This is a genomic window from Metabacillus sp. RB-C-LZQ-3-1, assembly GCF_058315175.1.
Map to the genome: position 1 here is coordinate 1 of NZ_JBZFLI010000021.1, position 55,798 is coordinate 55,798.

Here is a 55,798-nt window from a genome sequence, read left to right on the forward strand (position 1 = left end):
GTTAGCCGTTCTCTCAGAAGCGACTTTATTAATATAACATCCACTCATTTGAATGTCAACTTCTTTTTTATTTTTTTGAAAGAAGTTTTTTCATCGCTCAGCAGCGACGTTTATTAATATAACACCTTTAAATAATAAGGTCAACATTAAATTTGAATTTTTTTTATGATATTAAACAAAACCTCTCTTCTTTCTTGAAGAGCTCTACCTTTTATCCGATTTGAGCTATCTGATACATCTAGAAGCTCATTAACTTCCTGGATTTCACGACTCAGTATACTTTCTAGCTCTATTCGTTCTTTCTCTTGAAATAAATAATACATCATATCGATACCTCCCCTAACATTCTTCCTAATTATTTTGTTTTCTAATCATTTTCATAAAAGACCAAGCATAGACTTGTCTAAAAGAGTATGTTGTTTTAAGGAGGATCCTTATGAATCAATTTCATGTCATTCATATGAAGAAAATTAAGCAACTCGCACTTATTATGCTAGCTGCATTTTTTACAGCGGGAATTTTATTTGTTGAAAACACATTAAACTACCCTGTATTCTCGACATCTGAAGGTCCTAAAGCTATCTATAGAGGTGAAACGAAGAATAGTGAAATTGCTTTAACCTTTGATATTAGTTGGGGAGATGTAAAAGCTGAAACTATTTTGGATACATTAAAAAAGCAAAACATTAATAATGCCACATTTTTTGTATCTGCTTCTTGGGCAGAAAGACATCCAGATGTTGTAAAACGAATAATAGAAGATGGACATCAAATAGGAAGCATGGGGTATAACTATACGGATTATCGAGATTTAGAGCCTAATGAAGTTAGAAAAGATCTCGCGATGGCTAAGGATGTATTTACACAATTAGGAATGAAGGACATTACATTACTTCGCCCTCCTAGTGGCGGATTTAACAAAGATGTTCTCAAAATAGCAGATCAACAAGGTTATACAGTCGTACACTACAGCATAGATTCTGAAGATTGGACTAATCCAGGGGTTGAGACCATAATTAACAACACTACCTCTACCATTAAAGGTGGAGACATTGTTCTCCTCCATGCATCTGACTCTGCAAAACAAACAGCTCAAGCATTACCTACAATTATTAAAGAAATAAGAAGCATGGGACTAAAAAATGTTAAAGTAGATGAGCTTATCGCAAATGCTGAAACAAAATCTTCTGAAGTAAAGTAAAACGATGGGATTTTTACAATCCTAGATAAAAAAAGAGCAGCTCAGTGCTAGCTCTTTTTTGATTGAATAAATTTAGGCAATACAAGTAGTTGATATGCGTTACAAATTTGCAAGGGAATAAGCATTAACAATAACCAATCTTCTTGATTAACTCGTAGAGCAGGAAACCACTCAATGACAGTTACAACAATCATGAAAAATAAAGCAGGTACAAATGCTTCCTTGTTCGTATCTCTTTTTTTAAAGAACGCAACAATCATTCCTACTACAAGTACATAGATAGCCAAAAGTAAATAAGGTGTATATGATTCACTCTCATTTGAAAATAATTGGTAGCGAAAATAAACTAAATCAAATAGGACAAAAATAATAAGAATGATCTGAGCGAAGTTCCATAGTGAAACAGATCTAAATATTCCCAAACCAAACCGATGTACCGTTAAGTATGCGAAAAAACCCATTTGACTAATGACGCTAAATATAAGTCCTACTCCAAATAACCAAAATAAAACAGAGAGAATCTCAACTACATCAAAACGTAAAAATAAATCTTTATATTCCGACCACTTCAGAAGAAAACCAATAATACCTGTTGTGATTCCTCCAACAAGCAGCGTACTTAAAAACAACCGTACCCAATTTCTACTATTCACGTTCATATCCTCCATCACATTACTCCATTTAGATTTTACCAATCCTTTTTAAAAAAAGCCATTTATGATTGCTATTTTCCTCGTATAAATTCTCTTATCTAAATCAAAATATAACTAGTAAGCCAATATGAAAGGAGCTTGGATTACCATGAAGAGATACTCGCTCCTCATGACTCTGATTATTTTCATTTTCGTGATGTCTGCCTGTGCCCCTAGAGAAGAATCAGGTACTCAGATGGACTATGAAGAAACAAAGAAAATGGTTGTCGATATACTTAAAACCGATGATGGTAAGAAAGCATTACAAGAAGTGATGAAAGACGAAGAAATGAAGCAGGTCCTAATTATGGATCAAAATGTTGTAAAAGAAACAATTGAAACAACAATGACATCAGACAAGGGAGCGAAATTTTGGCAAAAGGTCTTTGAAGACCCAAAGTTTGTTGAAAGTTTCGCAACAAGTATTAAAGATGAGCATGAAAAAGTAATCAAGGGATTGATGACAGATCCAGAATATCAAAAGATGTTAATTGATGTTTTAAAAGATCCCGAAATGGAAAAGAGCATGCTAGATACTGCAAAAAGTCAAGAGTTTAGAAAGCATCTACAAGATGTAGTAATGGAAACACTATCCAGTCCACTTTACAAGGCAAAAATTCAGGAAACCCTTTTAAAGGCTGCAGAAGAAATGGGTCAACAAGCTGGCGGAGGTCAGCAGCAGCAAGGCGGAGAACAAAGTGGTGGAGAGCAAGGTGGAGGCGGTGAAAGCGGCGGGGGCGGCGGAAGCTAACCTTTAACCTTACGCATCTCCAAATAAGAAAAACGCCAGGTGAAAAGGATCAGGGGGTAGAAATAGAAGGTGTATTTCACCTTCTATTTCTAAACACTAGAGCCCAGACACAAAACAAAGTAAAGATTTCTTAAATTAAAAAAAGCGCCGAAGGCGCTTTTTTATGATTTAACAGGTACTAACTTTATTACTTCTTGTCCAATGTTCGTATAAATTTGCCCAATTGGATGATCAGCCGCATATACAGAAGGTGCAAAATCATCCTCATTCCAGTCAGGCTGTTGTAAAGGAATTTTCCCTAATAACGGCACTCTTAACTCTTCAGCTAGTTTTTCTCCACCACCACGTCCAAAAACATATTCCTTTTCTCCTGTTTTAGCACTTTCAAAATACGCCATGTTTTCTAGTACTCCAATGATTTCATGGTCTGTTTTAAGCGCCATAGCTCCAGCTCTTGCTGCTACAAAAGCAGCAGTTGGGTGCGGTGTGGAGACAATAATTTCTTTACAAGCAGGCAACATAGAGTGAACATCTAAAGCAACATCTCCAGTTCCAGGAGGTAAATCTAAAAGAAGATAGTCAAGGTCACCCCATTCAACTTCAGTAAAGAAATTATTTAACATCTTCCCTAACATCGGTCCTCTCCAAATGACAGGTGCATTATCTTCTACAAAGAATCCCATTGAAATTACTTTCACTCCAAATCTTTCAACAGGAATGATCTTTTCACCCTTAACTTCCGGGCGTTTCGCAATGCCCATCATATCAGGCACACTAAATCCATAAATATCAGCATCGATTAATCCGACCTTCTTGCCAAGGCGTGCTAAAGCAACAGCTAAGTTTACAGATACTGTTGATTTACCAACTCCACCTTTTCCACTAGCAATTGCAACAAATGTTGTTTTATTTCCTGGTGATAATAGGGAAGTTGATTCTCCGGCATTTGTGTCTTGATACGCCGAAATCGTCTCTTGCGGAAGTTCATGAAAGCGAAGGCCCACTGAGTCCGCTCCCTGTTCTTTTACTAAAGCAACTATTTGCTGTTGTAATTGAAGTTGTTCGGCTGTATTTATTTTTGAAATACCGATTCTTAAACTAACATGTTGTTTCTCTTGTTTTATCTTTATTTCCTCTATTGCATGTAACTCTTCTAATGATATATGTAAGAAAGGATCCTTAAGTTGTCCGATTACTGTGCGTAGTACTTCTTCTTTTAACATACTATTCCACCCTTATCATGAAGTCGTTTCCATTAGTATACCATATTTTATTTAGAAGGTAGAATTAGTGCGGCCACATCAGTCTGGTGGATTTTCCTCGTTTGAAAAATACCTTAGAACCCCATTATAAATAGATGCAGCAACTTTCTCTTGATATACCTTTTTAGAAAGCAGCTTTTCTTCTTCCGGATTAGATAAAAAGCCGACTTCTACTAATGCACCAGGTTTTTCGACATTTTTAAGGAGGTATACACCATCTATCGGCTTTGCTACTCTATTTGTATTTTCAAGATTTTTCCTTAACTCATCTTGAATATATTTTGCAATATGTTCATTTTCTATATATCTTCCATTATAAAATGTTTGTGCTCCACTCCATCTAGATGAAGGAATTGCATTAAGATGGATACTTAAATATAAATCAGCTTCAGACTCATTAATAATGTTTACCCGTTTTTTTAAGTCTTCCCCTTTTCGGCGGCTATACCCCTTTGTATTTTCATCAGCAAGGTCTACGTCCTCATCTCTAGTAAGTAGCACAAGTGCACCTTGTTCTTGAAGATAATCTCTTATGATCAACGAAATACTCAGTGAGATATCCTTTTCTAAAGTATTACTACCAACAGCACCACCATCCGGGCCTCCATGACCTGGGTCAATATATATAACTTTTCCTGTTAATGGTAAGTTCCATGAATCCCAAGAATTATTATTTGTAAATTGCCATTGAAATAAAATTAATAACATGATAAAGCCACTGATAAAAGCCACCCATTTTATCTTCTTTTTCATCTCATTCCCTCCTGCTCGTCCTTAGGTTAAATATATGGGACAACCGGAAGGAATATGATAAAGTTCGTTCGTTTTTAATGAAGCCTTAATTTATATCTCTTCTCACCTTTTGTATACCCTTGCTCCCACCACGAATGGATATAATACTCACAGGACAGGAAAAGTTCTTCAATTGACAAGTCTCCCTCTTTTATTTTTCCCCAAGTCATTAAATAATCAAATAGGTCATCAATTAACCTTTTCTCTTCAAATTGACATCGTTTATTTGCGGATTGCATTGATTCTCCGTAATAACCAAACCGACTATACTTTGCACCTAATAAGAATGCCTCTATAGCAAAATCAATACAGCCGTCTTCAATAATTGTCTTTTTAAACTTTCCTTCAAAGCTTCTAAAGCAATCATCAATTTTTGTTTTAATCTCTGTTAAGTTTAATTCTCTAAGCATTTTTCTTTCATATTTTAGTTCTTTTTGATGTCTCTTTTGCTTTAAAGAAATGATCTCAGTCATTACTAATGCCTCCCTTTCTATTTATTATCAAACAGTCCTTTTTTATCATTCGGTAAATGTCTTCCAATTTCACCTCAGAAGGGATGGATTGGCAATAGTTGAGAAATAAAAATATTTCCCAAGAAATGAACTATATAAAAATTTTGCACACAAAAATTTCACATGCGAAACCTGCATGATACAGAACATAAACTATCTATTATTAATTGGGAGATGAAAATGAAACAACCAAAATTCGAATTCTTTTTACCCGCTATCCAAACACTCGATATAACGAAACCATTAACAAAACAGGATTTATTAATAGACACATTTTTAATCGAACAAGAAAATGAATTGGCGATGTATTATTCACCACATAACGAATATATAAATGATCAAGCAAAACTCATTATCATCGGAATCACACCTGGATGGAATCAAATGAAGGTAGCGTTTGAAGAAATTAGACACTGCTTAGATTCTAAACAAAAATTCACAGTGGAGCAGATGTTAGGACAAGCTAAAAAGGCTGCGAGCTTTTCCGGAACTATGCGGAAGAATTTACTCAATATGCTTGACCAATGTGGTATTTCACAAATTCTTCATGTTGAAAACTCAGCCTCTTTGTTTGAAGAACAAAGACATTTTATCCATACAACTTCTGTTATAAAGTATCCTGTGTTCTATAAGAATAAAAACTATACTGGACACCAGCCCAAAGTAGAACATTCTCAACTTTTAACAACATATGCCTACGAAGTATTTATCGAAGAGATAAACCGAATGAAAAGTCCTGCACTTATCATTCCTTTGGGAAAAATGGTTGAAGAGATTATAAAGAATATCCTTATAAGCGGAAGACTCACCGAGCATGTTTATTTATTTGGGTTTCCCCATCCATCTGGTGCAAATGGACACCGAATAAAACAATTCAAACAAAACAAAGCCCTTTTCACGTCAATCATTCGAAAATGGGAAAGGAAACTATTTTAATTTCTAATTTTCATGATGAAAATACAGCATGACAGACATATTAAGAATAAACAAAAGAAAGGACGATAAAAACATGGAATATACTAATCGAAATGAAGTCGTAAGAAACCTTCAACAAGCATTCCAACCATTGGTGGATAAATATGGTATAGAGGATATTGGTGTATTCGAAGAGCAAGGACAAAAGAACCAATATCATATGGGATACACAATAAGAAAAGAAGGAAAAACCTATATGGTACATACTCCTTTCTTAAAAAATGAGAATGGTCAGTTGACACCCAGCAATGATGGATGGACCATTGAAACAGATGAACCTGACACAGAGGATATGAGTGGGTATAAGGGAATAGATGAGGCTTTACGTTCTCTTTAGGATTAAAGAGGAGAATATTTCCTCCTTTCAATCTAAGCTACTAATAAAATAGAATAAAATCCACATACTACTTTTAATGATACGGTTTATCTTTCTGGTTGATTAATCAAATGATAGAAGACTGTTGGCGGAAAAATAAATCCTAAGAGACAGATATTTTCAAAAAAGGAGTAATGATTTTTGGAAAACAACGATGAACAATATACTGATTTTTCAAATGTCGAGACACAAAGAACATTTTTAACGGCAGAGGAATATCCAGAGGGTCCCTTCGGTTCACCAGAAGGAAAAACAGAACCTGTTAAGAATAAGGAAACCCCATGGAAACATGGACAACAATACTATAGTAACTTTGCATATGAGGACCGAAATTTCCACGAAGACTTACCTAGACAAGACCCAGGAGCACATCCAACACACGATGAAAAAAGCAAAGAAACCGAAGAACCATATAATGACGCTAGTAATAGTAGAAATAATTAAAAAAAGACATCTTGATGATGTCTTTTTTAATACTCGAATAATTGCCTATTTTTCCTCTGAATGCCCCTATTCTTCTTACCTTCTACCAAACCATAAAGAAAAGTGAATTTTATTGCGGTATCTATTATACAAATCAAATGGCCCTTTTGCACAAGGTTGACCTAGAGGTATCATTTCGTTGGATCACGATAAAGTAAATATGTTTCAAAGGCATCTAAATCACTTCAAATTTATTATTACTTGCTTTCCATTATAAATAAAAAGACAGTAAACAAAACTAAGTTTACTCAAGTGTTTGTATAGACTGCAGCCGCAACAATTGTGTTGTGGTTTTTTGAATTTATAATTTTTTGTTTAACTCCCTTCCTCTGATTCCTTTTTCAACCACAAAACAGTTCCGAAAACATTGTAATTATTTTGAAAAATATTTGTAATCTTTCGAAACATAATTAATCTTTCCTTCGTTTTATAAATTGAATACAACTTCAAAGGGGGAGGAATAAGTTGATAAAAAAATGGTTTATCGTTTTTGCTTTGGCATTTCTAACGTTTTTTAGTTTACATGTACCCTCTAGTTCTGCAGCAAGTAACAAATTTATCATCATTAACAAAGCAAACAATCAACTTGCATACTACGAAAACAGTCAGTTGAAAAAAGTGTTTAAGGTGGGTACAGGTAGAAGTCAATCGTTAACACCAGAAGGCAGATTTAAAATTGTAAACAAGATTAAGAATCGCCCATACTACACCGACAATATTCCAGGTGGCGACCCACGAAATCCGCTAGGCAACAGATGGCTTGGATTAAATGCCAGAGGAACATGGGGAACAACTTACGCCATCCACGGCAATAATAACCCAAATTCGATTGGCAGCTATGTAAGTGCCGGCTGTATCCGTATGTACGACCATGAAGTAGAGTGGTTATTCGATCAAGTACCAGTAAATACTCCAGTCATCATCACTAGCTCCAATAAATCTTTTCATTCAATTGCCTCAGCTTATGGATATAAAGTAAATGCAAACTCCAAAACACAAGACGTTCCAGTTATATCAGATGGGTCTATATTAAAAAGAGGAAGCAAAGGGCATGCAGTCCAAGAGCTTCAAAGAAAACTAACTTCTCTCGGTTTTAACACAAAGGGCATAGATGGTATTTTCGGCCCAGCCACTGAAAAGGCAGTGCGCCAATTTCAAAAAGCTCGTAACTTAACAGTAGATGGTATTGTTGGTCCCCAAACAAGAAGAGCACTTGGTGGAAATACAGGATCCAATTCATCATCTCCTGATACAGGTGTACACTCAATTATTATTCTCAAATTAGGCAGTCGAGGTACGGAAGTAAGAGAACTCCAACGAATCCTAACTACTCAAGGTTACAACACAAAGGGCGTAGATGGTATTTTCGGACCGAACACAGATCATTCCGTCCGACAATTTCAAAAAGCACACGGATTAGTTGTAGATGGTATTGTTGGTCCTGCAACAAAAAAAGCACTTGGAAGATAAATAACAACTAGGTAGAGATACTCTACCTAGTTGATTAAACTTTGGAAAGTTCTTATAGTTAAATGACTAGTAATTACATAGGGGCTCAACTAGGACCTATCTTTAAAACATTTAAAACTAAAAATTAAAACAAAATGACACACAAAAAGAGCCTTAATAAAACACCTTATTTCCGGAATAAGGAGAGAATCCTCCTCAAGTTCCAATTGATTTGAGGTTTTTGTATCGTATCTTCTAAACGTTTATTAAAGTCATTTTGTGCACGCCATTCTTTTTTCTGTTCTTCTCGCATATATTGTATTTCTTTTTGTAAGAGTTCACTTTTTTGTTTTTCTAGTTGCAGCAATGTTTCGTAATGAATCTTTTGGTGCTCAGTTAATTTTTCAATTTTAACATGAGTTTTTTGTGCTGAATTTCCAATACTAGAACTTATAGCATGATGATCTTGCTGGAGCTGAGAAACCTTTGTTTTTAGCTGAGACATTCCATTTGTCAATTCGATATTCATTTCACGTGTTGCTGCAAGTTCCTTGGCTAAAAACGTTAATATCTCTTTTAATTGATCGGAATCTTGGAGGGGATTGTCATGTGTATCGGGTATCGATACCTCTGTTCCATTTGGCCATTCCAATTTTTCTTTCTGTTGATACACAAGGTCTTTGGCTGTATCGTCTAAGGGTTTACTCGTATCGCGTAACGCTATGATCGCTTCGATGTCCGATTGAACAAAGATTCGCCGATCTCCTTCTTTTAAAAACTCATATCCGTTTCTCTCTAATATTTGGCCATACTTTCGAACAGTGGGCGTTGCAATCCCTACTTCTTCTGCCACTTCCTTGGAAGAAAAAGCACGTTCATTTTGTTGTATATCGCGTCTCATATCAAACCTCCATTTCTCTTACATTACTAGGTTTTTAAATGTATGTACAAGCTATATCGCCCAGCGATACAACATACCAAAAACGATTTGCCCTTTCTTGAAGAATCATTTAAACGAGGAATTTAATTGTCCTAATTTTAACAAGCACACCACTTTAGATTGATTAGAGTTGCGAATTCCTTTAGTTGTATAACGCTTAATCGATCTTCATTAAATGGCAATTGGGCTCTATTTCTCATTCCTTTGAGTAGATCGCCCGATACAATAGATGTATCATTTATGAGGATTGATATAGGCTTATACTATTTATTATATCGTTTAGAGATCATCATTTGAAAGAGTAAGTTATTCCCCCATTCTCCTGTGACCTTAATCCTATTACGTATATCATAGTGTATTTCGTCGTTTTTCTATACAATGTTACATTATTTTTTCCCTATTACACCATATAAAGATCTATCCTTACTATACAAAAACGCCAAAAAACTTCGAATAATATAAATAAGGCTTTGTGCTCTCACTAAAGCAGTTAGAACTCAAGGAGAAAAATGGGGAGGAATGATTCATGTACGGTTTTGATACAAATATAGACCAATTCGCCTCGATCAAAGTCATCGGTGTTGGTGGCGGAGGAAATAATGCAGTAAATCGCATGATCGAAGACGGAGTGGAAGGTGTAGAATTTATTGCTGTTAATACAGATGCTCAAGCTCTTAATCAATCAAAAGCAGGAATTAAGATGCAAATTGGCACAACATTAACTAGAGGTTTAGGAGCAGGGGCAAATCCGGAAATTGGGAAAAGAGCCGTGGATGAAAGTAAAGAACAAATCCAAGAAGTATTACAGGGTGCAGACATGGTTTTTGTTACTGCAGGTATGGGCGGTGGTACAGGCACAGGGGCAGCGCCCGCCATTGCTAAAATCTCTCGTAAGCTCGGTGCCCTCACAATTGGAGTTGTCACACGGCCGTTTAAATTTGAAGGTACCAAGCGCGCAGCAAATGCTACAGATGGAATTAATGAAATGAGGGAATCCGTTGATACCTTAATTATTATTCCAAACGATCGCTTGTTAGAGATTGTAGATAAAAAAACACATATGATTGATGCATTTCGAGAAGCAGACAGTGTTCTTCGGCAAGGTGTTCAGGGAATTTCCGACTTGATTGCTGTACCAGGCTTAATCAATCTCGATTTTGCTGATGTTAAAACAGTCATGTCCCATAAAGGAACCGCCTTAATGGGTATTGGTATTGCCTCAGGTGAAAACCGCGCTGCTGAAGCTGCACAAAAAGCTATAAATAGCCCGTTACTGGAAACATCTATCAATGGAGCTAAAGGTGTAATTATGAATATTACTGGCGGGCGAAACCTAAGTCTTTATGAGGTCCAGATGGCAGCCGATATGGTTTCCTCTGCAGCACACGAGGAATTGAATATGATTTTCGGTTCAGTCATTAACGAAAATCTAAAGGAAGAAATTATCGTAACTGTGATTGCTACCGGATTTACAGAACAAGAGGCGCCGATAGTCAAATCAACCAATAATCCGACAACTGAAACGAACTCTAATGTCTATCAACAAGAACAACCTATACATTCTGAGACCTTAAGATCTGAGCCAATCAAGATTGAACAAGCAAATCACAATGATCATCAAGAATTCGAATATCCAGAAGAATCATTGGATATTCCAGCATTTTTCCGTAAACGAAAAAAAAGATTTACATAAGAGAAGCCCAAGGCGCAGGAGCTGAATGTCCTGCGCTTATTTACAGTCCCTAGATTTTATATCCTAAACAGAACAAAAGCGCAAGCGCCTTGAACAGGCTAGGGCAAATAAGATGTAAATGAAGAGAAGAAATACTTGTCTTCTCTTCATTTCATTTTGGCTAGACACTAGAGGAAGTTAAATTCGCTACGTACTGTCGCATTGACTACACTTGCACATTCCGTGCTTTGAAGCTGGATGCCGTAAGCTTATCCACAAGAATTTTTTCATTTCCTAGACAATAAAAAAGACCCCCAACCTGTCGGTTGAGAGCCTTTGAAGCACCAAATTAACGTTTTGAGAACTGAGGTGCACGACGAGCGCCTTTAAGACCGTATTTTTTACGTTCTTTCATACGAGCGTCACGAGTTAATAGACCAGCGCGCTTAAGTGATGCACGGTATTCTGGATCTGCTTCTAATAAAGCACGAGAAATACCATGACGGATAGCGCCTGCTTGACCTGCATATCCACCACCTGAAACATTTACAAGTACATCATAGCTACCTGCAGTTTCAGTTAAGTTTAATGGTTGTTTAATATCTTCGATTAGTGCTGCTGATGGGATATATTCTTTAATATCACGACTATTTACAACAATACGACCTTCGCCTGGAACTAAACGTACACGTGCTACTGAGCTTTTACGACGGCCTGTACCGTAATATTGAACCTGTGCCAAATTAATAACCTCCTCTTATAATTATCCGCGAAGTTCGTAAACTTCTGGTTGTTGTGCTTGGTGTGGATGTTCGCTACCAGCATATACATGTAATTTTTTAGCCATTTGACGACCTAAAGAACCTTTTGGAAGCATACCTTTGATTGCTAATTCAAGCATTTTCTCAGGATAGTTCGTGCGCATTTCTAATGCAGTTCTTGATTTTAATCCGCCAGGGAATTGGCTGTGACGGTAATAAATTTTATCAGTTAATTTTTTACCAGTTAATTCGATTTTCTCAGCGTTGATTAGAATTACATGATCTCCAGTGTCAACGTGTGGTGTGTAAGTTGGTTTGTGCTTACCACGTAGAATAGATGCAACTTCACTTGCAAGGCGACCTAAAGTTTTGCCTTCAGCATCTACTACGTACCATTTACGTTCGATATTTGCAGCGTTTGCCATAAACGTTGTACGCATATGTGTTTTCCTCCTAAATATTAAAATAAAAATGGTTCCTATTCTATTTCATAACACGATAAGTTTCCGGGGCTTATTCGTGGGGTTGAAATACATACCATTAGATATGATATACCGTATAGAACCTAATGTCAAGGGAATGTTACACCTGGTTTAGTTGTCATAATAAACTTTCCATAAATATAATCCATGACCTGGTGCTGTCTTTCCACTTAGATTTCTGTCTTTCCCTTCAAGAATATAAGGGATTTGATCAGGTGTTTTTTTGCCTTGTCCTACTTCTAATAAAGTTCCCATTAAAATTCGAACCATATTATAAAGGAAACCATTCCCTGTAAAACAAAAAATAAGGTCGGTTCCTTTTTCCACTATTTCTATCGAGTAAATGGTTCTAACCTTATCTTCTACTTCTGTTTTCGCTACACAAAAACTAGTAAAATCATGTGTACCGCAGAGGTGGAGACAGGCTTGCCTCATTGAATCAAGATCTAATTTATACGGAAAATGATAGGTGTAATCTCTTTTAAAAACATCTATCATTTTTTGAGTTGATAGTTTATAACGATATTCCTTTTTTATTGCATCAAATCGTGCATGGAATTGATCTGCGACATGCTCAGCTTCCAAAACGACTATATCATTTGGCAAGAGACTATTTAGTGCATATGGCCACTTCTCAGGAGGAATTGTTAATGTAGTATCAAAGTGAATAACCTGCCCTACTGCATGTACATAAGCGTCGGTTCTGCCTGACGCATGTATTCTAATTGATTGGCCTCTATGAAGCTTCTTTAGCGCAGCTTCTATTTCACTCTGTACTGTCCTTTTATTCGGTTGTACTTGATAGCCACTAAAATGTGTACCATCATAGGATACAATACATTTAACCCTCATCTTCTTACTCCTACGTTCGTAAATATAGTAACGCCAGCCCTAGCATGACCAAAAACACAAGAAATGTTGTGTCTGCAAGTCCCCATTGTAATTGTCGAAGCTTTGTTCTTCCTTCTCCACCTCTATATCCACGAGCCTCCATCGCTGTAGCGAGCTCTTCTGCACGCTTAAATGCGCTAATAAACAATGGGACGAGTAAAGGTACTATTGACTTAAATCTGTCCTTTATAGGCCCTCCTGTGAAGTCTACGCCCCTTGCCATTTGTGCCTTTAGGATTTTATCTGTTTCTTCCATTAAAGTTGGAATAAATCTTAATGAAATTGACATCATCAGAGCAAGCTCATGTACAGGTAGCCCCACTTTTTTTAGAGGTCCTAAGAGACTCTCCATCCCATCTGTTATTTCAATAGGTGTTGTCGTTAACGTCAAGATTGTAGTGATTAAAATTAAATAGAGGAAACGAAGGGATATATAAATCCCCTGGATTAACCCTTCTTCATATATTTTAAAGAACCCTAGATCCAATAGTACATTTCCTTCTTTTGTCACAATCAGATGCAGAAAGAAAGTAAACAGAATAATCCATAAAACAGGTTTAAGTCCTCTAATTAAAAATCGGATCGGTAATTTTGTCATAAATACAATGAGGAAGGTGTAAAGCCCCAAAAGGATATACGTAAATATGTTATTGGCAAAAAAGACGATAAAGACAAAAGCAAATATCATAATTAACTTTGCCCTAGGATCCATTCGATGAACAGGAGAATCACCCGGTACATACTTACCGATAATCATACTATCCATCATAGATGTTCCACCTCTTTCATAAGACCTTTAATTTGTATTACAGCCTCATCAAGAGTGAGAGGAATTTCATCGAAAGCCATACCTTTAGCCTTTAACTTTTGTTGAAACTTGACAGTTTCAGGTAAATCTAAGCCAAAAGAAGCAAGCTTTTCTCCTTGGCTATAGACCTCTTTAGGCGTTCCCCTCATAGCAACTGTGCCTTTATGCATCACAATCATTTCATCAGAGTATTTTGCAGCATCTTCCATACTATGAGTAACCAGTATGATTGTAAGATTTCTTTCCTCTTTGAGTCGATAAAATAAATCCATCATTTCTTTACGTCCTTTAGGATCTAGTCCTGCTGTCGGTTCATCCAATACAAGCACATCAGGACCCATCGCTATAACACCAGCAATAGCTACCCTTCTCATTTGTCCGCCACTTAGGTCAAACGGCGACTTCTGAAGGACAGATTCTGGTAAACCAACAAGATGTAATGACTCCCTTGCTCTTTCATATGCTTCCTTCTCATTTACACCAAAGTTCATTGGTCCAAACGCAATATCCTTCTCAACTGTTTCCTCAAATAGCTGATGCTCTGGAAACTGAAAAACAATTCCTACTAACCTTCTTACTTCTTTTAAATTCTTTTGTTTTTTACCAGCTTCAATGACGTGTTCCCCAATGTGAATAGAACCTTCCGTTGGCTTTAACAATCCATTTAAATGTTGTAGTATTGTTGATTTACCAGAACCGGTGTGCCCAATAATAGAAACGTAAGATCCGTTTTTAATGGATAAATTCACATCATAAAGGGCCAATTTTTCAAATGGTGTACGAGCTTGATACCGATGCTCTACATTTTTGAATGTAATGTCCATAGCTCATTCACCAACCCTTCTTCAGTTAAATGATTATCCTTTATCGGAATACCTGCTTCTTTTAGTCTTTTGCTTAATTGCAATGGAAATGGTAAATCTAAGCCAATCCTCACCAATTGATCATCTAATTTAAAAATCTCATCAGGAGTGCCTTCTGCAAACTTTTTTCCACCATTCATCACAATGATTCTATCTGCCTTTGAAGCCTCTTCTAAATCATGGGTAATGGATATAACTGTTAACTCACTATGTTCATTAAGTTCCCTAACCGTATGAATAACTTCTTCTCTGCCGATTGGATCTAACATTGAAGTTGCTTCATCCAAGATAATAATATCAGGCTGAACAGCAATGACACTAGCAATCGCAACTCGCTGCTTTTGGCCACCTGAAAGATGATGTGGCTCATGTTCTAGAAATTGATCCATTTTTACCTTCTTTGTTGCCCAATCAATTTTTTTGACCATTACGTCTCTAGAAACGCCATTATTCTCTAAACCAAATGCTACATCATCTCTTACAGTTGTTCCAACAAATTGATTATCTGGATTCTGAAATACCATTCCCACATGCTTGCGTATATCCCAAACTGTATCTTTTGTTAATTCAATACCGCAAACCTGAATCTTCCCCTTATCAGGTATATATAATCCATTTAAGATTCTTGCTAATGTGGATTTTCCAGACCCATTATGTCCAACGATTGCAAGCCATTCTCCCTTATTAACGTGGATAGAAACATCATCTAATGCAGGAGCGGTCGTTTGGTCATAATGAAATGTAATATTTTCCACATTGATGATTGTCTCACTCATCACTCGTCTCTCCTAATCTTTCTTGCTAATAACAAAAGCACAAGCGCCTTGAACTGACTCTAATCCAATATATATATGATCATATAAAAAAAGGGCATTGATCCAGTTATGAAACTGTCACGCCCTTGTGATACATATATTAAACTAATTCAATGATGACCATTGGAGCACCGTCTCCGCGACGAGGTCCAAGTTTCATAATACGAGTGTAACCACCTTGACGGTCTTCGTAACGTGGAGCGATATCACTGAAAAGTTTTTCTAAAGCATATTTTGGTTTGTCCTTTTCTTTACCTTCTTCAGTTGTAACAGATACAACCTCAGCAACTTCGTTACGTACATATGCTGCAGCTAAGCGACGTGCATGAAGGTCTCCGCGTTTACCTAGTGTAATCATCTTTTCAACAGTAGAGCGTAATTCTTTCGCACGAGCCTCTGTTGTTTCGATACGTTCACTAATGATTAGATCAGTAGTTAAGTCACGAAGCATAGCTTTACGACCAGCACTAGTACGGCCTAATTTTCTGTATGACATGAGATGTCCCCTCCTTCATTGTATAATGAATGTTATTCATGGATTTATAGGCTAAAAGCTATTTTCTAATAATAGCATACGAAAACGCTAGTTTTGTTACAAACTAGTCATCAGTCGTCTTTTCGAAGACCTAAACCTAGTTCTTCTAATTTCGCCTTAACTTCTTCTAAAGATTTACGACCTAGATTTCGAACCTTCATCATGTCTTCTTCTGTTTTATGAGCAAGCTCTTGTACGGTATTAATACCAGCACGTTTTAAACAGTTGTAAGAACGAACAGATAGGTCTAACTCTTCAATCGTCATCTCTAGAACTTTTTCTTTCTGATCCTCTTCTTTTTCCACCATTATTTCTGCATTTTGAGCTTCATCTGTTAGCCCTACAAAAATATTTAAGTGTTCAGTAAGGATCTTTGAACCAAGAGCAATCGCCTCTTTTGGCCCAGTACTACCATCTGTCCATACATCAAGAGTTAGCTTATCATAGTTAGCTACTTGACCTACACGAGTTTTCTCCACTTGGTAAGAAACACGTGCAACTGGAGTATAAATCGAATCGATTGGAATAACACCAATTGGCTGGTCTTCTCTTTTGTTTGAATCAGCTGGTGTGTAACCACGTCCACGCTTAGCTGTAAGCCTCATTCTGAAGCTTGCATCTGAAGCAAGAGTAGCAATATGAAGATCTGGATTCAGAATTTCTACATCACTATCATGAGTAATATCTGATGCAGTTACACTACCTTCGCCTTGAACATCAATTTCTAGCGTCTTTTCTTCATCTGAATAGATTTTAAGAGCAAGCTTTTTAATGTTTAAGATAATCGAAGTAACATCTTCAACAACACCTTCGATCGTTGAAAACTCATGAAGTACGCCATCTATTTGGATCGATGTTACAGCGGCACCAGGGAGTGAGGATAAAAGAATACGACGTAAGGAGTTACCCAAAGTTGTACCATATCCACGCTCAAGTGGCTCGACGACGAATTTACCATACTTGGCATCATCGCTGATTTCAACCGTTTCGATTTTTGGTTTTTCAATTTCTATCATCTATAAACCCTCCTTCAAAACGTCGAAACCCCGGCTAGACAAAACAAAGTACTAAACGTCTAACCGAAATTCCCCATTCAAAAGTTCCCGAATGTGCACAACAACAGAGTGAATTCTGCTAGAACTTATATACTGTATCATAACCCATTATTGACAGGGATACAAAATCTATACAGAAAATTTACACACGACGACGTTTTGGTGGACGGCATCCATTATGTGGAACTGGAGTAACGTCTCTAATTGCAGTTACTTCAAGACCTGCAGCTTGTAGTGAACGGATTGCAGCTTCACGTCCTGCACCTGGTCCTTTAACTGTAACTTCTAGAGTTTTTAAGCCGTGTTCCATAGATGCTTTTGCAGCTGTTTCTGCAGCCATTTGTGCAGCGAAAGGAGTAGATTTACGAGAACCTCTAAAACCTAACGCACCAGCACTTGACCAAGAAATTGCATTACCATGAGTGTCAGTAATAGTAACGATCGTGTTGTTAAAAGTTGAACGAATATGTGCAACTCCACTTTCAATATTCTTTTTCACACGACGTTTACGAGTGTTCGTTTTACGTGCCATTATTGGTTAACCTCCTTTTACCTTATTTTTTCTTGTTTGCTACAGTACGACGTGGTCCTTTACGTGTACGAGCATTGTTTTTCGTGTTTTGTCCGCGAACTGGTAAGCCACGACGGTGACGGATACCACGGAATGAACCGATCTCGATTAAACGTTTAATGTTAAGAGAAACTTCACGACGAAGGTCACCTTCAACTTTAAGCTTATCGATTACATCACGAATTTTTCCTAACTCTTCTTCTGTTAAATCACGTACACGAGTATCTTCAGAAACACCAGCTTCAGCTAACACTTTCTGAGCAGTAGAGCGTCCGATCCCGAAAATATATGTTAATGAAATCACAACACGTTTGTCGCGAGGAATATCAACACCTGCAATACGAGCCATTATGCTTGCACCTCCTTATATATTAACCTTGTTTTTGCTTATGTTTAGGATTCTCACAAATAACCATGACTTTGCCTTTTCTGCGAATGACTTTACATTTTTCACAAATCGGTTTAACAGATGGTCTGACTTTCATGATTTTAATACCTCCTTAGTAGTACGGAGTGCTAAATTATTTAAAACGGTACGTAATTCTGCCACGAGTTAAATCATATGGAGATAATTCTACCGTAACTTTGTCTCCTGGTAAAATACGAATAAAATGCATGCGAATCTTTCCGGATACATGCGCTAAAACCGTATGACCGTTCTCTAGTTCTACCTTAAACATTGCATTTGGTAATGTTTCAACAACAGTTCCTTCAACTTCAATTACATCATCTTTCGCCATTGAACTGTTCTCCCTTCTTCAAATCAGTAACTTGCTCATCGACAAACTTCCATTTGTCACACGACATGTTTCCATTATACTGTCTGAACTTCTGGAGATACGCTAATTAGTAATTCTTGATGATGAACATCCCTTAAATCAGAGAGAGAAACCTTCGTTTTTCTCCGTCAACAAAACGAATTCCGTATCAATAGGCGTAATCAATAGCTCATCCAATCAGTGCTAGACAAGCACTTACACCAGAAATGGAAGTCCCGATCATAATAAGCAATGTCACCTTCATTTACTCTTTTGTCAGAATCTCAAATCCATTTTCAGTAATAGCAATTGTATGCTCAAAATGAGCACAATACTTACCATCCACTGTAACAACAGTCCAATCATCTGCCAACGTTTTAACATATCGAGTACCTGCATTAACCATAGGTTCAATCGCTAATACCATACCTGGTTTTAATCTAGGTCCTTTGTTCGGTGGACCATAATGCGGAATTTGAGGATCTTCATGTAAATCTTGCCCGACTCCATGACCAACATATTCCCGAACAACTGAAAAACCATGTTGTTCAACAAATGTTTGAATAGCATGAGAGATATTAGACAATCTAACTCCTGACTTTGCTTCCTCTAAGCCTCTAAATAATGATTCTTCTGTTACATCTAACAGTCTTTGAGCTTCTTCGGAAATTTCGCCAACAGCATATGTCCAAGCAGAGTCACCATGGTATCCATTGTATTTCGCACCAATGTCGATACTAATGATATCCCCTTCATTTAATACGCGGTCACCCGGTATCCCGTGAACAAGTTCTTCATTAACTGAAGCACATATGCTTCCGCGGAAACCATTATACCCTTTAAAAGAAGGAATTGCATCATTTGCACGAATAAACTTTTCGGCAATTGCATCCAATTCTTTTGTTGTAATGCCAGGTTTAATATGTTTTTTTAACTCTTTATGAGTCAAAGCAACAATACGGCCAGCTTCACGCATAATATCAAGTTCACGCTGAGTCTTACAAATGATCATGCACCTAGTCCTCCAACCAGTTGATCAACATCATTAAAAACCTTGTTAATATCTTGCTCACCATCTATATTTCTTAAATAACCTTTTTCGTTATAGAAGTCTAATAGAGGTTGAGTTTGTTGAAGGTTAACTTCTAAACGATTAGCAACTGTTTCTTCGTTATCATCTGCACGTTGGTATAGCTCTCCACCGCATTTATCACACTTGCCTTCATTAGCAGGCGGGTTAAATACTAAGTGGTAAGTTGCACCACACTGTTTACAGATTCGACGACCTGTTAAACGCTCCATTAAGATATCTTTGTTAACTTGGATGTTAATAACGTAATCAATCTGTTTGTTAAGCTCTGATAGAATTCCCTCAAGCGCATCTGCCTGAGCTACTGTTCTAGGAAAACCATCTAAAAGAAAACCTTTTTGACAATCATTCTTGCCTAAACGCTCGCGAACAATACCAATTGTTACTTCATCAGGTACCAATTCACCTTTGTCGATGAAAGATTTTGCTTGTAGACCTAGTTCTGTTTCTTCTTTCATAGCAGCTCTGAACATATCTCCTGTAGAGATATGAGGGATGTTGTATTTTTCTACAATACGTTCAGCTTGAGTACCTTTACCAGCACCTGGAAGACCCATCAATACTAGATTCATTTGTATTCCCCCCTCAGTCTCTATTTAGAGGGAATGGGAAGGTTTTCCCATATCCTCATTATTTAATAAAGCCTTTATAATGACGTTTCACTAACTGACTTTCAAGTTGTTTCATCGTTTCTAGGGCAACCCCAACAACGATAAGTAAACTTGTTCCACCAATCTGTGCAGATTGTGGTAGATCAGCAAATTCAATAAAGAAAACAGGAAGAACAGCTATAGCTGCTAAGAAAAGAGAACCAACAAAAGTTAAACGATATAATACCTTTGTAACATATTCCTGAGTACTCTTACCCGGACGTATTCCAGGAATATATCCGCCTTGTTTCTTCAAGTTTTCAGCCATTTGTTCAGGATTTACTTGAACAAATGTATAGAAATATGTGAAAGCAATTATTAAAGCGATGTAGATAATCATACCTACAGGCTGTGTGTAGTCAAAGGTTTTCTGTATCCAATCAGTCACATCGTTTGGACCAAAGAATGCTGCAATTGTTGGTGGTGTAATAATAAACGACACTGCAAAAATAACAGGAATTACACCAGCAGGATTCACTTTTAATGGGAGATGAGTTGTATGTCCTCCACCCATATTCTTGTTACTGGATCCTTTTGCATATTGAATTGGTATTTTACGAAGTGCTTGTTGAATAAAGATTACTCCAACCACAACGGCTAAAATTGCTAATATTAGAATGGCAACCGTTACGATTTTTATAAATAGTTGGTCACCTGCATCTTCAAATTGTTGTGCATAAATTTGGTTAACAGTTGAGGGAATTCCTGCAACAATCCCAGCAAAGATGATAATGGAAATACCATTTCCAACACCTTTTGAAGTGATTTGTTCTCCTAACCACATCAAGAATGCTGTACCAGCAGTTAAGACAATCGCAATTAATAAGTATGTTCCAATACCTGGATTTTGAATTAACATCCCACCTGACTGGGTATTAAATCCATAGGACATACCTAACGCCTGGATGAAACCTAATATTATTGTAAAGTATCTTGTAAATTGAGCAAGTTTCCGTCGCCCAACTTCACCTTGTTTTGACCATTCGGTAAACTTCGGCACAACATCCATCTGTAGTAGCTGGACGATGATCGAAGCTGTGATGTACGGCATAATCCCCATTGCAAGAATAGAGAAGTTATAAAGTGCACCACCACCGAAGGTGTTAAGAATTCCGAATACATTTAGTTCATCCTGAGCCCTTAATACATCAGCATTAACATTCGGCACAGGAATGAACGTTCCAATACGAAATACAACTAACATTAAAAGGGTGAATATGATCTTACTTCTAATATCACCCACGCGCATAAAATTGGAGATTGTTTTAAACATTAGATCACCTCAGCTGTACCGCCAGCAGATTCAATAGCTTCTTTAGCAGAAGCTGAGAACTTGTTAGCTTTTACAGTAAGTTTTTTCTCTAACTGACCGTTACCAAGGATTTTAACACCAGATTTTACGTTACTTACAACACCTGATTCAAGTAAGAATTCTGGAGTAACCTCTGTGCCATCTTCAAAACGGTTTAGGACATCAAGATTTACAATTGCATAGTCCTTGCGGTTAATGTTTGTAAATCCACGTTTAGGTAAGCGTTGGAACAAAGGAGTTTGACCACCTTCGAATCCTGGACGAACTCCACCACCAGAACGAGCATTTTGTCCTTTATGACCTTTACCAGCTGTTTTACCGTTACCAGAACCGATACCACGACCTACACGATTACGTGTTTTACGTGAACCTTCTGCTGGTTTCAACTCATGAAGTTTCATCGGGACACCTCCTTATTTATTTATGTTTCAATTATTGTTCTTTAACTGTAACTAAGTGAGCAACTTTATTAATCATACCGCGAATCGCAGGATTATCTTCTTGGACTACAGTTTGATGCAACTTTTTAAGGCCAAGTGTTTTAACAGTAATACGTTGGTCTTCAGGACGACCAATTACACTGCGAGTGAGGGTAATTTCTAACTTATTCGCCATTGTTTTCCCTCCTTATCCTAACAGTTCTTCTACCGTTTTTCCACGTAACTTCGCAACTTCTTCAGCACTCTTTAGTTCTTTTAATCCAGAAATTGTTGCACGAATCATGTTAATTGGAGTATTTGAACCTAAAGATTTTGAAAGAATATCTGCTACACCTGCTAACTCAAGTACCGCACGAACAGGTCCTCCCGCGATAACTCCAGTACCTTCAGATGCAGGTTTTAAAAGGATGTTCCCAGCACCAAACTGACCGATAACTTGGTGAGGAATCGTTGTACCTACCATAGGTACCTCGATTAAGTTTTTCTTAGCATCCTCAATTGCTTTACGGATCGCTTCTGGTACCTCTTGAGCTTTACCAGTACCAAAACCTACATGACCGTTTTTATCACCTACAACAACTAGTGCTGCAAAGCGGAAACGACGACCACCTTTAACAACTTTAGCAACGCGGTTTACAGTAACAACGCGTTCTTCAAGCTCTAATTTGTTTGGATCAATACGACGCATTCTTTATGTCCCTCCTTTTGCGATTAAAATTCAAGTCCAGCCTCACGAGCAGCTTCAGCTAGAGCCTTAATACGACCATGGTATAGATATCCACCGCGATCAAATACTACAGTTTTTACACCTTTATCGATAGCACGTTTAGCTACTAATTCTCCTACCTTAGAAGCAGCGTCAACATTGCTCTTAGTATCTAAGTTTAGTTCTTTATCTAAAGTAGATGCACTTACTAAAGTAACTGAGTTAGTATCATCAATTACTTGAGCATAAATGTGTTGGTTTGAACGATATACGTTTAAACGAGGACGTACAGCAGTGCCTGTTAATTTGGCACGAACACGAGCGTGTCTCTTTTTACGTACAGCATTTTTATCAGCTTTAGTAATCATTTAGGTCACTCCTTTCTTATCATCTAGGCGATATTACTTCGCAGTTTTACCTTCTTTACGACGTACATGTTCACCTTCATAGCGAATACCTTTACCTTTATAAGGCTCTGGTGGACGAACGTCACGAATATTAGCTGCAATTGCACCAACACGTTCTTTATCAGTTCCTTTTACAAGAACTTTTGTTTGTGAAGGTACTTCAATTTCAATACCAGATTCAGGTGTGATTTCAACAGGGTGTGAGTAACCAACGTTAAGAACTAATTTGTTTCCAGATTTTGATGCACGGTAACCTACACCGATAAGTTCTAAACCTCTTTCAAATCCTTTAGAAACACCTTCAACCATGTTACCTAATAGACTACGAGTTGTACCGTGTAATGCACGGTGTTCCTTCGCATCTGAAGGACGAGTAACAGTTAATACATTATCTTCAATAACGATTTTCATATCAGGGTTGAATGTACGACTTAATTCACCTTTAGGTCCTTTAACTGTTACAGTATTATCATCAGCGATGTTAATTGTAACACCAGCAGGGATTTCAAGTAATTTCTTACCAATACGAGACATTCATTACACCTCCATTCTTTTTTGAACTTATTACCAAACGTATGCTAATACTTCTCCACCAGTTTGTTTTGCACGAGCTTCTTTGTCAGTCAAAACACCTTGAGAAGTTGAAACGATCGCAATACCTAATCCGTTAAGTACACGTGGTACTTCTCCAGCTTTTGCGTAAACGCGTAGACCTGGTTTACTAATTCTTTTAAGACCAGTGATTACACGCTCATTGTTTGCACCGTATTTTAAGAAAATACGAATGATACCTTGTTTGTTATCTTCTACATATTCAACATCACGTACGAAACCTTCACGTTTAAGAATTTCTGCAATTTCCTTTTTGATTGTAGATGCAGGAAACTCAAGTTTTTCGTGACGTACCATATTCGCATTACGAATGCGAGTAAGCATATCTGCAATAGGATCTGTCATAACCATTACTAAATAACCTCCTTCCCGTTTTACGGTTTTACCAGCTAGCTTTTTTCACGCCTGGAATTTGACCTTTATAAGCAAGTTCACGGAAACAAATACGGCAAAGCTTAAATTTGCGTAGTACAGAGTGTGGACGTCCGCAGCGTTCGCAACGAGTGTACTCTTGTACTTTAAATTTTTGCGTGCGTTTTTGCTTAGCAATCATTGATTTTTTAGCCACAATTTCGCCTCCCTTTACTAGCGATTATTTTTGAAACGGCATTCCGAACTGAGTTAATAGTTCGCGTGCTTCTTCATCAGTATTCGCAGTTGTTACGATAACGATATCCATACCACGAACTTTGTTTACTTTATCATAATCAATCTCAGGGAAGATTAATTGCTCTTTCACACCAAGAGTGTAGTTTCCACGGCCATCAAAAGATTTTTTTGATACACCACGGAAGTCACGAACACGTGGTAATGAAACAGAGATTAATTTATCTAAGAATTGGTACATACGCTCACCGCGAAGTGTAACTTTTGCACCGATTGGCATACCTTCACGAAGACGGAAGCCTGCGATTGATTTTTTTGCTTTTGTTACAACAGGTTTTTGACCAGTGATTTGAGTTAACTCTTCTACAGCTACATCTAAAGCTTTTGAGTTTGAAACTGCATCACCAACACCCATGTTGATAACGATTTTCTCAATTTTTGGAGCTTGCATTACTGATTTATATGAGAACTTCTTCATTAATGAAGGAGTGATTTCGTTTTGATACTTTTCTTTAAGGCGGTTCATCTATATACCTCCCTTCCTGATTTACTATTTATCTAAAGTTTCACCAGATTTTTTTGCTACACGTACCTTTTTACCGTCAACCACTTTATAACCAACACGAGTTGGTTCACCAGATTTAGGATCAAGTGGCATAACATTTGATACATGGATAGGTGCCTCTTGGTTTAAGATTCCACCTTGTGGATTAGCTTGAGAAGGTTTAGCGTGTTTTTTCACGATGTTAATACCTTCTACAAGAACACGATCTTTTTTAGGATAAGAAGCAAGAACAACACCTTGTTTACCTTTATCCTTACCAGAGATAACCATTACTTTATCACCTTTTTTAACATGCATCCTCGTTGCACCTCCTTAGTAAGGCAATCGAAATTTATTATAGAACTTCTGGAGCTAAAGAAACGATTTTCATGAAGTTGTTTTCGCGTAGTTCACGAGCAACTGGTCCGAAAATACGAGTACCACGAGGGCCTTTGTCATCACGAATGATAACACATGCATTTTCGTCAAATTTGATGTAAGAACCATCTGAACGACGAGCACCACTCTTCGTACGAACGATTACTGCTTTAACAACATCACCTTTTTTGACAACGCCACCTGGTGTTGCTTGTTTTACCGTACAAACAATAACATCACCGATATTAGCAGTTTTACGACCAGAACCACCTAATACTTTGATTGTTAATACTTCACGAGCACCAGAGTTGTCAGCAACTTTTAAACGAGATTCTTGTTGGATCACTTATGTTACCTCCCTTCGGAATTAACTATCCGAACAATATTAAATAATGATAGCTTCTTCAACAACTTCTACTAAACGGAAACGTTTTGTAGCAGATAATGGACGAGTTTCCATGATCTTAACGATATCGCCAGTTTTAGCTTGGTTGTTTTCATCATGAGCTTTGAATTTCTTAGAGTATTTTACACGTTTACCGTATAGTGGATGTGTTTTGTATGTTTCAACAAGAACTGTGATAGTTTTATCCATTTTGTCAGAAACAACACGACCAGTATACACTTTACGTTGGTTACGTTCACTCATTCGGTAAACCTCCTCTCTTATTAACGATTATTAGCAGCGAGCTCTCTTTCACGGATAACAGTTTTCATACGAGCGATCGATTTACGAACTTCACGGATGCGAGCAGTGTTTTCTAATTGTCCTGTCGCTAATTGAAAGCGAAGGTTGAATAACTCTTCTTTAAGAGATTTTACTTTTTGTTCAATTTCAGCAGTGGTTAGGTCACGGATTTCATTAGCTTTCATTTGATTCACCACCAATTTCTTCACGTTTTACGAATTTCGTTTTGATCGGTAATTTATGAGAAGCTAAACGTAATGCTTCACGTGCTACCTCTTCAGAAACACCTGAGATTTCAAACATTACTTTACCTGGTTTTACAACTGCTACCCAACCTTCTGGAGCACCTTTACCAGATCCCATACGAACCTCTAGAGGTTTTGCAGTATAAGGCTTAGAAGGGAAGATTTTAATCCAAACTTTTCCGCCACGTTTCATATAACGTGTCATCGCGATACGAGCAGCTTCAATTTGGCGGTTTGTGATCCATGAAGCTTCTAAAGCTTGAATCCCGTACTCACCGAAGTGTACTTCAGTACCGCCTTTAGCGCGACCGCGCATTTTTCCACGGTGCTCTCTGCGATATTTTACGCGTTTTGGCAATAACATAATTAATTTCCTCCTTCCTCAGTTTTCTTCTTAGTAGGAAGAACCTCTCCACGATAGATCCAAACTTTTACGCCTAATTTACCGTAAGTTGTATCAGCTTCAGCTGTTCCATAATCGATATCAGCACGAAGTGTGTGTAGTGGAACTGTTCCTTCGCTATAATGCTCTGCACGTGCGATATCTGCTCCGCCTAGACGACCAGATACTTGTGTTTTGATACCTTGTGCACCAGCACGCATAGCACGTTGGATTGTTTGTTTTTGAGCACGACGGAAAGAAATACGGTTTTCTAATTGACGTGCAATATTTTCAGCAACTAATTTAGCATCTAAATCAGCTTTTTTAATTTCTAAAATGTTGATGTGAACTCTTTTACCAGTTAATTGGTTAAGAGCTTTACGAAGTGCTTCAACTTCCGTACCACCTTTACCGATTACCATACCTGGCTTAGCAGTGTGGATTGTAATATTTACACGGTTAGCTGCACGCTCGATCTCGATTTTAGAAACAGATGCATCACTAAGACGTTTAGTAACATATTCACGAATTTTGATGTCTTCATGTAATAGAGTTGAGTAGTCTTTACCAGCGAACCATTTAGACTCCCAATCACGAATAACTCCAATACGAAGACCGACTGGATTTACCTTTTGACCCACGGATTATCCCTCCTTCTTTTCTGTTAAAATGATTGTGATGTGACTTGTGCGTTTGTTAATTGCACTTGCACGACCCATAGCACGTGGACGGAAACGTTTAAGAGTTGGACCTTCGTTTGCATAAGCTTCAGATACAACTAAGCTATTAATGTCCATTTCATAGTTATGCTCAGCGTTTGCCACTGCTGATTTTAATACTTTCTCTATGATTGGAGAAGCAGCCTTTGGTGTGTGATTTAAAATCGCCACTGCTTCACCTACTTGCTTACCTCGAATAAGATCTAGAACTAAACGAGCTTTACGAGGAGCAATACGAACTGTTCTTGCGACAGCTTTAGATTGTTGCATTTAAATGCCTCCTCTCATTAACGTCTTGTTTTTTTGTCATCACTAGCATGACCTTTGTAAGTACGAGTAGGTGCGAACTCACCTAGTTTATGACCTACCATGTCTTCAGTTACATATACAGGAACATGTTTACGCCCATCATAAACAGCGATAGTGTGACCAATAAATTGTGGGAAAATTGTAGAACGACGAGACCAAGTTTTAATAACTTGCTTTTTATCAGTTTCATTTAACTTTTCAACTTTGTTCATTAAATGATCATCAACAAATGGTCCTTTTTTTAAGCTACGGCCCATGATTGTACCTCCCTTCGCGATCGTGCTACGGTTCGATTGAACCGTAGTTCAATCACGTTATTTTTTACGACGACGCACGATAAACTTATCTGATTTGTTTTTCTTCTTACGAGTCTTAGCTCCAAGAGTTGGTTTACCCCATGGAGACATTGGTGATTTACGTCCGATAGGAGCGCGTCCTTCACCACCACCGTGTGGGTGATCGTTAGGGTTCATTACAGATCCACGAACAGTTGGGCGTTTACCTAACCAGCGAGAACGACCTGCTTTACCAATGTTGATAAGTTCATGTTGTTCGTTACCTACTTGACCTACTGTAGCACGGCAAGTAGCAAGAATCATACGAACTTCACCAGAGTTTAAACGTACAAGAACGTATTTACCTTCTTTACCTAATACTTGAGCAGATGTACCTGCAGAACGAACTAATTGACCACCTTTACCAGGTTTTAATTCGATATTGTGTACCACTGTACCTACAGGAATATTTTGTAATGGAAGTGCATTCCCTACTTTGATATCTGCTTCAGGACCAGACATAACTTCTAGACCTACTTGTAAGTTCTTAGGTGCAAGGATGTATCTTTTTTCACCATCAACATAGTTGATAAGTGCGATGTTTGCAGAACGATTTGGATCGTACTCGATTGTAGCAACGCGTCCTGGTATACCATCTTTGTCGCGTTTGAAATCAATCACACGATATTGGCGTTTGTGTCCACCACCTTGGTGACGAACTGTTAATTTACCTTGGTTATTACGTCCACCCTTTTTGTGAAGAGGTGCAAGTAACGACTTTTCCGGTTGGTCTGTCGTAATTTCAGCAAAATCAGATACTGTCATTCCACGACGACCATTTGAGGTTGGTTTATATTTTTTAATCGCCATATCGATATCCCTCCTTTTCTATTAAAATTAAACTTCGAATAATTCGATTTCTTTGCTATCAGCTGTTAGCTTGATGATCGCTTTACGACGACGGTTAGTTAATCCGCTGTAACGACCAACGCGTTTGAATTTACCTTTATAGTTCATGATGTTTACTTTTTCAACTTTTACGCCAAAGATTGATTCGATCGCATCTTTAACCTCAGTTTTATTAGCCTTAACATCAACTTCAAACGTGTATTTTTTCTCTGACATTAGATCAGTTGAACGTTCAGTGATTACGGGGCGCTTAATAATATCACGAGGATCTTTCATTATGCAAGCACCTCCTCTACTTTTTGCACCGCTGCTTTCGTCATAATCAATTTATCATGGTTAAGTACATCAAGTACGTTTACACCATTAGCAGTAACAACAGTTACTCCTGGGATATTACGTGCTGATAATGCAACATTTTCGTTGTTGTCAGCTGTAACAATTAACGCTTTTTTCTCAACAGAAAGACCTTTTAATACAGAAGCCATTTCTTTTGTTTTTGGTGCGTTAAGTGCTAAGTCTTCTAATACAACGATGTTGTTGTCAACTACTTTAGATGATAAAGCTGATTTGATAGCTAAACGGCGAACTTTTTTAGGTAATTTATAAGCGTATGAACGTGGAGTTGGTCCAAATACAATACCACCACCGCGCCATTGTGGAGAACGGATAGATCCTTGACGAGCACGACCAGTACCCTTTTGACGCCAAGGTTTACGACCTCCGCCTGCTACTTCAGAACGATTTTTTACTTTGTGAGTTCCTTGACGTAAGGAAGCTCTTTGCATGATAACCGCTTCAAATAATACATGCTGATTAGGTTCAATACCAAATACAGAATCATTAAGTTCGATTTCTCCAACATTAGATCCAGCTTGGTTTAATAATGCTACTTTCGGCATTACCCAATTCCTCCTTTCCTAGTGAAATTATTTAGATTTAACTGCGCTTTTCACAGTGATTAGGGCTTTTTTAGGTCCTGGAACGTTACCTTTGATTAATAGTAGGTTGCGTTCTGCATCTACTTTAACTATCTCTAAGTTTTGAACAGTGATACGTTCTCCACCCATACGACCAGGTAATAATTTGTTTTTGAATACACGGTTAGGTGCTACAGGTCCCATTGAACCCGGGCGACGATGGTAACGAGAACCGTGTGACATAGGTCCACGAGATTGTCCGTGACGTTTAATAGCGCCTTGGAAACCTTTCCCTTTAGAAATTCCTGTTACATCTACTGTTTCACCTGCTGTGAAAATATCTACTTTGACTTCTTGACCAACTTCGATTTGCTCTAAGCTTGCTTCACGAAGTTCTTTAACGAAGCGCTTAGGTGCAGTATTAGCTTTCGCAACGTGGCCTTTTTCTGGTTTGTTAGATAGCTTTTCGCGTTTGTCTTCAAAACCTAATTGAACTGCATTGTATCCATCAGTTTCAACAGTTTTCTTTTGAAGAACAACGTTTGGAGTAGCTTCGATAACAGTTACCGGAATTAGATCACCGTTTTCTGCAAATACTTGCGTCATACCAATTTTTCTTCCTAAGATTCCTTTGGTCATGAGTCACACCTCCTAATATCTTTTCTTATTTATTTTAAGAATTATAATTTGATTTCAATGTCAACACCAGACGGTAAGTCCAAACGCATTAATGCATCAACAGTTTGTGGTGTTGGGCTGATGATATCAATTAAACGCTTATGCGTACGCATTTCGAATTGCTCACGAGAATCTTTGTATTTATGAACCGCACGTAGGATTGTGTATACTGATCTTTCAGTTGGTAATGGAATTGGACCAGATACATTTGCACCAGAACGTTTTGCAGTTTCTACAATTTTCTCCGCAGATTGATCAAGAATTCTGTGATCATATGCTTTTAAACGAATACGAATCTTTTGTTTTGCCATTATTTTCCCTCCTTTTCGCCTACTTTCAAAATAGACATTTTCTCCGCAAGAATTTTCCCTACACACGCCATGGCAAAGCGGCCGTGTGTATCGGCAACCTCCTGCTTCATCGCAGTCAAAGACCAACATTGTCTATTATACATAAATCCTATAATAGATGCAAGAAAAACTTTGAAATAACTAGTTTCTTACGCACTTTTCATATTATACATAGAATATATATGAATATCAAGATCAACAGACTTGGTTTAATCTGTAAAAAATCAACTTATAAAATTCAATTCGAATCTACAAATGATTAAGAATTAATTGTCCTAAGTTTATTAACTACAAAAAAATGATAGCACTGCAAAACTGCCATAAATAAATCTATCAATATTATATAGAAGTGTTAAGCGTAAACTTCATTATTTTTTAACACAAAAAAGGTGAGCTTTTTAGCTCACCTTTTTATATCGTAAAGGATTATTCTTGGATTGTAGCAACAACGCCTGCGCCTACAGTACGTCCACCTTCACGGATTGAGAATTTAGTTCCTTCTTCAATCGCGATAGGAGCGATAAGCTCAACAGACATTTCTACGTTATCCCCAGGCATAACCATTTCTACACCTTCAGGAAGTTGGCAGATACCAGTTACATCAGTTGTACGGAAGTAGAACTGAGGACGGTAGTTTGTGAAGAATGGAGTGTGACGTCCACCTTCTTCTTTAGATAATACGTAAACTTCAGCTTTGAACTTAGTGTGTGGAGTGATTGTACCTGGTTTAGCAAGTACTTGACCACGTTGGATATCATCACGAGCAACCCCACGAAGAAGTGCACCGATGTTGTCCCCAGCTTCAGCATAGTCAAGAAGCTTACGGAACATTTCAACACCTGTTACAGTAGTTGATTTTGGCTCTTCAGTTAAACCGATGATGTCGATTACGTCACCAACTTTAACTTGTCCACGCTCAACACGACCTGTAGCAACAGTACCACGGCCAGTGATTGAGAATACATCCTCAACCGGCATCATGAATGGTTTGTCAGTGTCACGCTCTGGAGTTGGGATGTACTCATCTACAGCGTTCATAAGCTCGATGATTTTCTCTTCCCACTCAGCATCTCCTTCAAGAGCTTTTAGAGCAGAACCTTTGATTACAGGAACATCATCGCCAGGGAAATCGTACTCAGAAAGTAAGTCACGAACTTCCATTTCAACTAGTTCTAATAATTCTTCGTCATCTACCATGTCACATTTGTTTAAGAATACAACAAGGTAAGGTACACCTACTTGACGAGATAATAGGATGTGCTCACGAGTCTGTGGCATTGGGCCGTCAGCAGCAGATACTACTAGGATCCCACCATCCATTTGTGCAGCACCAGTGATCATGTTTTTAACATAGTCAGCATGTCCTGGGCAGTCAACGTGTGCATAGTGACGAGTATCAGTTTCGTACTCAACGTGTGCAGTTGAGATTGTGATTCCACGCTCACGCTCTTCAGGAGCAGCGTCAATCATATCATATGCCATAGCTGCACCTTTACCACTGCGCTTAGCAAGTACAGTTGTGATTGCAGCTGTTAAAGTTGTTTTACCATGGTCAACGTGTCCGATTGTACCGATATTAGCATGCGTTTTGGAACGGTCGAATTTTTCTTTAGCCATTCTAAAAATCCTCCTTAGAGATTATAGTTTTTAGGATATATGTAACAGAAAGTGAATTCATCACTCTCTGTTCTCACATAAGTAGTTATACTTCATAAAAGGGGTAAAAATCAATTACTCACCTTTATTTTTTTTGATAATTTCTTCTGAAACTGATTTTGGCACTTCTTCATAGTGATCAAAGTGCATAGTGAACACACCACGACCTTGAGTACTTGAACGTAATGCAGTAGCATAACCGAACATTTCAGAAAGTGGAATCATTGCACGAACAACTTGTGCATTACCACGAGCTTCCATACCTTCAACGCGTCCACGACGTGCCGTTACTTGACCCATGATATCACCCATGTACTCTTCAGGCACTACTACTTCAACTTTCATAACAGGCTCTAGAATTACTGGGTTACATTTTGATACAGCGTTTTTAAGTGCTAATGAAGCAGCAACTTTAAACGCCATTTCACTTGAGTCAACATCATGGTAAGATCCGTCAACTAATGCAGCTTTAACATCAACTAATGGATATCCAGCTAATACACCGTTTTGCATTGCATCTTCAAGACCAGCTTGAACAGCAGGTACATATTCACGTGGTACAACACCACCAACGATTTTGTTTTCGAACTCAAAACCTTTACCTTCTTCATTTGGTTCAAACTCGATCCACACGTGTCCAAATTGTCCACGACCACCAGATTGACGAGCGAATTTACCTTCAACTTTTGCACCCTGGCGGAATGTTTCACGATAAGCAACCTGCGGAGCACCTACATTAGCTTCTACTTTGAATTCACGTTTCATACGATCAACAAGAATATCTAAGTGAAGCTCACCCATACCAGCAATGATCGTTTGACCAGTTTCTTGATCAGTATGAGCTCTAAATGTTGGATCTTCCTCTTGAAGCTTTTGTAAAGCAGTTGTCATTTTATCTTGGTCTGCTTTAGATTTTGGTTCAACAGAAAGTTGGATAACTGGCTCTGGGAATTCCATTGACTCTAGGATAACAAGGTTTTTGTCGTCACATAGAGTATCACCAGTAGTTGTATCTTTCAAACCTACAGCTGCTGCAATATCTCCAGCGTATACTTCAGAGATTTCTTCACGGCTGTTTGCGTGCATTTGAAGGATACGACCTACACGTTCACGTTTACCTTTAGTAGAGTTTTGGATGTATGATCCAGAACTTAATGTACCAGAGTATACACGGAAGAATGTAAGTTTACCAACATAAGGGTCTGTCATTACTTTAAATGCTAATGCAGCAAATGGACCCTCATCGCTAGATTCACGAGTAACTTCTTCATCTGTGTCAGGAACAGTACCTTTGATCGCTGGTACGTCTAATGGAGATGGAAGATAATCGATAACAGCATCTAGCATTTTTTGAACACCTTTGTTTTTGAAAGCAGATCCGCAGATTACTGGATAAAAATCAACGTTAACAGTACCTTTACGAATCGCTGCTTTAAGCTCTTCGTTTGTGATTTCTTCACCACCAAGGTATCTTTCCATTAGATCTTCATCAAGTTCAGCTACTGCTTCAACTAAGCTTTCACGGTATTCGTTCGCTTGGTCTTGGTATTCTTCAGGAATGTCTCTAACTTCAATGTCAGTACCTAAATCATTACCATAGAACGTAGCAGTCATTTCAACTAAGTCAATGATTCCTTCAAATTGATCTTCCGCACCAATTGGTAATTGGATTGGGTGAGCATTCGCTTGAAGGCGTTCATGCAAAGTTTTAACAGAGTATAGGAAGTCCGCACCGATTTTGTCCATTTTATTAACGAACACAACACGTGGTACTCCATAAGTTGTAGCTTGACGCCAAACTGTTTCTGTTTGAGGTTCAACACCTGATTGAGCATCAAGAACTGCTACTGCACCATCAAGTACTCGAAGTGAACGTTCAACCTCAACTGTGAAGTCTACGTGTCCTGGAGTATCGATGATGTTTACACGGTGGCCTTTCCACTGTGCAGTTGTCGCAGCAGAAGTGATCGTAATTCCACGTTCTTGTTCTTGCTCCATCCAGTCCATCTGAGATGCACCTTCATGAGTTTCACCAATTTTATGAATACGACCAGTGTAATAAAGAACACGCTCAGTTGTTGTTGTTTTACCAGCATCAATGTGAGCCATGATCCCAATATTACGAGTATTTGCTAAGGAGAACTCTCTTGCCATTGGGTAATTTCTCCTTCCTTATAGGAATTTTAGTGTATTTAGGGTATATTGATTACCAACGATAGTGAGCAAATGCTTTATTTGCTTCAGCCATTTTGTGAGTATCTTCACGTTTCTTAACTGCTGCACCAGTGTTGTTAGCAGCGTCAAGGATTTCGTTAGCTAAACGCTCTTCCATCGTTTTTTCTCCACGAAGACGTGCGTAATTTACTAACCAACGAAGACCAAGTGTAGTACGACGGTCTGGACGAACTTCTACTGGTACTTGGTAGTTAGCACCACCTACACGGCGAGCTTTAACTTCAAGAACTGGCATGATGTTTTTAAGTGCTTGTTCAAACACTTCCATAGGCTCATTGCCAGTACGTTCTTTAATTAGATCGAATGCATTGTAAAGTACAGATTGTGCTTTACCTCTTTTTCCGTCGATCATAATTCTGTTTACTAAACGAGTAACAAGCTTTGAATTGTAAATTGGATCTGGTAGTACATCTCTTTTTGCTACAGGACCTTTACGTGGCATGTTATGTCCTCCCTTCATTTTAATTTTATATTTTCATATTTCTTATTGATTATTTCTTTGCTGCTTTAGGACGTTTTGTACCGTATTTTGAACGGCCTTGCATACGACCATCAACACCAGCAGTATCTAACGCACCACGAACGATGTGATAACGTACCCCCGGTAAGTCTTTTACACGTCCTCCACGGATAAGAACAACACTGTGCTCTTGTAGGTTGTGGCCAATACCAGGAATGTATGCTGTAACTTCAATTCCGTTTGTTAAACGAACACGAGCATATTTACGAAGCGCTGAGTTTGGTTTCTTTGGCGTCATCGTACCAACACGAGTACATACACCACGTTTTTGAGGTGATGATACGTTTGTTTGCTCTTTTTTGAAGCTGTTGTAACCTTTGTTTAATGCAGGTGATTTAGATTTCTCTATTTTGCTTACGCGACCTTTACGCACTAATTGATTAATAGTAGGCATTATCGTTTTCCTCCCTTCATAACTTAATACCACACATCCAGGTGGTTCATATTTAGGCAAAAACAAAGTTTCTGCAAAAATAATCTTGCAAAAACATCTTTTTTCACCGGATTATAGCTACAGCTGCAGCTCCTACTTCTATTCCGCAAGCTTTCCCAAGCTTTTTCATAGATTCAACTTTAATTAAGGGTACTTGCTGTTGCTCTGCTGTTTGAACGACTTTTTGAACAACTCGTTCATCAGCGTCTTCAGCAATTACTATTTCCTTAACATTATTGTTTAAGAGAGCTTTAACTGATTGCTTAGTACCAACAATGATTTCGTTTGCCTGTGATACTTTATCATAAGACATAATCAAATATCCTCCAAAGCAACAGGTTTAAGATTGAGCACCTTGAATATAGTAACATTGAAGATGATAGATGTCAACACGCATTAAAAAAACTTTTTTTACCTTTTTCTGCATGATTCGTCTGATCATTCATTTAGTATAGCTCACAGAGGGAAAACCCTCTTGTGAGCTATGTTAGATATATTAATCGACAGAAACAACTTCCTCAGTTTGTTCTACCTTCGCAATTGGTTCTGCCTGACGATATCTCGGCATACCAGTTCCTGCAGGGACAAGTTTACCAATGATAACATTTTCTTTTAATCCTAGTAATTCATCACGTTTTCCTTTAATTGCTGCATCTGTAAGAACACGTGTTGTTTCTTGGAATGATGCTGCAGATAAGAAAGAATCTGTTTCTAGTGATGCTTTTGTAATACCAAGTAACACTGGACGGCCTGTTGCAGGACGTTTACCATCTAACAGAACTTGTTTATTAGCATCAGTAAATTGATGAACATCTAGTAATGTACCTGGTAGTACGTCTGTATCTCCTGCGTCCATAACTCGAACTTTGCGAAGCATTTGACGTACCATAACCTCTACGTGTTTATCCCCAATTTCTACCCCTTGCATACGGTATACTTTTTGAACTTCACGTAGCAAATATTGTTGAACAGCTTGAAGATCTTTTACTTTTAATAGTTCTTTAGGATCAATTGAACCTTCTGTTAAGACTTGACCACTCTCAATCTTATCACCTTGAGTAACTTTTAGTCTTGCATTATACGGTGCTGTATAAGAGCGAGATTCTACTTCACCTTGAATGACAATCTCTTGCTGTTTATCACGAACCTCATTGATTTCAGCTACAACACCATTAATTTCAGAAATGATCGCTTGACCTTTAGGATTTCTAGCTTCAAAAAGCTCCTGGATACGAGGTAAACCTTGAGTGATATCATCTCCGGCAACCCCACCAGTATGGAATGTACGCATTGTTAACTGTGTACCTGGTTCACCGATAGATTGCGCAGCGATAATACCAACTGCTTCTCCAACTTCTACTTCGCTACCAGTTGCAAGGTTTCTACCGTAACATTTTTTACAAACACCATGTCTAGTGTTACATGTAAATGCAGAGCGAATCCAAACCTTATCAATACCCGCATTGATAATTTCAACAGCAATATCTTCTGTTATTAATTCATTTTCGTCTACGATTACAGCACCTGTTTCAGGATGCTTAACAGCCTTACGGCAATAACGGCCGATTAGACGCTCATCAAGCTTTTCGATAATTTCTGTGCCTTCTCTGATTGCCTCTGCTAAAATACCACGATCTGTTCCACAATCATCATCACGAATAATAACATCTTGTGCAACATCAACAAGTCGGCGAGTTAGGTAACCTGAGTCAGCTGTCTTAAGCGCAGTATCCGCAAGACCTTTACGGGCACCATGTGTAGAGATGAAGTACTCTAATACCGTTAATCCTTCACGGAAACTAGATTTGATTGGTAACTCAATAATACGTCCAGCCGGGTTGGCCATTAGACCACGCATACCAGCAAGCTGAGTAAAGTTAGATGCATTACCACGGGCACCTGAGTCACTCATCATAAAGATTGGGTTACGTTTATCAAGGGATGCCATTAGCTTTCCTTGGATTGTATCCTTAGCTGCACTCCAAATGGAGATAACACGTTCATAGCGCTCGTCTTCAGTAATTAAACCTCTTCGGAACTGCTTTAACACATTGTCTACTTTAGTTTGTGCTTCACTAATGATTTCTTGTTTTTCTTTTAAAACGATGATATCAGATACACCAACAGTAATACCTGCTTTTGTTGAATATCTAAATCCAAGATTCTTCATGCGATCAAGCATTTTTGAAGTCTCAGTAATATGGAACTTCTTAAAGATCTCGGCGATAATCTTACCTAGAATACCTTTTTTGAATGGAGGTATTTCTTCTAGGGTTGAGATATGTTCTTTCACATTAACAGTTGGATCAATAAAATACTTTTCAGGAGTTTTCTCCTCAATGTTTTCTTTAGTTGGCTCATTCATGTAAGGGAATGATTCAGGTAAAATTTCATTGAAAATTAACTTACCAACTGTTGTAACAAGAAGCATTTTATTTTGTTCTTCTGTAAATGTTTGCTTGTTTAATGAAGATGCATGAACAGCTACGCGTGTATGTAAGTGAACATACCCGTTCTGATAAGCAAGCAATGCTTCATCTGTATCTTTAAAGATCATTCCTTCACCAATCGCGCCAGCACGCTCAAGTGTTAAGTAATAGTTACCTAATACCATATCCTGTGAAGGTGTAACAACCGGTTTTCCATCCTTAGGGTTAAGGATGTTTTGTGCAGCAAGCATTAAAATACGTGCTTCAGCTTGAGCCTCAGCAGAAAGCGGTACGTGAACGGCCATTTGGTCACCATCAAAGTCTGCGTTATAAGCAGTACATACAAGAGGGTGAAGGCGGATTGCACGACCTTCTACAAGTGTAGGTTCAAATGCTTGAATACCTAATCTATGCAGAGTAGGGGCGCGGTTAAGCAGTACTGGATGTTCTTTAATAACAGATTCCAATACATCCCAAACTTCTGGTTGAACTCTCTCAATTTTTCGTTTAGCACTTTTTATGTTATGTGCTAATCCTTTTTCAACGAGTTCCTTCATAACAAATGGCTTAAATAATTCAAGAGCCATCTCTTTTGGTAATCCGCATTGGTACATTTTTAAATTTGGACCAACAACGATAACAGAACGTCCTGAATAGTCGACACGTTTACCTAATAGATTTTGACGGAAACGCCCTTGCTTCCCTTTAAGCATATGGGACAGTGATTTTAATGGACGGTTTCCTGGTCCTGTTACAGGACGACCGCGACGACCATTATCAATTAGAGCATCTACTGCTTCCTGAAGCATACGCTTTTCATTCTGAACAATAATGCTAGGAGCTCCAAGATCTAATAAACGTTTTAAACGGTTATTACGGTTAATAACACGTCTGTATAAATCATTTAAATCAGAAGTTGCAAAACGCCCACCATCAAGTTGCACCATAGGACGTAATTCAGGTGGTATAACAGGTAGTACATCAAGGATCATCCATGACGGATCATTTCCTGAGTTACGGAAAGCTTCAAGCACTTCTAATCGCTTGATCGCACGTGTTCTACGTTGTCCTTGAGCTGTTTTTAATTCTTCTTTTAACGTATCAACTTCTTTATCAAGATCAATATCTGATAAAAGTTTTTTAATAGCTTCAGCACCCATTGATGCTTGGAAAGTATTACCATACTTCTCACGGTAAGCTCTATATTCTTTTTCAGATAACAGTTGTTTCTTCTCTAATGGAGTATCTCCCGTTTCAGTCGTAACGTAAGAAGCAAAATAAATGACTTCCTCTAGAGCACGCGGAGACATATCTAACACTAATCCCATACGGCTAGGAATTCCTTTAAAGTACCAAATATGAGATACAGGAGCTGCTAGCTCAATGTGTCCCATTCTTTCACGACGAACTTTTGCACGAGTTACTTCTACTCCACAGCGATCACAAACTACACCTTTGTAACGAACTCTTTTATATTTACCGCAATGACATTCCCAATCTTTTGTTGGTCCAAAAATACGTTCGCAAAACAGACCATCTTTCTCAGGTTTCAATGTACGGTAATTGATTGTTTCTGGTTTCTTAACTTCACCAAAGGACCAAGAACGAATCTTGTCAGGTGAAGCCAAGCCGATGCTCATATATTCAAAATTATTTACATCTATCAAGGGGCCTACCTCCCTTTTCGTCTTCAGGTTATACCCTAATTTAAGTACAATTTATTAAGTTTTAGAATGCTATTATAAACGAAAAAATGTATGTACCTAGAGATGAAATTTTATGAACGGAGCGGATGATTACCTCTCCGTTCATTCATTTACATCATGTTAGGCTTTTTCACTAAATTATTCTTTCGCTACAGTATCTTTTTCTAATTCTTCAACTTCTGGCTCAGGTTCTACTTGTTCATTGACAGAAAGACCTTCAGCTTGTTGTGTATCGTCATCATCATCAAGGTCTCTCATTTCAATTTCTTGCTCATCACTTGAAAGCATTTTAACATCCATACCTAAACTTTGAAGTTCTTTTATTAATACTTTGAATGACTCTGGAACACCTGGTTCTGGTACATTCTCACCTTTTACGATGGCTTCATATGTTTTCACACGACCAACAACATCATCCGATTTTACAGTCAAAATCTCTTGTAATGTGTATGCAGCACCATATGCCTCAAGTGCCCAAACCTCCATTTCACCGAAACGTTGACCACCGAACTGTGCTTTACCACCTAATGGTTGTTGTGTAACTAATGAATAAGGTCCAGTTGAACGAGCATGTAATTTATCGTCAACCATGTGAGCAAGTTTGATCATGTACATAATACCTACAGAAACACGATTATCAAACGGCTCACCTGTACGACCATCATATAGCACTGTTTTAGCATCTCGTGCCATACCAGCTTCTTCTAATGTTGACCATACATCTTCTTCACGCGCACCATCAAATACAGGTGATGCAACATGAATACCTAATCGACGAGCAGCCATACCTAAATGCAATTCTAACACCTGACCGATATTCATACGAGAAGGTACCCCTAATGGATTTAACATGATATCCACTGGTGTTCCATCTGGTAAATATGGCATATCTTCTTCAGGAAGAATTCTTGAGATAACCCCTTTGTTACCATGTCGTCCCGCCATCTTATCTCCTTCTGAGATTTTACGCTTTTGGACGATATATACACGGACTAATTGGTTAACACCTGGTGGTAATTCATCACCATCTTCACGGTTAAAGACTTTAACATCTAAGATGATTCCTTCTCCGCCATGTGGTACGCGTAATGATGTATCACGTACTTCTCGAGCCTTTTCTCCGAAGATTGCATGTAAAAGTCTTTCCTCTGCTGTTAGCTCAGTTACACCTTTAGGAGTAACCTTACCTACAAGCAGATCTCCATCTTTTACTTCTGCACCAATACGAATAATTCCGCGCTCATCTAAGTTTCTTAGCGCATCCTCCCCAACGTTCGGGATATCGCGTGTAATTTCTTCAGGTCCTAATTTTGTATCACGAGACTCTGACTCATATTCTTCGATGTGTATAGAAGTGTATACATCATCTTTTACAAGTCTTTCACTCATGATGATAGCATCCTCGTAGTTATAACCATCCCATGTCATGAAGGCAACCATTACGTTTCTTCCTAGCGCAAGTTCTCCTTTTTCCATAGATGGACCGTCCGCAAGGATTTCACCTTTTACAACTTCATCACCTTCACTAACGATCGGGCGTTGGTTGTAACAAGTACCTTGGTTAGAACGAACAAACTTCAATAAGCTATATTTATCTAAATTACCTTTTACCTTTTGACCATCCACTTCTTCATAACGACGAACCCACACGTTTTTTGCTTCCACACGCTCAACAACACCAGGGTATTTACAGATAACAGCTGCTCCTGAGTCTTTACCAGAAACATATTCCATACCTGTTCCAACGATTGGAGCTTCAGGATTCATTAGCGGAACTGCTTGACGTTGCATGTTCGCACCCATTAACGCACGGTTTGAGTCATCGTTTTCTAAGAACGGAATACAAGCAGTCGCAGCAGAAACTACTTGCTTTGGAGATACATCCATGTAATCAATTCGATCTTTATTGACAACTGTATTTTCCCCACGGAAACGAGCAACGATATCATCATCAATAAATGATCCATCATCTGCTAATCTTGCGTTTGCTTGGGCAACAACATAGTTATCCTCTTCATCAGCAGTTAGATAATCGATTCTAGACGTTACCTTTCCAGTTTCAGGATCAACTCTACGGTAAGGAGTTTCAATGAAACCAAAACGGTTAACTTTTGCATATGAAGAAAGTGAGTTGATTAAGCCGATATTCGGGCCCTCTGGAGTCTCAATCGGACACATACGACCATAGTGAGAATAGTGAACGTCACGAACCTCAAATCCTGCGCGCTCACGAGTTAAACCACCTGGTCCAAGTGCTGATAAACGACGTTTATGAGTTAACTCAGCTAAAGGATTTGTTTGATCCATGAACTGAGATAATTGAGAGCTACCAAAGAATTCTTTAATAGACGCAATAACCGGGCGAATATTAATTAATTGCTGCGGCGTAATCGTATTTGTATCTTGAATAGACATTCTTTCACGAACAACACGTTCCATTCTTGATAAACCAATTCTAAATTGGTTTTGTAAAAGCTCACCAACAGAACGTAATCGACGATTCCCTAGGTGATCGATATCATCCGTATCACCTACACCATGTAATAGGTTAAAGAAGTAACTAATTGAAGCTAAAATATCAGCAACTGTGATGTTTTTAACAGCCTCTTCTACGTAAGCATTACCTAGTACATTAATGACCTTTTCACCATCTGGGTCATTTGGTGCATAAATCTTGATAGATTGGATCGTTACCTCTTCTTCAATAACCCCGCCTGATGGTTGTTCTTTCTTAAATCCTACACCATTTTCTAGGTTTGGAAGAATACGATCAAGCGTTCTTCTATCAATCATCGCGCCTTTTTCTGCAATAATTTCACCTGTTTCAGGATCTACCAGTGTTTCAGCTAATCTTTGGTTGAAAAGGCGATTCTTAATATGAAGCTTTTTATTAATTTTATAACGACCAACATTCGCTAGATCATAGCGCTTTGGATCAAAAAATCTTGAATCTAATAAACTCTTGGCATTATCCACAGTTGGTGGCTCACCTGGACGAAGACGCTCATAGATTTCAAGCAATGCCTTCTCCGTACTTTCCGTATTATCTTTATCAAGAGTATTACGTAAGTACTCATTTTCACCTAGTAAATCGATGATTTCTTGATCAGAGCCAAACCCAAGAGCACGTAAAAGAACAGTTACTGGTAATTTACGCGTACGATCAATACGTACATAAACAACATCTTTTGCATCTGTTTCATATTCTAACCAAGCTCCACGGTTTGGGATAACAGTTGCAGTAAAGCCTTTTTTACCATTTTTATCGACTTTACCACTGTAATAAACACTTGGTGAACGGACAAGCTGAGACACGATAACGCGCTCTGCTCCATTAATCACAAATGTTCCTGTTTCAGTCATGAGAGGGAAATCTCCCATAAAGACATCCTGATCTTTTACTTCACCAGTTTCCTTGTTAATCAAACGCACCTTCACACGTAATGGCGCAGAATAGGTAACATCGCGCTCTTTTGATTCCTCTACAGGATACTTAGGATCTCCCAAGCTATAATCAATAAACTCTAGCGAGAGGTTACCAGTGAAATCCTCAATAGGAGAAATATCTTGAAACATTTCTCTTAAGCCCTCATCAAGAAACCACTGATAGGAAGAGGTTTGAATCTCAATAAGATTTGGTAATTCTAACACTTCACTAATGCGTGCATAACTTCTACGTTGGCGGTGTCGTCCATACTGAACTAGTTGACCTGTCAACTCATTCACCCCTCAAATCAAGCGTAATAGGTTTTGCGTCGTACCATATGTATACCTTTTTTTAGACAGACGAATAAGAGAACTCACATATGATCATTCTCTTTACACATAATATCTTAATATACTACCAATAAAAAATCTGAAATAAAAACATAGGAAATTCTAGTACAGACGCAAGGAAAAAACAAAAAATAAAAAGGGTTTCTAGTAAGAAAACCACAATTTAAAACGTACTTTTGATTTTATAAGTATCTCCAAAAAACTATCCTTTATACATCATTTTCCTCAAAAAATAGATAGTTATGGAAATTATATATTGGCATTTTATAATACTAACACAACAGAAATTTAGAGTCAACATTTTTTAGCTTTAATGATATAATAGCCTTTTTTCTTGTCTACTACATCTACCTCTGAAAACATTTCATTCAACTTATCTACTGCCGAGGGAGCTCCTTGCTTCTTTTGGATCACAACCCACAACTCCCCTTTATCAGATAAATGATCAAAACTTTTCTCAAAAATCTGATGGACAACCTTTTTCCCGGCACGTATGGGCGGGTTTGTCAATATCGCAGCATACCTTTGGATATCTTGTACATTCTCAAATAGATTACTTTGAAAAATCGAAACATCTTCAATTTTATTTAATTCAGCATTATCTTTTGCTAGTTCTACTGCACGCTCATTAATATCAATCATATCTACATGCCTGTTAAAATGTTTTGCAATCGCAAGACCAATTGGACCGTATCCACATCCAACATCTAAAATATCTCCTTCAATTTCAGGAAGATTAAATGATTCTATTAAAAGACGGGAACCAAAATCTACTTCATTTTTAGAGAACACCCCACGATCACTTTGAAATGTAAAGAGGTGACCTTTTAACGTAAACGACCAAGTCTTTCGTTCACTTTGTACAGTAGGTTTTTCTGAATAATAATGATCACTCATGCTAGTTCCTCCTCTTTCAAAATTATAGGATTTACATAACAGCTTCATTTTATACAATGTATTTTTTGATATATAAAAAGCCCGCCTTTGTCGGCGAGCTTTTTATACATTTATATGAATTACTTAACTTCTACAGAAGCTCCAACTTCTTCAAGTTTAGCTTTTAATTCTTCAGCTTCTTCTTTAGAAACGCCTTCTTTAAGTGGTTTTGGAGCGTTGTCTACTAATTCTTTAGCTTCTTTTAAGCCTAAGCCAGTAGCTTCACGTACCACTTTGATAACTTTGATTTTTTGTCCGCCAGCACTTGCAAGTACTACGTCAAATTCAGTTTGTTCTGCAGCAGCTTCGCCACCAGCAGCACCAGCAACAGCTACAGGAGCTGCAGCAGTTACACCAAACTCTTCTTCGATTGCTTTAACTAAGTCGTTTAATTCTAAAACAGTCATATTCTTAACTGCTTCAATGATTTGTTCTTGAGTCATTATAATTTCCTCCTTGTTTTTCCAATTAATAGTTTATTGTCAAGCACATACAAGTTCGTTCGAATTAAGCACCTTGTTCTTCTTTTTGATCTGCAACTGCTTTTGTAGCAAGTGCAAAGTTGCGAATAGGAGCTTGAAGAACGCTAAGCAACATAGAAAGTAAGCCTTCGCGTGATGGAAGTTCAGCAAGAGCTTTCACTTCTTCAACAGACGCAACATTACCTTCGATAACACCAGCTTTAATTTCAAGAGCTTCATGCTTTTTAGCAAAATCATTAATGATTTTTGCTGGAGCAACAACGTCATCGTTACTGAAAGCAATCGCGTTAGGTCCAGTTAAAACATCGTTAAGACCAGTAAGCTCAGCTTGCTCAACAGCACGGCGAGTCATTGTATTTTTGTAAACTTTGAAGTCGATTCCTGCGTCACGTAATTGCTTACGTAATTCAGTTACTTCACCAACAGTTAATCCACGGTAATCTACAACGATCGTAGATTTACTTTCACGGAACTTGGTAGAAATTTCTTCTACTATCTGTTTCTTTTGTTCGATAATTGCACTCATTGTTACACCTCCTGTAGATTCATGTAACACTAGTACCGTTCGGTGATGGTCATTGAAAAACCTCCACGTTAGACATGGAGGTTTTGTATATACAATAAGCAAAACATGCTTTATTCGTAAATACACCTCGGTAGGATATTTAAGCTAAATGCACCTACTGTCTACGGTATAGCGATATTCATTTAAACAACATTGATTATTATATATAAACTTCTTTACGAAGTCAATAGTTATTATTTTACAACGAAGCTTGAAGAATCTACTTTTACTCCAGGTCCCATAGTAGAAGTAGCATTTACGCTCTTCATGTAAGTACCTTTAGCTGCAGATGGCTTAGCTTTTAATAAAGTTTCATAAACTGTTGTGAAGTTCTCAACTAGTTTGCTATCTTCAAATGAAACTTTTCCGATTGGCACATGGATGATACCAGCTTTATCAAGACGGTATTCAACTTTACCAGCTTTGATTTCATTAACTGCTTTTGTTACATCAAAAGTAACTGTTCCAGTTTTAGGGTTTGGCATTAAACCTTTTGGTCCTAATACGCGACCTAATTTACCAACTTCACCCATCATGTCAGGCGTAGCAACGATTACGTCAAATTCAAACCAACCTTGTTGGATTTTATTGATGTAATCAGCATCTCCTACATAATCAGCACCAGCTGCTTCAGCTTCTTTCGCTTTTTCACCTTTAGCAAATACTAAAACACGTTGAGTTTTACCAGTACCATTTGGAAGTACTACTGCTCCACGGATTTGTTGATCTGCTTTCTTTGGATCTACTCCTAAACGGAACGCAACTTCTACAGTCGCATCAAATTTAGCTACACTAGTCTTTTTAACTAGTTCGATTGCCTCTTGTACCGGATAGAACTTAGAACGGTCAACAAGTTTAGCAGCTTCTAAAAACTTTTTACCTTTTTTAGCCATTTTTATTTCCTCCTTAGTGGTTTTAGCGGAATAACCTCCCACGAATAAAGGTTGCGAACTTGTTTTTAAGCAAACTCGCAACCCCCTAAAACATCCTAGACTAACTAAATATTAGTCTTCGATAACGATACCCATACTACGTGCAGTACCTTCAACCATACGCATTGCCGCTTCAACGCTTGCTGCGTTTAAGTCAGGCATTTTTGTTTCAGCGATTTCACGTACTTTGTCACGTTTAACAGTCGCTACTTTATTACGGTTTGGTTCACCAGAACCAGACTCAATTCCAGCTGCTTTCTTAAGTAATACAGCAGCAGGTGGAGTTTTCGTAATAAATGTAAATGAACGGTCCTCGAATACCGTGATTTCAACTGGAATGATTAAACCAGCTTGATCAGCTGTACGAGCGTTAAACTCTTTACAGAATCCCATGATATTAACACCAGCTTGACCTAATGCAGGACCAACTGGTGGAGCTGGATTAGCTTTAGCTGCAGGAATTTGCAATTTTACAATTTTAATTACTTTTTTAGCCACGAGACACACCTCCTTAAGTCCGTGATGTGGTAAATGGGTTATAACCCTCCCACTCATCTAGCCATTCATTAAGAATGGTAAAATTAGGGCAACTCACATCGAGTTTACCTACCCTTATACATTCAGAAATGAATATTTCTGATCATAATTACATCTCAAACCTTTGAGACATACTGACCTATGAAATATTACCACTTTTCGTAAATGATTTCAAGTTTTTTTACATCATAATTTCGTAACTTGCGCAAAATCTAATTCTACCGGTGTTTCACGACCAAACATATTAACAAGAACTTTTAATTTATTTTTGTCATGATCAATTTCTTCAATTGAGCCTGTATAGTTAGCAAATGGACCTTCAGTGACTTTGACAGTTTCATTTAATTCAAAATCAATTTCCACACGACGCTCATCCATACCCATGCGTTTTAAAATAAAATTAACTTCGTCCGGTAAAAGTGGTGTTGGTTTTGAACCATGGCCAGCAGATCCAACAAACCCTGTTACACCTGGTGTATTTCTCACAACGTACCAAGAGTCATCTGTCATGACAATTTCAACTAAGACATAACCAGGGAATACCTTTTTCTTTACAACTTTTTTCTTGCCGTCCTTTATATCTGTTTCTTCCTCTTCAGGTACAACTACGCGAAAGATTTTATCTTCCATACCCATCGATTCTACACGCTTCTCAAGATTTGCTTTTACTTTATTTTCATAGCCTGAATAAGTGTGCACTACATACCAATTCTTTTCCATAGCTTCAGGACAATTTGTCCTTCCCTCCCCACAATAGGTTAATCAACAATCTATTTCACTAGTCCAAAAGCGCTGGAGCTAGATATCCAACACTTTTACAAAGTTAAACAAATTTATTATTTTTTATACAATGAAAAAACCCGTTTAACGGGTTTTGCAGACAAAGTTTAATATTTTCTATTATAGCACGATTTTCCATTTGTTATTCAAAAAACAAACGAATTAAAGAAGAAATACCTAGGTCAATAACCGCAAAGAACACTGCTACAAACGTCACAGTTGAAACAACCGTAATTGTATACTTTGTTAGCTCTTTACCTTTAGGCCAACTAACCTTTTTCATTTCACGAGTAACATCTCGGAAAAAACTAATTAAACGTTGCATTGAGCTACCTCCAGGAATAATAGGGAAACTTCGTGTAAGAAATAAAATAAGGGCTATTTTGTCTCACGGTGGTTTGTATGCGAATTACATACCTTGCAAAATTTCTTGACGTCTAATCGGTCATTTGAACTAGTTGTGTTTTTCATCGTAGTATAGTTTCGACTTCCACACGATGTACATGCCATAATGATTTTCTTTCGCATGTCGTCACCTACCGCAACATAATATTCTTTAAAACTGTATCATAGTAAAATTTTTTCGTCAATAAACGATAAAATCAATCTATCTCTTGTTTATAAACTAATTTCTCTTAATTCTAAATAACGCTCTAGCTTTCTCTTTACTCGCTGGAGTGCATTATCAATCGATTTCACATGGCGATCCAATTCTTCTGAAATTTCATGATAAGATCTGCCATCTAAGTAAAGAACTAAAACTTTTCGCTCGAGATCACTTAATAATTCTCCCATTTTTACCTCAATATCATCAAATTCTTCTTGATTAATAATGAGTTCTTCTGGATCCATTACTTTTGCACCGGTAATAACATCCATAAGTGTCCGATCGGATTCTTCGTCATATATTGGCTTGTCCAATGAAACATAGGAATTTAGTGGAATATGTTTTTGGCGAGTTGCAGTTTTGATTGCGGTAATAATTTGCCTTGTAATACATAATTCGGCAAATGCTTTAAATGAAGTGAGCTTGTCCTCCTTAAAGTCACGAATTGCTTTGTATAAGCCAATCATTCCTTCTTGGATAATATCCTCTCTATCAGCTCCGATTAAAAAATAAGATCTTGCCTTCGCTCGAACAAAATTGCGATATTTTGTAATTAAAAAGTCAAGTGCCTCACTTTCCCCTTCGTGAACAAGTTCAACTATTTGTTCGTCTTCCAATAATTCTAATTCTTCCTTGTTGACTTTATCCTTGTTGATTGGTGAATTCAAGCCGATCCCCCCGACCGCACGCAAGATAACAATATTATACAGTATTAATTTTGTAAGCGTCAACTAACTATAAATCGCCCCTGCGCCATTTCTCCAGTTTTTCCATAACATCCTCAGGAATGGCGATTTTTGACGAAGGTCGTTTCTCCTCTATTTTCTTCACTTTATGTTGAATTCTATTTTCAATCGAATTCATTTCATTTAATAGTTCCCTTGCGGATTTCCTCAATGCTCCCTGACCAAATATTGCCCATTGTTCAGTAAAATCAGATGTTGCTACATGAACCTGTGTCTTGATATTACTTAATGAAATGGCCAGCTTTTCGATTCTTTCATCCGCTGTTTCGTTTTCTCGGGTAAAAATGACCTCAACCCGGTGATTCTTTTGTTTTTTCTCGATCCCCTTTACCATATGGGCATCAAAAACGATAATAACTCTAAAGCCTGTATATGCTTGGTACTCAGCCATTTTTTCAATCAATAGATCACGCGCTTCGGCCAATCCATTTTTCTTAAGCTTCTGTAAGTCAGGCCAAGCACCTATAATGTTATATCCATCCACTAATAGGATATCCATTTCACACTACTCCCCTAAAGGATATCGCTTTCTGTATACCTCATACATTAAAAGACTAGCTGCTACTGATGCGTTTAGTGATGTTACATGGCCAACCATCGGCATCTTAATAAGAAAATCACATTTTTCCTTAATTAATCGACCAATTCCTTTTCCCTCACTGCCTATAATCAAGGCCAAGGACATCTTACCATCAAGGTTCCGATAGTCATCTGCCCCTTTTGCATCTGTCCCGACTATCCAAACTCCTTTACCTTTTAACTCATCAATGGTTCTTGCCATATTTGTAACTCTAGCAACAGGTATGTGTTCAATTGCCCCTGTTGATGATTTTGCAACGGTTGCTGTGAGCCCTACAGCTCTTCGCTTTGGAATTACAATCCCATGTGCACCAACAGCATCTGCTGTTCTCATAATAGACCCTAAATTGTGAGGATCTTCTATTTCATCTAAAAGCAACAGAAATGGTGATTCTCCCCGTTCTTCCGCTACTTTCAAGATATCATCAACATGAACATACTCATAAGCAGCAACTTGTGCAACAACACCTTGATGATTCCCTTCAACCATCTGGTCGATTTTCTTTTTGGGAACAAAGTTAATGGTGATTCCTCTTTCTTTCGCTAACTTTGTAATCTGCTGTGCTTGTCCTTTTAATGAGTTTTCAGCTACCCAAATTTTATTAATATCTCGCGATGATTTTAGCACTTCAATCACAGGATTCCGTCCTATAATAAAATCTTCACTCATGTTAACCCTCCTTTTCACCGTCAACAAATTCAAAGGATTTCTGAATCAATTCCTCAAGACGTTCGTGTTTTTTCTCTAAATATAAGTACCCAATTAAAGCTTCAAAGGATGTACTATAACGATAGGTTTGGACATTTGTATTTTTGGGAATCGTTCCCGATTTTGCATTTCTTCCACGTCTTAAAACAGCTACTTCCTCTTCAGAAAAAATTTCTTGTGAATAAAAATGGTGCAAAACACTTGCCTGTGCCTTGGCTGACACAAATCTCTTCGCCTGATTATGTAGCTGGTTTGGCCTAATAGTTCCTTTTGCTAAAAGATAATGCCTAACATAAATCTCAAAAACAGCATCACCTATATATGCCAAAGCCAAGCTATTTAAATGCTTAGAGTCTTTTATTGTCTTAACATCTAAAAACATGCTGGTCCTCTTTTCTTAAAATCATGGCAGTATTAGAAAAGCGCAATCGCCGTACAAACTAAGAGGAGCATCGACTAAAGATAAAGCGAGACTTCCATTAGAGGCTTTATCCTAGTGGATAGCGAGAATCTTACCAGACTTTTACCGGGCCGTTAACTCTCACACTATGTTTCTCCCTTAGGTCATTTGATACTGCCCGTTAAAGTGGGGCAAAGGAAACACGGTAAGCGCAAGCGAACCGATGTTGACTTATCGCAGGGAGATCACCTGAAGTTTGATAGGCGATAGACGCTGGATCTAGACACCAAAACTAAGTACAAAAATTTATACTTCTTTTAGTAAATCTAAAGCGCAAGCGCTTTGGTTATTAAATCTTACTCTGACAATTCCTTGCTATTTATCTTTATTCCCTATTATTTCATCCTATAATCAATTACGTTTCCATCTCGTTCCTTGAGGAGTATCCTCTAAGATGATATTTAAATCTTTCAATTTATCACGAATTTCATCTGCTAATGCAAAATTACGGTCTTTTCTTGCTTGAATGCGCTGTTCAATCATCATCTCAATTTCTTCATCAAGCAGTTCTGTTGAATCAAATGTAACACCTAAAACATTTCCTAGCTTATCAAATTGATCAAGGAAGGCTTGAATAACCTCTTCTGATGTATTTTGCTCCTGCATGTAGTAATTAGCCTGTTTTGATAGGTCGAATAAAACTGAAATCGCGTTTGCAGTATTAAAATCATCATCCATCTCTTTAATAAATTGCTCGCGATAGGTATTGATTTTATTTAGCCATTCTTCATCGTTCTCTGTTAGATTGTTGCTGCTATTTTTACGATGTTTAAGATTCCCATAAGATGTTGTTAATCTTTCAAAAGCGTTCTGTGTGCTTTCAAGCAACTCTTGAGAGAAGTTAATTGGATGTCTGTAATGTACAGATAGCATAAAGAATCGTACAATTTGCGGATCAATTTCCTTAATAATATCGTGGACCAAAACAAAGTTTCCTAATGACTTAGACATCTTTTCATTATTGATATTGATATAGCCATTATGCAACCAATACTTTGCAAAAGTCTTTCCCGTCACTGCTTCAGATTGAGCAATTTCATTTTCGTGATGCGGGAATGTCAAATCCTGACCACCTGCATGAATGTCTATTGTATCCCCTAAATATTTCTTCACCATAGCAGAACACTCGATATGCCAACCAGGTCTTCCATGTCCCCAAGGACTTTCCCAGGAAATTTCGCCTTCTTTTGCTGCTTTCCAGAGAACAAAATCTAATGCATCTTGTTTTTTATCTCCAACTTCAATACGGTTTCCTAGACGCAATTCCTCAATTGACTGATGTGAAAGTTTTCCGTACTCTTTGAATTCTCTAGTTTTATAATAAACATCTCCACCAGCTTCGTATGCAAATCCTTTATCAATTAATGCTTGAATAAAGTCAATAATAATATCCATATTTTCTGTTACACGGGGGTGAATAGTCGCGCGTTTGCAACCAAGTGCTGAAACATCCTCAAAATAAGCATCAATAAACCGATCTGCTATTGTCGGTACATCTTCTCCAAGCTCATTTGCCGCTTTTATCAATTTATCGTCAACATCAGTAAAATTCGAAATAAATGTTACTTCATAGCCGCGATATTCTAAATATCTTCTTACAGTATCATACACAATCGCTGGTCTAGCGTTCCCTATATGAATATAGTTATAGACAGTCGGACCGCACACATACATTTTCACTTTCCCTTCTTCAAGGGGTTCAAATGTTTCTTTTTGTCTCGTTAGCGTATTGTACAACTTTATTGTCATGTTCACTCGTTCCTTTCTTTAAGTGTTGTACTTCATATCTTAAATTTTCTAATTCGATTTCTAATTCTTTAAATCGGTCTGCAACCGGATCCGGAAGATCACAATGGTTTAAGTCTTGATCAACTCTTCTTCCATTTTGAATAACCACCCTTCCAGGTATCCCTACAACAGTTGAATGATCAGGTACATCTTTTAGTACAACAGATCCTGCTCCTATTTTAGAGTATGCCCCTACTGTGATGGACCCTAATACCTTTGCTCCTGTTGCAATTAAGGCATGGTCTTTAATGGTTGGGTGTCTCTTTCCTTTTTCCTTACCAGTACCACCTAAGGTAACACCTTGGAAAACCGTAACATTATCACCTATTTCACATGTTTCACCAATCACAACACCCATTCCATGGTCGATAAAAAAGCGACGCCCAATTCTTGCTGCTGGATGAATCTCTACTCCCGTAAAAAATCTGCTTATTTGAGAAACAGCCCTCGCTAAAAAGAAGAGCTTCTTTTTATATAATGCATGAGCAATACGATGACTCCAAATGGCATGCAGCCCTGAATAAGTTAAGATGACTTCAAAATAGCTTCTTGCTGCAGGGTCTTGCTCAAATACAATTTCAACGTCTTCCTTCATCATCTTTAACACTAGTTTTACCCCCAATCCCGTCTTGGTTATAACAAAATAACTAATTCCCCTTAAAGTAATATAAATATAAAAAAGCGCCTCTGTACAATGACAGAGACGCTTTGATGCGCGGTTCCACTCTGTTTAGGCAGAAGAAATTTCCCCTTCTTACCTCAACTTTAGCTCTGTAACGTAGAGCGATCCGCTTTTACTTACTAATCCTTAGATAGACGTTTAGTAAAAGGCTCAAAGGTGCATTTCAAGAATTATTTCTCTTAAACCTCTTTCAGCCTTGGAGGTTCTCTCTAAAAAGGAAATAAATCTCTACTCTCCTTATCAACGCTTTAAATATAGTTTAACCATACTATATTACATTTTTATCTAAATGTTAACTAATAATATTTTTCAATCTAGTTAAAACAGTGTCTTTTCCTAAAACAGCAATGGATTTTGGTAAATCTGGTCCATGTGTTTGACCTGTCGTTGCAACACGAATTGGCATAAATAAATTTTTACCTTTTTGCCCCGTAGCCTTTTGGACTGCTTTAATTAAGCCTTTAATGGTATCAGCTGTAAAGTCATCCGCATGCTTAATTTCATGCTGAAATGCTTTTAACACTTCAGGAACTTGTTCTCCTTCAAGAACCTGTTTTGCTTCCTCATTATAACTGATCTCTTCTTTAAAGAATAATTCCGTTAATTGAACAATTTCGGCTCCATAGTTTAACTGATCTTGATATAGAGCGATTAACTGATACGTTCTTTCTCTTTCTTCATCGCCCATATCCTCAGCAATCTTACCAGCCTTTACTAGATGCGGTAATGTTAGTGGGATCAGTTTTTCTAGCTCAAGTTGTTTAATATATTGATTATTCATCCATGCTAGTTTTTGTGTATCGAAAACAGCAGGCGATTTCGATAAACGAGCTGCATCAAAAATTTCAATAAGCTGTTTTTGAGTATACACTTCTTCTTCCCCAACTGGTGACCAGCCAAGCAATGAAATAAAATTAAATAATGCTTCTGGTAAATAGCCTAATTCTTCATACTGTTCAATAAACTGAATAATTGACTCATCACGCTTACTCAGTTTTTTACGGCTTTCATTTACAATCAAAGTCATATGACCAAAAATAGGAATATCCCAGCCAAAAGCTTCATAAATCATCATTTGCTTTGGAGTATTCGAAATATGATCTTCTCCTCTAAGTACATGAGAGATTTTCATTAGATGATCATCAACCGCAACAGCAAAGTTATATGTCGGTGTCCCATCTTTTTTAACAATAACAAAATCGCCCATTCCTTCTGAATCAAAAGAAATATCACCTTTGACCATATCATAAAAACGGTATTCCTTATTAGCTGGAACTCTAAAACGGATGCTTGCCTTTAAGCCCTTTGCTTCTAATTCCTTTTGCTCTTCAACAGTTAGGTTTGCATGCTTACCGGAATACTTTGGTGTTTCACCGCGTGCAATTTGTTCTTCACGCTCTTTTTCTAACTCTTCTTCCGTGCAATAACACTTATAGGCTAAACCTTTCTCTAGAAGCTCTTCATAATATTTTTTATAGATGTCGTTTCTTTCTGACTGACGATATGGGCCATATTCTCCACCTACATCAACACTTTCATCCCAATCTATGCCAAGCCATCTTAAGTATTTAAGCTGACTTTCCTCACCACCGACGATATTACGCTTTTTATCCGTATCCTCAATTCGAATAATAAACTTCCCGCCTTGATTTTTTGCAAATAAATAATTAAATAATGCTGTTCTTGCGTTACCAATATGTAAATGCCCTGTTGGACTAGGAGCATAACGCACTCTCACTTCATTAGTCATTTTTCTTACCTCCGTTAAAATTATCTATAAAAGTCTTTTATGTAGGTTGTTTTCTCAAACTTTGTTGCTATGAAATAAGTATCTGCAAAGGGTTGATTGGAACTCCGGGAGTTTCGCATCACCGTTCCAATCAACCTAACAAATTTTTTCTTTAAAGAACTAATTAAAAACAACAAATTTTTAGAGAATAGAGCCTTTATAAAATGGCTTATCGTCCACATCATAGTTAGGTCAGAATCATTTTATCACCAATGATCATAAGACACAAAGTTAATTATTAGTGTTTATGAACGCTTTTGAATTAACACTGTTGCTTGTGAAGCAATCCCTTCCTGCCTTCCAGTAAAACCTAATTTCTCTGTTGTTGTCGCCTTAACATTTACTTGAGAGATATCGGCTTCTAACAATTCAGCAATCCGTGCTCTCATTTGATCTATATACGGTGCCATCTTCGGTTTTTGTGCAATAATTGTACAATCAATGTTTCCCAATTCATATCCTCGCACTTTTACTAGATTCCACACATGCTCTAACAATTTTGCTGAATCAGCATCCTTAAAAGCCGGATCCGTATCAGGAAAATGCTTCCCTATATCTCCTTCTGCGATTGCACCTAGACATGCATCTG

Annotated in this window: 72 protein-coding genes and 2 other annotated features (1 of these 74 cut by a window edge); of the genes, 7 read left to right on the forward strand and 65 right to left on the reverse strand. The window is 37.7% G+C overall.

The annotated features are described in order from the left end of the window. Positions 1 to 146: 146 nt before the first annotated feature. Positions 147 to 326 (reverse strand): hypothetical protein, encoded by a 180-nt coding sequence (locus AC4GZ8_RS22365; protein ID WP_491084123.1) that lies wholly within the window; start codon positions 324 to 326, stop codon positions 147 to 149. A gap of 110 nt (positions 327 to 436) precedes the next feature. Between AC4GZ8_RS22365 and pdaB the strand changes: the two genes are divergently transcribed. Continuing rightward, the gene (gene pdaB, locus AC4GZ8_RS22370) at positions 437 to 1,201 is read left to right on the forward strand and encodes a polysaccharide deacetylase family sporulation protein PdaB (protein ID WP_491084124.1); all 765 of its coding nucleotides are present in this window, start codon (positions 437 to 439) and stop codon (positions 1,199 to 1,201) included. A gap of 47 nt (positions 1,202 to 1,248) precedes the next feature. Here pdaB and AC4GZ8_RS22375 read toward each other — a convergent pair whose 3' ends face one another. After that, positions 1,249 to 1,854, reverse strand: a complete 606-nt coding sequence (locus tag AC4GZ8_RS22375; RefSeq protein WP_491084125.1) for a KinB-signaling pathway activation protein — start codon at positions 1,852 to 1,854, stop codon at positions 1,249 to 1,251. A gap of 148 nt (positions 1,855 to 2,002) precedes the next feature. On the opposite strand from AC4GZ8_RS22375, the gene gerD reads away from it, so the two are divergent. Continuing rightward, a complete protein-coding gene (gene gerD, locus AC4GZ8_RS22380) occupies positions 2,003 to 2,644 on the forward strand; it encodes a spore germination lipoprotein GerD (protein WP_491084126.1) in 642 nt (213 codons plus the stop codon). A 161-nt stretch (positions 2,645 to 2,805) separates the two neighbouring features. On the opposite strand, the gene AC4GZ8_RS22385 is transcribed toward gerD, so the two are convergent. From AC4GZ8_RS22385 to AC4GZ8_RS22395, 3 genes are all read right to left on the reverse strand, one after another. Then, the gene (locus tag AC4GZ8_RS22385) at positions 2,806 to 3,867 is read right to left on the reverse strand and encodes an Mrp/NBP35 family ATP-binding protein (RefSeq protein WP_491084127.1); all 1,062 of its coding nucleotides are present in this window, start codon (positions 3,865 to 3,867) and stop codon (positions 2,806 to 2,808) included. 78 nt (positions 3,868 to 3,945) lie between these two features. Continuing rightward, positions 3,946 to 4,659 (reverse strand): N-acetylmuramoyl-L-alanine amidase CwlD, encoded by a 714-nt coding sequence (gene cwlD / locus AC4GZ8_RS22390; RefSeq protein WP_491084128.1) that lies wholly within the window; start codon positions 4,657 to 4,659, stop codon positions 3,946 to 3,948. A 74-nt stretch (positions 4,660 to 4,733) separates the two neighbouring features. Beyond that, positions 4,734 to 5,171: a DUF2521 family protein gene (locus AC4GZ8_RS22395; protein WP_491084129.1), complete on the reverse strand. Its 438-nt coding sequence runs from the start codon at positions 5,169 to 5,171 to the stop codon at positions 4,734 to 4,736. Positions 5,172 to 5,390: 219 nt separating this feature from the next. On the opposite strand from AC4GZ8_RS22395, the gene AC4GZ8_RS22400 reads away from it, so the two are divergent. From AC4GZ8_RS22400 to AC4GZ8_RS22415, 4 genes are all read left to right on the forward strand, one after another. Next, entirely contained in the window at positions 5,391 to 6,146 is a 756-nt protein-coding gene (locus AC4GZ8_RS22400) for a uracil-DNA glycosylase family protein (RefSeq protein ID WP_491084130.1), read from the forward strand. 73 nt (positions 6,147 to 6,219) lie between these two features. Further along, positions 6,220 to 6,522, forward strand: a complete 303-nt coding sequence (locus AC4GZ8_RS22405) for a DUF5634 family protein (RefSeq protein ID WP_491084131.1) — start codon at positions 6,220 to 6,222, stop codon at positions 6,520 to 6,522. Positions 6,523 to 6,702: 180 nt separating this feature from the next. Further along, positions 6,703 to 7,005: a hypothetical protein gene (locus AC4GZ8_RS22410; protein ID WP_491084132.1), complete on the forward strand. Its 303-nt coding sequence runs from the start codon at positions 6,703 to 6,705 to the stop codon at positions 7,003 to 7,005. Positions 7,006 to 7,509: 504 nt separating this feature from the next. Further along, a complete protein-coding gene (locus AC4GZ8_RS22415) occupies positions 7,510 to 8,514 on the forward strand; it encodes a L,D-transpeptidase family protein (RefSeq protein ID WP_491084133.1) in 1,005 nt (334 codons plus the stop codon). 166 nt (positions 8,515 to 8,680) lie between these two features. On the opposite strand, the gene AC4GZ8_RS22420 is transcribed toward AC4GZ8_RS22415, so the two are convergent. Next, entirely contained in the window at positions 8,681 to 9,394 is a 714-nt protein-coding gene (locus AC4GZ8_RS22420; RefSeq protein WP_491084134.1) for a hypothetical protein, read from the reverse strand. 565 nt (positions 9,395 to 9,959) lie between these two features. Between AC4GZ8_RS22420 and ftsZ the strand changes: the two genes are divergently transcribed. After that, positions 9,960 to 11,126 (forward strand): cell division protein FtsZ, encoded by a 1,167-nt coding sequence (gene ftsZ, locus AC4GZ8_RS22425; protein WP_491084135.1) that lies wholly within the window; start codon positions 9,960 to 9,962, stop codon positions 11,124 to 11,126. Between the two features lie 328 nt (positions 11,127 to 11,454). Here the strand turns inward: ftsZ and rpsI are convergent, their stop codons facing one another. The 59 genes from rpsI to ispF all read right to left on the reverse strand — a co-directional run. Then, a complete protein-coding gene (rpsI, locus tag AC4GZ8_RS22430) occupies positions 11,455 to 11,847 on the reverse strand; it encodes a 30S ribosomal protein S9 (RefSeq protein WP_078433120.1) in 393 nt (130 codons plus the stop codon). Positions 11,848 to 11,868: 21 nt separating this feature from the next. Next, on the reverse strand, positions 11,869 to 12,306 hold the full coding sequence (gene rplM, locus AC4GZ8_RS22435; protein ID WP_078433119.1) for a 50S ribosomal protein L13: 438 nt from the start codon (positions 12,304 to 12,306) through the stop codon (positions 11,869 to 11,871). A gap of 153 nt (positions 12,307 to 12,459) precedes the next feature. Beyond that, positions 12,460 to 13,200, reverse strand: coding sequence for a tRNA pseudouridine(38-40) synthase TruA (gene truA, locus AC4GZ8_RS22440; protein ID WP_491084136.1), 741 nt, complete (start codon positions 13,198 to 13,200; stop codon positions 12,460 to 12,462). 10 nt (positions 13,201 to 13,210) lie between these two features. After that, positions 13,211 to 14,008, reverse strand: a complete 798-nt coding sequence (locus tag AC4GZ8_RS22445; protein WP_491084137.1) for an energy-coupling factor transporter transmembrane component T family protein — start codon at positions 14,006 to 14,008, stop codon at positions 13,211 to 13,213. After that, positions 14,005 to 14,871, reverse strand: coding sequence for an energy-coupling factor ABC transporter ATP-binding protein (locus AC4GZ8_RS22450; protein ID WP_491084138.1), 867 nt, complete (start codon positions 14,869 to 14,871; stop codon positions 14,005 to 14,007). The genes AC4GZ8_RS22445 and AC4GZ8_RS22450 overlap by 4 nt, the downstream gene beginning before the upstream one ends. Then, the gene (locus tag AC4GZ8_RS22455; RefSeq protein WP_491084139.1) at positions 14,847 to 15,686 is read right to left on the reverse strand and encodes an energy-coupling factor ABC transporter ATP-binding protein; all 840 of its coding nucleotides are present in this window, start codon (positions 15,684 to 15,686) and stop codon (positions 14,847 to 14,849) included. The genes AC4GZ8_RS22450 and AC4GZ8_RS22455 overlap by 25 nt, the downstream gene beginning before the upstream one ends. A 139-nt stretch (positions 15,687 to 15,825) precedes the next feature. Then, positions 15,826 to 16,221: a 50S ribosomal protein L17 gene (gene rplQ / locus AC4GZ8_RS22460; RefSeq protein WP_491084140.1), complete on the reverse strand. Its 396-nt coding sequence runs from the start codon at positions 16,219 to 16,221 to the stop codon at positions 15,826 to 15,828. Positions 16,222 to 16,331: 110 nt separating this feature from the next. Then, positions 16,332 to 17,276, reverse strand: a complete 945-nt coding sequence (locus AC4GZ8_RS22465) for a DNA-directed RNA polymerase subunit alpha (RefSeq protein WP_299092079.1) — start codon at positions 17,274 to 17,276, stop codon at positions 16,332 to 16,334. 181 nt (positions 17,277 to 17,457) lie between these two features. Beyond that, positions 17,458 to 17,847, reverse strand: coding sequence for a 30S ribosomal protein S11 (rpsK, locus tag AC4GZ8_RS22470; RefSeq protein WP_095301377.1), 390 nt, complete (start codon positions 17,845 to 17,847; stop codon positions 17,458 to 17,460). A gap of 22 nt (positions 17,848 to 17,869) precedes the next feature. Continuing rightward, on the reverse strand, positions 17,870 to 18,235 hold the full coding sequence (gene rpsM / locus AC4GZ8_RS22475) for a 30S ribosomal protein S13 (RefSeq protein ID WP_026561242.1): 366 nt from the start codon (positions 18,233 to 18,235) through the stop codon (positions 17,870 to 17,872). A gap of 22 nt (positions 18,236 to 18,257) precedes the next feature. Beyond that, positions 18,258 to 18,371, reverse strand: a complete 114-nt coding sequence (gene rpmJ / locus AC4GZ8_RS22480; RefSeq protein ID WP_003156543.1) for a 50S ribosomal protein L36 — start codon at positions 18,369 to 18,371, stop codon at positions 18,258 to 18,260. Positions 18,372 to 18,407: 36 nt separating this feature from the next. Next, complete coding sequence (infA, locus tag AC4GZ8_RS22485) at positions 18,408 to 18,626, reverse strand: translation initiation factor IF-1 (RefSeq protein WP_003348578.1); 219 nt, start codon at positions 18,624 to 18,626, stop codon at positions 18,408 to 18,410. A gap of 283 nt (positions 18,627 to 18,909) precedes the next feature. After that, entirely contained in the window at positions 18,910 to 19,656 is a 747-nt protein-coding gene (gene map, locus AC4GZ8_RS22490; RefSeq protein WP_491084141.1) for a type I methionyl aminopeptidase, read from the reverse strand. Then, positions 19,653 to 20,306, reverse strand: coding sequence for an adenylate kinase (locus AC4GZ8_RS22495; RefSeq protein ID WP_491084142.1), 654 nt, complete (start codon positions 20,304 to 20,306; stop codon positions 19,653 to 19,655). The genes map and AC4GZ8_RS22495 overlap by 4 nt, the downstream gene beginning before the upstream one ends. A gap of 58 nt (positions 20,307 to 20,364) precedes the next feature. After that, the gene (gene secY, locus AC4GZ8_RS22500; protein ID WP_491084143.1) at positions 20,365 to 21,657 is read right to left on the reverse strand and encodes a preprotein translocase subunit SecY; all 1,293 of its coding nucleotides are present in this window, start codon (positions 21,655 to 21,657) and stop codon (positions 20,365 to 20,367) included. After that, a complete protein-coding gene (gene rplO / locus AC4GZ8_RS22505; RefSeq protein ID WP_491084144.1) occupies positions 21,657 to 22,097 on the reverse strand; it encodes a 50S ribosomal protein L15 in 441 nt (146 codons plus the stop codon). The genes secY and rplO overlap by 1 nt, the downstream gene beginning before the upstream one ends. 31 nt (positions 22,098 to 22,128) lie before the next feature. Then, entirely contained in the window at positions 22,129 to 22,311 is a 183-nt protein-coding gene (gene rpmD, locus AC4GZ8_RS22510; RefSeq protein ID WP_026561237.1) for a 50S ribosomal protein L30, read from the reverse strand. A gap of 12 nt (positions 22,312 to 22,323) precedes the next feature. Further along, complete coding sequence (rpsE, locus tag AC4GZ8_RS22515; protein ID WP_491084145.1) at positions 22,324 to 22,824, reverse strand: 30S ribosomal protein S5; 501 nt, start codon at positions 22,822 to 22,824, stop codon at positions 22,324 to 22,326. Between the two features lie 23 nt (positions 22,825 to 22,847). Further along, positions 22,848 to 23,210 (reverse strand): 50S ribosomal protein L18, encoded by a 363-nt coding sequence (rplR, locus tag AC4GZ8_RS22520; RefSeq protein ID WP_491084146.1) that lies wholly within the window; start codon positions 23,208 to 23,210, stop codon positions 22,848 to 22,850. Positions 23,211 to 23,243: 33 nt separating this feature from the next. Then, a complete protein-coding gene (gene rplF / locus AC4GZ8_RS22525; RefSeq protein WP_491084147.1) occupies positions 23,244 to 23,783 on the reverse strand; it encodes a 50S ribosomal protein L6 in 540 nt (179 codons plus the stop codon). A 30-nt stretch (positions 23,784 to 23,813) separates the two neighbouring features. Then, complete coding sequence (gene rpsH, locus AC4GZ8_RS22530) at positions 23,814 to 24,212, reverse strand: 30S ribosomal protein S8 (protein ID WP_098798313.1); 399 nt, start codon at positions 24,210 to 24,212, stop codon at positions 23,814 to 23,816. A gap of 31 nt (positions 24,213 to 24,243) precedes the next feature. After that, on the reverse strand, positions 24,244 to 24,429 hold the full coding sequence (gene rpsN, locus AC4GZ8_RS22535; protein ID WP_010285078.1) for a 30S ribosomal protein S14: 186 nt from the start codon (positions 24,427 to 24,429) through the stop codon (positions 24,244 to 24,246). 24 nt (positions 24,430 to 24,453) lie between these two features. Further along, entirely contained in the window at positions 24,454 to 24,993 is a 540-nt protein-coding gene (gene rplE / locus AC4GZ8_RS22540) for a 50S ribosomal protein L5 (RefSeq protein ID WP_491084148.1), read from the reverse strand. A gap of 24 nt (positions 24,994 to 25,017) precedes the next feature. Continuing rightward, on the reverse strand, positions 25,018 to 25,329 hold the full coding sequence (gene rplX, locus AC4GZ8_RS22545) for a 50S ribosomal protein L24 (RefSeq protein ID WP_226530301.1): 312 nt from the start codon (positions 25,327 to 25,329) through the stop codon (positions 25,018 to 25,020). A gap of 37 nt (positions 25,330 to 25,366) precedes the next feature. Continuing rightward, a complete protein-coding gene (gene rplN, locus AC4GZ8_RS22550) occupies positions 25,367 to 25,735 on the reverse strand; it encodes a 50S ribosomal protein L14 (protein ID WP_026561230.1) in 369 nt (122 codons plus the stop codon). Positions 25,736 to 25,774: 39 nt separating this feature from the next. Next, a complete protein-coding gene (gene rpsQ / locus AC4GZ8_RS22555) occupies positions 25,775 to 26,038 on the reverse strand; it encodes a 30S ribosomal protein S17 (protein WP_491084149.1) in 264 nt (87 codons plus the stop codon). 20 nt (positions 26,039 to 26,058) lie between these two features. Continuing rightward, the gene (gene rpmC / locus AC4GZ8_RS22560) at positions 26,059 to 26,262 is read right to left on the reverse strand and encodes a 50S ribosomal protein L29 (RefSeq protein ID WP_098798317.1); all 204 of its coding nucleotides are present in this window, start codon (positions 26,260 to 26,262) and stop codon (positions 26,059 to 26,061) included. Beyond that, positions 26,252 to 26,686, reverse strand: coding sequence for a 50S ribosomal protein L16 (rplP, locus tag AC4GZ8_RS22565; protein ID WP_072581454.1), 435 nt, complete (start codon positions 26,684 to 26,686; stop codon positions 26,252 to 26,254). The genes rpmC and rplP overlap by 11 nt, the downstream gene beginning before the upstream one ends. 2 nt (positions 26,687 to 26,688) lie before the next feature. Then, positions 26,689 to 27,345: a 30S ribosomal protein S3 gene (gene rpsC, locus AC4GZ8_RS22570; RefSeq protein ID WP_491084150.1), complete on the reverse strand. Its 657-nt coding sequence runs from the start codon at positions 27,343 to 27,345 to the stop codon at positions 26,689 to 26,691. Positions 27,346 to 27,348: 3 nt separating this feature from the next. Further along, positions 27,349 to 27,693: a 50S ribosomal protein L22 gene (rplV, locus tag AC4GZ8_RS22575; protein WP_072581456.1), complete on the reverse strand. Its 345-nt coding sequence runs from the start codon at positions 27,691 to 27,693 to the stop codon at positions 27,349 to 27,351. A gap of 17 nt (positions 27,694 to 27,710) precedes the next feature. Continuing rightward, positions 27,711 to 27,989 carry a 30S ribosomal protein S19 gene (gene rpsS, locus AC4GZ8_RS22580; protein ID WP_491084151.1) on the reverse strand — a complete coding sequence of 93 codons (279 nt, stop codon included), beginning with the start codon at positions 27,987 to 27,989 and terminating at the stop codon, positions 27,711 to 27,713. A gap of 57 nt (positions 27,990 to 28,046) precedes the next feature. Then, positions 28,047 to 28,877, reverse strand: coding sequence for a 50S ribosomal protein L2 (rplB, locus tag AC4GZ8_RS22585; protein WP_491084152.1), 831 nt, complete (start codon positions 28,875 to 28,877; stop codon positions 28,047 to 28,049). Between the two features lie 27 nt (positions 28,878 to 28,904). Further along, positions 28,905 to 29,192 (reverse strand): 50S ribosomal protein L23, encoded by a 288-nt coding sequence (gene rplW, locus AC4GZ8_RS22590; RefSeq protein WP_102232773.1) that lies wholly within the window; start codon positions 29,190 to 29,192, stop codon positions 28,905 to 28,907. Next, positions 29,192 to 29,815, reverse strand: coding sequence for a 50S ribosomal protein L4 (rplD, locus tag AC4GZ8_RS22595; protein ID WP_491084153.1), 624 nt, complete (start codon positions 29,813 to 29,815; stop codon positions 29,192 to 29,194). Before rplD ends, rplW begins: the two co-directional genes overlap by 1 nt. 27 nt (positions 29,816 to 29,842) lie before the next feature. Beyond that, positions 29,843 to 30,472 carry a 50S ribosomal protein L3 gene (gene rplC, locus AC4GZ8_RS22600; RefSeq protein WP_491084154.1) on the reverse strand — a complete coding sequence of 210 codons (630 nt, stop codon included), beginning with the start codon at positions 30,470 to 30,472 and terminating at the stop codon, positions 29,843 to 29,845. Positions 30,473 to 30,513: 41 nt separating this feature from the next. Further along, positions 30,514 to 30,822, reverse strand: a complete 309-nt coding sequence (gene rpsJ / locus AC4GZ8_RS22605) for a 30S ribosomal protein S10 (protein WP_026561219.1) — start codon at positions 30,820 to 30,822, stop codon at positions 30,514 to 30,516. A gap of 465 nt (positions 30,823 to 31,287) precedes the next feature. Continuing rightward, entirely contained in the window at positions 31,288 to 32,478 is a 1,191-nt protein-coding gene (gene tuf, locus AC4GZ8_RS22610; protein WP_491084155.1) for an elongation factor Tu, read from the reverse strand. Between the two features lie 114 nt (positions 32,479 to 32,592). Then, on the reverse strand, positions 32,593 to 34,671 hold the full coding sequence (gene fusA / locus AC4GZ8_RS22615) for an elongation factor G (RefSeq protein ID WP_491084156.1): 2,079 nt from the start codon (positions 34,669 to 34,671) through the stop codon (positions 32,593 to 32,595). 52 nt (positions 34,672 to 34,723) lie between these two features. Beyond that, on the reverse strand, positions 34,724 to 35,194 hold the full coding sequence (rpsG, locus tag AC4GZ8_RS22620) for a 30S ribosomal protein S7 (protein ID WP_491084157.1): 471 nt from the start codon (positions 35,192 to 35,194) through the stop codon (positions 34,724 to 34,726). Positions 35,195 to 35,243: 49 nt separating this feature from the next. Then, complete coding sequence (gene rpsL / locus AC4GZ8_RS22625) at positions 35,244 to 35,666, reverse strand: 30S ribosomal protein S12 (protein ID WP_026561215.1); 423 nt, start codon at positions 35,664 to 35,666, stop codon at positions 35,244 to 35,246. A 103-nt stretch (positions 35,667 to 35,769) separates the two neighbouring features. After that, on the reverse strand, positions 35,770 to 36,018 hold the full coding sequence (locus AC4GZ8_RS22630; RefSeq protein ID WP_491084158.1) for a 50S ribosomal protein L7ae-like protein: 249 nt from the start codon (positions 36,016 to 36,018) through the stop codon (positions 35,770 to 35,772). A gap of 183 nt (positions 36,019 to 36,201) precedes the next feature. Further along, complete coding sequence (gene rpoC, locus AC4GZ8_RS22635) at positions 36,202 to 39,801, reverse strand: DNA-directed RNA polymerase subunit beta' (protein ID WP_491084159.1); 3,600 nt, start codon at positions 39,799 to 39,801, stop codon at positions 36,202 to 36,204. 177 nt (positions 39,802 to 39,978) lie between these two features. Continuing rightward, entirely contained in the window at positions 39,979 to 43,557 is a 3,579-nt protein-coding gene (gene rpoB, locus AC4GZ8_RS22640; RefSeq protein ID WP_491084160.1) for a DNA-directed RNA polymerase subunit beta, read from the reverse strand. Between the two features lie 354 nt (positions 43,558 to 43,911). After that, complete coding sequence (locus AC4GZ8_RS22645; RefSeq protein WP_491084161.1) at positions 43,912 to 44,514, reverse strand: class I SAM-dependent methyltransferase; 603 nt, start codon at positions 44,512 to 44,514, stop codon at positions 43,912 to 43,914. Positions 44,515 to 44,633: 119 nt separating this feature from the next. Beyond that, a complete protein-coding gene (gene rplL, locus AC4GZ8_RS22650; RefSeq protein ID WP_491084162.1) occupies positions 44,634 to 44,996 on the reverse strand; it encodes a 50S ribosomal protein L7/L12 in 363 nt (120 codons plus the stop codon). Positions 44,997 to 45,060: 64 nt separating this feature from the next. Then, positions 45,061 to 45,561: a 50S ribosomal protein L10 gene (gene rplJ, locus AC4GZ8_RS22655; RefSeq protein ID WP_491084163.1), complete on the reverse strand. Its 501-nt coding sequence runs from the start codon at positions 45,559 to 45,561 to the stop codon at positions 45,061 to 45,063. Between the two features lie 45 nt (positions 45,562 to 45,606). Further along, positions 45,607 to 45,746, reverse strand: a sequence feature (ribosomal protein L10 leader region). Between the two features lie 48 nt (positions 45,747 to 45,794). Further along, positions 45,795 to 46,493, reverse strand: coding sequence for a 50S ribosomal protein L1 (rplA, locus tag AC4GZ8_RS22660; protein ID WP_491084164.1), 699 nt, complete (start codon positions 46,491 to 46,493; stop codon positions 45,795 to 45,797). Positions 46,494 to 46,604: 111 nt separating this feature from the next. After that, positions 46,605 to 47,030 (reverse strand): 50S ribosomal protein L11, encoded by a 426-nt coding sequence (gene rplK / locus AC4GZ8_RS22665; protein ID WP_142385668.1) that lies wholly within the window; start codon positions 47,028 to 47,030, stop codon positions 46,605 to 46,607. Between the two features lie 225 nt (positions 47,031 to 47,255). Continuing rightward, positions 47,256 to 47,789, reverse strand: a complete 534-nt coding sequence (nusG, locus tag AC4GZ8_RS22670) for a transcription termination/antitermination protein NusG (protein ID WP_491084165.1) — start codon at positions 47,787 to 47,789, stop codon at positions 47,256 to 47,258. A 202-nt stretch (positions 47,790 to 47,991) separates the two neighbouring features. Continuing rightward, positions 47,992 to 48,174, reverse strand: coding sequence for a preprotein translocase subunit SecE (secE, locus tag AC4GZ8_RS22675; protein WP_026561205.1), 183 nt, complete (start codon positions 48,172 to 48,174; stop codon positions 47,992 to 47,994). A 53-nt stretch (positions 48,175 to 48,227) separates the two neighbouring features. Continuing rightward, the gene (gene rpmG, locus AC4GZ8_RS22680) at positions 48,228 to 48,377 is read right to left on the reverse strand and encodes a 50S ribosomal protein L33 (protein ID WP_078433093.1); all 150 of its coding nucleotides are present in this window, start codon (positions 48,375 to 48,377) and stop codon (positions 48,228 to 48,230) included. Positions 48,378 to 48,467: 90 nt separating this feature from the next. Continuing rightward, positions 48,468 to 49,124 carry an RNA polymerase sporulation sigma factor SigH gene (gene sigH, locus AC4GZ8_RS22685; RefSeq protein WP_491084166.1) on the reverse strand — a complete coding sequence of 219 codons (657 nt, stop codon included), beginning with the start codon at positions 49,122 to 49,124 and terminating at the stop codon, positions 48,468 to 48,470. 67 nt (positions 49,125 to 49,191) lie between these two features. Beyond that, positions 49,192 to 49,701: an NYN domain-containing protein gene (locus AC4GZ8_RS22690; protein ID WP_491084167.1), complete on the reverse strand. Its 510-nt coding sequence runs from the start codon at positions 49,699 to 49,701 to the stop codon at positions 49,192 to 49,194. Between the two features lie 6 nt (positions 49,702 to 49,707). Continuing rightward, positions 49,708 to 50,451, reverse strand: a complete 744-nt coding sequence (gene rlmB / locus AC4GZ8_RS22695; protein WP_491084168.1) for a 23S rRNA (guanosine(2251)-2'-O)-methyltransferase RlmB — start codon at positions 50,449 to 50,451, stop codon at positions 49,708 to 49,710. Between the two features lies 1 nt (position 50,452). Beyond that, positions 50,453 to 50,872, reverse strand: coding sequence for a Mini-ribonuclease 3 (locus tag AC4GZ8_RS22700; RefSeq protein WP_491084169.1), 420 nt, complete (start codon positions 50,870 to 50,872; stop codon positions 50,453 to 50,455). Between the two features lie 429 nt (positions 50,873 to 51,301). Beyond that, positions 51,302 to 52,699 (reverse strand): cysteine--tRNA ligase, encoded by a 1,398-nt coding sequence (gene cysS / locus AC4GZ8_RS22705; protein ID WP_491084170.1) that lies wholly within the window; start codon positions 52,697 to 52,699, stop codon positions 51,302 to 51,304. After that, the gene (gene cysE, locus AC4GZ8_RS22710; RefSeq protein WP_491084182.1) at positions 52,650 to 53,336 is read right to left on the reverse strand and encodes a serine O-acetyltransferase; all 687 of its coding nucleotides are present in this window, start codon (positions 53,334 to 53,336) and stop codon (positions 52,650 to 52,652) included. The genes cysS and cysE overlap by 50 nt, the downstream gene beginning before the upstream one ends. Positions 53,337 to 53,434: 98 nt before the next feature. Further along, positions 53,435 to 53,673 (reverse strand) — a binding site (T-box leader). A gap of 39 nt (positions 53,674 to 53,712) precedes the next feature. Next, positions 53,713 to 55,170 (reverse strand): glutamate--tRNA ligase, encoded by a 1,458-nt coding sequence (gene gltX / locus AC4GZ8_RS22715; protein WP_491084171.1) that lies wholly within the window; start codon positions 55,168 to 55,170, stop codon positions 53,713 to 53,715. Positions 55,171 to 55,454: 284 nt separating this feature from the next. Beyond that, positions 55,455 to 55,798, reverse strand: partial view of a 2-C-methyl-D-erythritol 2,4-cyclodiphosphate synthase gene (ispF, locus tag AC4GZ8_RS22720; RefSeq protein ID WP_491084172.1) — the 3' portion only. The gene runs 136 nt beyond the window's last position; 344 of the gene's 480 nt are visible here — the last part of the coding sequence; its start codon lies off the right edge, out of view; the stop codon is at positions 55,455 to 55,457.

Excerpts from the sequence above, each read along its gene's own strand:
- AC4GZ8_RS22365 (WP_491084123.1), bottom strand. The coding sequence starts at position 326 with ATGATGTATTATTTATTTCAAGAGAAAGAACGAATAGAGCTAGAAAGT.
- pdaB (WP_491084124.1), top strand. The coding sequence starts at position 437 with ATGAATCAATTTCATGTCATTCATATGAAGAAAATTAAGCAACTCGCA.
- gerD (WP_491084126.1), top strand. The coding sequence starts at position 2,003 with ATGAAGAGATACTCGCTCCTCATGACTCTGATTATTTTCATTTTCGTG.
- AC4GZ8_RS22385 (WP_491084127.1), bottom strand. The coding sequence starts at position 3,867 with ATGTTAAAAGAAGAAGTACTACGCACAGTAATCGGACAACTTAAGGAT.
- cwlD (WP_491084128.1), bottom strand. The coding sequence starts at position 4,659 with ATGAAAAAGAAGATAAAATGGGTGGCTTTTATCAGTGGCTTTATCATG.
- AC4GZ8_RS22395 (WP_491084129.1), bottom strand. The coding sequence starts at position 5,171 with ATGACTGAGATCATTTCTTTAAAGCAAAAGAGACATCAAAAAGAACTA.
- AC4GZ8_RS22400 (WP_491084130.1), top strand. The coding sequence starts at position 5,391 with ATGAAACAACCAAAATTCGAATTCTTTTTACCCGCTATCCAAACACTC.
- AC4GZ8_RS22405 (WP_491084131.1), top strand. The coding sequence starts at position 6,220 with ATGGAATATACTAATCGAAATGAAGTCGTAAGAAACCTTCAACAAGCA.
- AC4GZ8_RS22420 (WP_491084134.1), bottom strand. The coding sequence starts at position 9,394 with ATGAGACGCGATATACAACAAAATGAACGTGCTTTTTCTTCCAAGGAA.
- ftsZ (WP_491084135.1), top strand. The coding sequence starts at position 9,960 with ATGTACGGTTTTGATACAAATATAGACCAATTCGCCTCGATCAAAGTC.
- rplM (WP_078433119.1), bottom strand. The coding sequence starts at position 12,306 with ATGCGTACAACGTTTATGGCAAACGCTGCAAATATCGAACGTAAATGG.
- truA (WP_491084136.1), bottom strand. The coding sequence starts at position 13,200 with ATGAGGGTTAAATGTATTGTATCCTATGATGGTACACATTTTAGTGGC.
- AC4GZ8_RS22445 (WP_491084137.1), bottom strand. The coding sequence starts at position 14,008 with ATGATGGATAGTATGATTATCGGTAAGTATGTACCGGGTGATTCTCCT.
- AC4GZ8_RS22450 (WP_491084138.1), bottom strand. The coding sequence starts at position 14,871 with ATGGACATTACATTCAAAAATGTAGAGCATCGGTATCAAGCTCGTACA.
- AC4GZ8_RS22455 (WP_491084139.1), bottom strand. The coding sequence starts at position 15,686 with ATGAGTGAGACAATCATCAATGTGGAAAATATTACATTTCATTATGAC.
- rplQ (WP_491084140.1), bottom strand. The coding sequence starts at position 16,221 with ATGTCATACAGAAAATTAGGCCGTACTAGTGCTGGTCGTAAAGCTATG.
- AC4GZ8_RS22465 (WP_299092079.1), bottom strand. The coding sequence starts at position 17,276 with ATGATAGAAATTGAAAAACCAAAAATCGAAACGGTTGAAATCAGCGAT.
- rpsK (WP_095301377.1), bottom strand. The coding sequence starts at position 17,847 with ATGGCACGTAAAACGAACACTCGTAAACGTCGTGTGAAAAAGAATATT.
- rpsM (WP_026561242.1), bottom strand. The coding sequence starts at position 18,235 with ATGGCTCGTATTGCAGGTGTTGATATTCCTCGCGACAAACGTGTTGTG.
- rpmJ (WP_003156543.1), bottom strand. The coding sequence starts at position 18,371 with ATGAAAGTCAGACCATCTGTTAAACCGATTTGTGAAAAATGTAAAGTC.
- infA (WP_003348578.1), bottom strand. The coding sequence starts at position 18,626 with ATGGCGAAAGATGATGTAATTGAAGTTGAAGGAACTGTTGTTGAAACA.
- map (WP_491084141.1), bottom strand. The coding sequence starts at position 19,656 with ATGATCATTTGTAAGACTCAGCGTGAACTTGATATTATGCGTGAAGCT.
- AC4GZ8_RS22495 (WP_491084142.1), bottom strand. The coding sequence starts at position 20,306 with ATGAATCTAGTATTGATGGGTCTTCCAGGTGCTGGTAAAGGTACTCAA.
- secY (WP_491084143.1), bottom strand. The coding sequence starts at position 21,657 with ATGTTTAAAACAATCTCCAATTTTATGCGCGTGGGTGATATTAGAAGT.
- rplO (WP_491084144.1), bottom strand. The coding sequence starts at position 22,097 with ATGAAACTTCATGAGTTGAAACCAGCAGAAGGTTCACGTAAAACACGT.
- rpmD (WP_026561237.1), bottom strand. The coding sequence starts at position 22,311 with ATGGCGAATAAGTTAGAAATTACCCTCACTCGCAGTGTAATTGGTCGT.
- rpsE (WP_491084145.1), bottom strand. The coding sequence starts at position 22,824 with ATGCGTCGTATTGATCCAAACAAATTAGAGCTTGAAGAACGCGTTGTT.
- rplR (WP_491084146.1), bottom strand. The coding sequence starts at position 23,210 with ATGATTACTAAAGCTGATAAAAATGCTGTACGTAAAAAGAGACACGCT.
- rplF (WP_491084147.1), bottom strand. The coding sequence starts at position 23,783 with ATGTCTCGTATTGGTAAGAAATTACTTGAAATCCCTGCTGGTGTTACA.
- rpsH (WP_098798313.1), bottom strand. The coding sequence starts at position 24,212 with ATGGTTATGACAGATCCTATTGCAGATATGCTTACTCGCATTCGTAAT.
- rplE (WP_491084148.1), bottom strand. The coding sequence starts at position 24,993 with ATGAACCGCCTTAAAGAAAAGTATCAAAACGAAATCACTCCTTCATTA.
- rplX (WP_226530301.1), bottom strand. The coding sequence starts at position 25,329 with ATGCATGTTAAAAAAGGTGATAAAGTAATGGTTATCTCTGGTAAGGAT.
- rpsQ (WP_491084149.1), bottom strand. The coding sequence starts at position 26,038 with ATGAGTGAACGTAACCAACGTAAAGTGTATACTGGTCGTGTTGTTTCT.
- rpmC (WP_098798317.1), bottom strand. The coding sequence starts at position 26,262 with ATGAAAGCTAATGAAATCCGTGACCTAACCACTGCTGAAATTGAACAA.
- rplP (WP_072581454.1), bottom strand. The coding sequence starts at position 26,686 with ATGTTATTGCCAAAACGCGTAAAATATCGCAGAGAGCACCGTGGAAAA.
- rplV (WP_072581456.1), bottom strand. The coding sequence starts at position 27,693 with ATGCAACAATCTAAAGCTGTCGCAAGAACAGTTCGTATTGCTCCTCGT.
- rpsS (WP_491084151.1), bottom strand. The coding sequence starts at position 27,989 with ATGGGCCGTAGCTTAAAAAAAGGACCATTTGTTGATGATCATTTAATG.
- rplB (WP_491084152.1), bottom strand. The coding sequence starts at position 28,877 with ATGGCGATTAAAAAATATAAACCAACCTCAAATGGTCGTCGTGGAATG.
- rplW (WP_102232773.1), bottom strand. The coding sequence starts at position 29,192 with ATGAAAGATCCTCGTGATATTATTAAGCGCCCCGTAATCACTGAACGT.
- rplD (WP_491084153.1), bottom strand. The coding sequence starts at position 29,815 with ATGCCGAAAGTAGCATTATTAAACCAAGCTGGATCTAATGTTGGAGAA.
- rplC (WP_491084154.1), bottom strand. The coding sequence starts at position 30,472 with ATGACCAAAGGAATCTTAGGAAGAAAAATTGGTATGACGCAAGTATTT.
- rpsJ (WP_026561219.1), bottom strand. The coding sequence starts at position 30,822 with ATGGCAAAACAAAAGATTCGTATTCGTTTAAAAGCATATGATCACAGA.
- tuf (WP_491084155.1), bottom strand. The coding sequence starts at position 32,478 with ATGGCTAAAGAAAAATTCGACCGTTCCAAAACGCATGCTAATATCGGT.
- fusA (WP_491084156.1), bottom strand. The coding sequence starts at position 34,671 with ATGGCAAGAGAGTTCTCCTTAGCAAATACTCGTAATATTGGGATCATG.
- rpsG (WP_491084157.1), bottom strand. The coding sequence starts at position 35,194 with ATGCCACGTAAAGGTCCTGTAGCAAAAAGAGATGTACTACCAGATCCA.
- rpsL (WP_026561215.1), bottom strand. The coding sequence starts at position 35,666 with ATGCCTACTATTAATCAATTAGTGCGTAAAGGTCGCGTAAGCAAAATA.
- AC4GZ8_RS22630 (WP_491084158.1), bottom strand. The coding sequence starts at position 36,018 with ATGTCTTATGATAAAGTATCACAGGCAAACGAAATCATTGTTGGTACT.
- AC4GZ8_RS22645 (WP_491084161.1), bottom strand. The coding sequence starts at position 44,514 with ATGAGTGATCATTATTATTCAGAAAAACCTACTGTACAAAGTGAACGA.
- rplL (WP_491084162.1), bottom strand. The coding sequence starts at position 44,996 with ATGACTCAAGAACAAATCATTGAAGCAGTTAAGAATATGACTGTTTTA.
- rplJ (WP_491084163.1), bottom strand. The coding sequence starts at position 45,561 with ATGAGTGCAATTATCGAACAAAAGAAACAGATAGTAGAAGAAATTTCT.
- rplA (WP_491084164.1), bottom strand. The coding sequence starts at position 46,493 with ATGGCTAAAAAAGGTAAAAAGTTTTTAGAAGCTGCTAAACTTGTTGAC.
- nusG (WP_491084165.1), bottom strand. The coding sequence starts at position 47,789 with ATGGAAAAGAATTGGTATGTAGTGCACACTTATTCAGGCTATGAAAAT.
- secE (WP_026561205.1), bottom strand. The coding sequence starts at position 48,174 with ATGCAACGTTTAATTAGTTTTTTCCGAGATGTTACTCGTGAAATGAAA.
- rpmG (WP_078433093.1), bottom strand. The coding sequence starts at position 48,377 with ATGCGAAAGAAAATCATTATGGCATGTACATCGTGTGGAAGTCGAAAC.
- AC4GZ8_RS22690 (WP_491084167.1), bottom strand. The coding sequence starts at position 49,701 with ATGGATATCCTATTAGTGGATGGATATAACATTATAGGTGCTTGGCCT.
- rlmB (WP_491084168.1), bottom strand. The coding sequence starts at position 50,451 with ATGAGTGAAGATTTTATTATAGGACGGAATCCTGTGATTGAAGTGCTA.
- AC4GZ8_RS22700 (WP_491084169.1), bottom strand. The coding sequence starts at position 50,872 with ATGTTTTTAGATGTTAAGACAATAAAAGACTCTAAGCATTTAAATAGC.
- cysS (WP_491084170.1), bottom strand. The coding sequence starts at position 52,699 with ATGACAATAAAGTTGTACAATACGCTAACGAGACAAAAAGAAACATTT.
- cysE (WP_491084182.1), bottom strand. The coding sequence starts at position 53,336 with ATGATGAAGGAAGACGTTGAAATTGTATTTGAGCAAGACCCTGCAGCA.
- gltX (WP_491084171.1), bottom strand. The coding sequence starts at position 55,170 with ATGACTAATGAAGTGAGAGTGCGTTATGCTCCTAGTCCAACAGGGCAT.